Below are 57,671 nucleotides of genomic sequence, written 5' to 3' on the forward strand. Positions count from 1 at the left end.
CACGGAGGTCGAGGCGCTCCAGCTCGAGTACTCCTGGATCAAGGAGTACGACCCCCGGTTCAACGTCAAATACCGCGACGACAAGAGCTATCCGTACCTCGCGGTCACGCTCAACGAGGAGTTCCCGCGCGTCCAGGTCATGCGCGGTGCCAAGAAGAAGGGCGTGCGCTACTTCGGTCCGTACGGGCACGCCTGGGCGATCCGCGAGACGGTCGACCTGATGCTCCGGGTCTTCCCCGTGCGCACGTGCTCCGCCGGCGTCTTCAAGAACGCCGCCAGGACCGGCCGCCCCTGCCTCCTCGGCTACATCGGCAAGTGCTCGGCGCCCTGCGTCGGCCGGGTCACCCCCGAGGAGCACCGCGAACTGGCGGACGACTTCTGCGACTTCATGGCCGGCCGCACCGGCACGTACATCCGCCGCCTGGAGAAGGACATGATGGCGGCGGCGGAGGAGATGGAGTACGAGCGCGCGGCACGCCTGCGCGACGACGTGGAGGCGCTCAAGCGCGCCATGGAGAAGAGCGCCGTCGTGCTCGCCGACGCCACCGACGCCGACCTGATCGCGGTCGCGGAGGACGAGCTGGAGGCGGCCGTCCAGATCTTCCACGTCCGCGGTGGCCGGGTGCGCGGCCAGCGCGGCTGGGTCACCGACAAGGTGGAGAACGTCGACACCTCGGGCCTCGTCGAGCACGCCCTCCAGCAGCTGTACGGCGAGGAGACCGGCGACTCCGTTCCCAAGGAGGTCCTCGTCCCGGCCCTTCCCGAGGACCCCGAGGCGGTCTCCCAGTGGCTGGCCGACCGCCGGGGCTCCCAGGTCAGCCTGCGCATCCCGCAGCGGGGCGACAAGAAGGACCTGATGGCCACGGTCCAGCGCAACGCCCAGCAGGCCCTCGGGCTGCACAAGACCAAGCGCGCCTCCGACCTGACCACCCGCTCCCGGGCCCTGGAGGAGATCGCGGAGGCCCTCGGTCTCGACACGGCCCCGCTGCGCATCGAGTGCTTCGACATCTCCCACCTCCAGGGCGACGACGTGGTGGCGTCGATGGTGGTCTTCGAGGACGGCCTGGCCCGTAAGGGCGAGTACCGCCGCTTCCAGATCAAGGGCTTCGAGGGACAGGACGACGTCCGCTCGATGCACGAGGTGATCAGCCGGCGCTTCCGCCGCTACCTCCAGGACAAGGAGCGGACGGGGGAGTGGGAGCAGGAGGGCCCCGCGGCCACGGGCGCCGCCCCGGCGGACGGCACCGCCCCGGCGGACGGCACCCCTCACGCCGACGGCACCGTCCCGGCCACCGGCACCCTCCAAGCCGCCGGTGCGGCCCCCGCCGCCGGCACCCTCCCGGCAGGAGCCGCGGCCGGTGCGCCACCCGCCGAGTCCGCCGAGCCCCGTGAGGACGACGGCCGCCCCAAGCGGTTCGCGTACCCGCCTCAGCTCCTCGTGGTCGACGGCGGGCAGCCCCAGGTCGCCGCAGCCAAGCGGGCCCTGGACGAGCTGGGGATCGACGACATCGCCGTCTGCGGCCTCGCCAAGCGCCTCGAAGAGGTCTGGCTGCCCGATGACGACGACCCGGTCGTCCTGCCCCGCTCCAGCGAGGGCCTCTACCTCCTCCAGCGCGTCCGTGACGAGGCGCACCGCTTCGCCATCACCTATCAGCGCGCCAAACGGGCCAAGCGCATCCGCTCCAGCCCCCTGGACGCGGTCGCCGGTCTGGGCGAGTCCCGGAAACAGGCGCTGATCAAGCATTTCGGCTCCGTGAAGAAGCTGAAGCAGGCGACAATCGACGAGATCTGCGCGGTTCCGGGGATAGGCCGCAGGACGGCGGAATCAGTGGCTGTCGCCCTCGCCACGGCCGCCCCGGCGACGCCCGCCGTGAACACGGCCACAGGAGAGATCATCGAAGAGGACGACGGGGGCAGCACGACATGACCGAGCACGAGCTTGAACACGGGCACGACCGCACAGACCGAGCAGACGGAGCAGCAGACGTGAGTACGGGCACCTCGATCGAGACGGGCGACAGCGCGGTGGCCATCCCCGAGCTGGTGATCATCTCCGGAATGTCGGGCGCCGGCCGGAGCACGGCGGCCAAGTGTCTGGAGGACCTCGGCTGGTTCGTCGTCGACAACCTGCCGCCGGCGCTGATCCCCACCATGGTGGAGCTCGGCGCCCGCTCGCAGGGCAACGTGGCGCGGATCGCCGTCGTCGTCGACGTCCGGGGCCGCCGCTTCTTCGACAATCTGCGGGAGTCGCTCGCCGACCTGGAGACCAAGGGCGTCACCCGGCGGATCGTCTTCCTGGAGTCCTCCGACGACGCGCTGGTCCGCCGCTTCGAGTCGGTCCGCCGGCCGCACCCCCTCCAGGGCGACGGCCGCATCGTCGACGGCATCGCCGCCGAACGCGACCTGCTGCGCGAGCTGCGCGGCGACGCCGACCTGGTGATCGACACCTCCAGCCTCAACGTCCACGAGCTGCGCGCCAAGATGGACGCCCAGTTCGCGGGCGACGAGGAGCCGGAGCTCCGCGCCACCGTGATGTCCTTCGGCTACAAGTACGGGCTGCCCGTGGACGCCGACCTGGTGGTGGACTGCCGCTTCCTGCCCAATCCGCACTGGGTCCCCGAGTTGCGCCCCTTCACCGGACTCAACGAGGAGGTGTCCGCGTATGTCTTCGACCAGCCGGGCGCCAAGGAGTTCCTCAACCAGTACACGGAGCTGCTCCAGCTCATCGCCGCGGGATACCGCCGCGAGGGCAAGCGCTACGTGACCATCGCCGTCGGCTGCACGGGCGGCAAGCACCGCTCCGTCGCCATGTCGGAGAAGCTGGCGGCCAGGCTCGCCACCGAAGGGATCGAGACCGTGCTCGTGCATCGGGACATGGGGCGCGAGTGACCAGTCGCAACCTCCGGCTGCGCCGGTTGCGCAGGGGCGCCCCCCTGTCCGGCCGCAAGCGCGGCGCACAGCCCAAGGTCGTCGCGCTCGGCGGCGGCATGGGCCTGTCCGCCTCGCTCACCGCGCTGCGACGGATCACCGGCGACCTGACCGCCGTGGTCACCGTCGCCGACGACGGGGGCTCCAGCGGCCGGCTCCGCGAGGAGCTGGGCGTCCTGCCCCCCGGCGACCTGCGCAAGGCGCTGGCCGCGCTGTGCGGCGACGACGAATGGGGCCAGACCTGGGCCCAGGTCATCCAGCACCGCTTCCAGTCCAAGGGCGACCTGCACGAGCACGCGGTCGGCAATCTGCTGATCGTCGCCCTGTGGGAGCAGCTCGGCGACCACGTGCAGGCCCTCGACCTGGTCGGCAAGCTCCTCGGCGCGCACGGCCGGGTGCTGCCGATGTCCGCCGTGCCCCTGGAGCTGCAGGCGCTCGTGAAGGGCCACGACCCGGAGCATCCGGACCGGGTGGACACGGTGCGCGGCCAGGCGACCGTGGCGCTCACCCCGGGCGAGGTCCAGTCCGTGCACGTCGTTCCGCACGACCCGCCGGCGGTCCCCGAAGCGGTCGCGGCGGTCCTCGACGCGGACTGGGTGGTGCTCGGTCCCGGCTCCTGGTTCTCCTCGGTCATTCCGCATCTGCTGGTCCCCGATCTGCTGGACGCGCTGATCGAAACGAAGGCCCGGAAGGTCCTCTCGCTGAACCTCGCACCGCAACCCGGTGAAACAGATGGCTTCTCTCCGCAGCGTCATTTGGAGGTTTTGGGACGACACGCCCCTAAACTCGCCCTGGACGTGGTGTTGGCCGACGAGGCCGCCGTGCCCGACCGCGAGTCCCTCGCCGATGCCGCAAAACGGCTCGGCGCCGCAGTCGAGCTGGCGCCCGTGGCCTCACCCGACGGCGTTCCGATTCATGATCCGGAGCTGTTGGCTGCCGCGTACGACCGTATTTTTCGGATGCATGGAAGGATCGGCCCATGGCGATGACGCCAGCGGTGAAGGACGAAATCTCTCGGCTTCCCGTAACCCGGACCTGCTGCAGGAAGGCAGAAGTCTCGGCGATTCTTCGGTTCGCGGGTGGGCTGCACCTGGTGAGCGGCCGGATTGTGATCGAGGCGGAGCTGGACACCGCGATGGCGGCGCGCCGGCTGAAGCGCGACATCCTGGAGATCTTCGGGCACAGCTCGGAGCTGATCGTGATGGCGCCCGGCGGGCTGCGGCGCGGCTCGCGCTACGTCGTGCGGGTGGTGGCGGGCGGCGATCAGCTGGCCCGCCAGACGGGCCTGGTGGACGGCCGCGGCCGTCCCATCCGCGGTCTTCCCCCGCAGGTGGTCTCGGGGGCCACCTGCGATGCCGAGGCCGCCTGGCGCGGGGCCTTCCTGGCCCACGGCTCCCTCACCGAGCCGGGCCGCTCCTCCTCGCTGGAGGTGACCTGCCCCGGGCCCGAGGCCGCGCTCGCGCTGGTCGGCGCCGCCCGCAGGCTCTCCATCGCGGCGAAGGCCCGTGAGGTACGCGGTGTGGACCGCGTCGTCGTCCGGGACGGCGACGCGATCGGCGCCCTGCTCACCCGGCTCGGCGCCCATGAGTCGGTGCTGGCCTGGGAGGAGCGGCGGATGCGCCGCGAGGTCCGTGCCACCGCCAACCGGCTCGCCAACTTCGACGACGCGAACCTGCGCCGGTCCGCCCGGGCCGCGGTCGCGGCGGGCGCCCGGGTCGGGCGCGCGCTGGAGATCCTCGGCGAGGAGGTCCCCGAGCACCTCGCGGCGGCCGGACGGCTGCGCATGGAGCACAAGCAGGCCTCCCTGGAGGAGCTGGGCGCCCTCGCCGATCCGCCGCTGACCAAGGACGCCGTCGCCGGACGGATCCGCCGCCTCCTGGCGATGGCCGACAAGCGGGCCCAGGACCTCGGGATCCCGAGCACGGAATCCACCCTCAGCGAAGAGCTGGCCGACGGCCTGGTCGGCTGACGCACCACCCCCGCCGACGGCCTGCGGCGGGAACACCCCGCGCATCCGCGGGCGTTGACGCTGCGTAATCGTCGCAGCGAGGTGGACCGGGCAACCGGAGGCCCGTACTCCTACTGGGGAGTACGGGCCTTCACCGTTCCTGCGGCCCTGCTCGATGTCACCCCGAGGGCTCCGGAGAGGTAGGGTCGGAGGCGGTCGGGGACATCCCATACAACTCGCCGGCGTCGAAAACCGGCGTACCTAACGAGGAGATCGGTTCGTGACGATCCGCGTAGGCATCAACGGCTTTGGCCGCATCGGTCGTAACTACTTCCGCGCGCTGCTGGAGCAGGGTGCGGACATCGAGATCGTGGCTGTCAACGACCTGGGTGACACTGCGACCACGGCCCACCTGCTGAAGTACGACACCATTCTGGGTCGTCTCAAGGCAGAGGTGAGCCACACCGCTGACACCATCACCGTCGACGGTCACACCATCAAGGTGCTCTCCGAGCGCAACCCGGCGGACATCCCGTGGGGCGAGCTGGGCGTCGACATCGTCATCGAGTCGACCGGCATCTTCACCAAGAAGGCCGACGCCGCCAAGCACATCGCGGGCGGCGCCAAGAAGGTCCTCATCTCGGCTCCGGCCAAGGACGAGGACATCACCATCGTGATGGGCGTCAACCAGGACAAGTACGACGCGGCCAACCACCACGTCATCTCCAACGCCTCCTGCACCACCAACTGTGTGGCGCCGATGGCCAAGGTTCTCGACGAGAACTTCGGCATCGTCAAGGGCCTGATGACGACGGTCCACGCGTACACGAACGACCAGCGGATCCTGGACTTCCCGCACTCCGACCTGCGTCGCGCCCGCGCCGCCGCGGAGAACATCATCCCGACCACGACGGGTGCCGCCAAGGCCACCGCTCTGGTCCTTCCGCAGCTCAAGGGCAAGCTCGACGGCATCGCGATGCGTGTTCCGGTCCCGACCGGTTCCGCCACCGACCTCGTCGTGACCCTGCAGCGCGAGGTCACCAAGGACGAGGTCAACGCCGCGTTCAAGAAGGCGTCCGACGACGGCGACCTCAAGGGCTTCCTGACGTACACCGAGGACCCGATCGTGTCCTCGGACATCGTCAGCGACCCGTCGTCCTGCACCTTCGACTCCTCCCTGACCATGGTCCAGGAGGGCAACACGGTGAAGATCCTCGGCTGGTACGACAACGAGTGGGGTTACTCCAACCGCCTCGTCGACCTGACCGTCTTCGTCGGCGGCCAGCTCTGATCCTCGGATCGGCAGGCACCTCGATGTGAGCACGGGGCTCGAACGGCGCAACGCGGCGCCGTTCGAGCCCCGCTGCATGCTCTCTCGTCCTCCAAGGAGTCCAGACAGATGAAGACGATCGACGAACTTCTCGCCGAAGGGGTCACCGGCAAGCGCGTATTCGTCCGCGCCGACCTCAACGTGCCGCTCAGCGGGACCACCATCACCGACGACGGCCGCATCCGCGCCGTCGAGCCGACCGTGCGGAAGCTGGCCGAGGCCGGCGCCCGGGTCGTCGTCGCCTCGCACCTGGGCCGCCCGAAGGGTGCCCCGGACCCGGCGTTCTCGCTGGCGCCCGCGGCCACCCGCCTCGGTGAGCTGCTCGGGACCGACGTGGCCTTCGCGACCGACACGGTCGGCGAGTCCGCCCGCGCCACCGTCGCCGCGCTCGCCGACGGCCAGGTCGCCGTCATCGAGAACCTCCGCTTCAACGCCGGCGAGACGTCGAAGGACGACGCCGAGCGCGGCGCCTTCGCCGACCGGCTGGCCGAGCTCGCCGACGTCTACGTGGGTGACGGCTTCGGCGCCGTGCACCGCAAGCACGCCTCGGTCTTCGACCTCCCGGCCCGCCTTCCGCACGCCGCGGGCGACCTGATCGCCACCGAGGTCGGCGTCCTGAAGAAGCTCACCGACGACGTGCAGCGCCCCTACGCGGTCGTGCTGGGCGGCGCCAAGGTCTCGGACAAGCTCGGCGTCATCGACCACCTGCTGGAGCGCGCCGACCGCATCCTCATCGGCGGCGGCATGGCGTACACCTTCCTCAAGGCCCAGGGCCACGAGGTCGGCAGCTCGCTGCTCCAGGAGGACCAGATCCCGGTCGTGCTGGAGTACCTCAAGCGCGCCGAGGAGAAGGGCGTGGAGTTCGTGCTCCCCGTCGACGTCGTGGTCGCCCCGGCGTTCCCCGACCTCAAGACCAAGGCCCCGGCCAACCCCTCCACCGTCGCCGCCGACGCCATGCCGGCCGGACAGATGGGGCTGGACAACGGCCCGGAGACCAACAAGCTCTACGCATCGAAGCTCGCCGACGCGGCCACCGTCTTCTGGAACGGCCCGATGGGCGTCTTCGAGCACCCCGACTTCGCCGAGGGCACCCGGGCGGTCGCCCAGGCCCTCGTCGACTCCTCGGGCTTCAGCGTGGTCGGCGGTGGCGACTCCGCCGCCGCGGTCCGCATCCTGGGCTTCGACGAGAACGCGTTCGGACACATCTCGACCGGTGGCGGCGCCAGCCTCGAATACCTCGAGGGCAAGACGCTTCCCGGCCTCGCCGCACTGGAGGACTGACCTTTCATGACTGCTACCGCCCAAGGCCGGACCCCGCTGATGGCGGGCAACTGGAAGATGAACCTCAACCACCTCGAGGCCATCGCGCATGTCCAGAAGCTCGCCTTCGCCCTGGCCGACAAGGACTACGACGCCGTAGAGGTCGCCGTCCTGCCGCCCTTCACCGACCTGCGCTCCGTCCAGACGCTGGTCGACGGCGACAAGCTGAAGATCAAGTACGGCGCCCAGGACATCTCGGCGCACGACTCCGGCGCGTACACCGGTGAGATCTCCGGCCCGATGCTCGCCAAGCTGAAGTGCACCTTCGTCGCCGTCGGCCACAGCGAGCGCCGCCAGTACCACGCGGAGACCGACGAGGTCTGCAACGCCAAGGTGAAGGCCGCGTACAAGCACGGTCTGACCCCGATCCTGTGCGTCGGCGAGGGCCTGGACGTCCGCAAGGCCGGCGAGCAGGTCGCGTACACGCTCGCGCAGCTCGACGGCGGGCTGAAGGACATCCCCGCCGAGCAGGCCGAGACCATCGTGATCGCCTACGAGCCGGTCTGGGCCATCGGCACCGGCGAGGTCGCCACCCCCGAGGACGCGCAGGAGGTCTGCGGTGCGATCCGCGGCCGCCTCGCCGAGCTGTACTCGCAGGAGCTGGCCGACGCGGTCCGTATCCAGTACGGCGGCTCGGTGAAGTCCGGCAACGTGGCCGCGATCATGGCGCAGCCCGATGTGGACGGCGCACTGATCGGCGGCGCCGCGCTGGACGCCGACGAGTTCGTCAAGATCGTCCGCTTCCGCGACCAGTGAGTATGCGCTAGCGCGGATCCGTCGTACCCTTGCGGGGGCCAGGAGGGCAGCCTCCCGGCCCCCGTTGTTCGCACATGCAGTCAGGAATTTTCGGAAAGTAGGGACCAGCCGTGATTTTGGGGTTCGAGATCGCCCTGATCGTCTTCAGCCTGCTGCTGATGCTGCTGGTGCTGATGCACAAGGGGAAGGGCGGCGGTCTTTCCGACATGTTCGGTGGCGGAATGCAGTCCTCCGTCGGCGGTTCCTCGGTTGCCGAGCGCAACCTCGACCGGATCACCGTCGTGGTCGGTCTGGGCTGGTTCGCGTGCATCGTGGTGCTTGGTCTGCTCATCAAGCTGGACAACTGACCCGTCGTACGCGATTCCGGTGAGGGTGTAACTCCAACCACTGGACGCGCGTTGGGCCTTACGTAGACTGGGGCATCTTCGAGCACCATCACGCAGGGAGTTACGACCGTGGCAAGTGGCAACGCGATCCGGGGAAGCCGGGTCGGAGCGGGGCCGATGGGGGAGGCCGAGCGCGGCGAGTCCGCGCCACGGGCCCGCATCTCCTTCTGGTGCTCGAACGGGCACGAGACGCAGCCGAGCTTCGCCCATGACGCGCAGGTACCGGAGACCTGGGACTGCCCGCGCTGCGGATTCCCGGCCGGCCAGGACCGGGACAGCCCGCCGGACCCGCCGCGCACCGAGCCGTACAAGACGCACCTCGCGTACGTGCGCGAGCGGCGCAGCGACGCGGACGGCGAGGCCATCCTCGCCGAAGCCCTCGCCAAACTCCGCGGCGAGATCTGACACCTCGCGTGGCTCACCAGAAGCTGTTCACCGGCCGGACACCCCCAGGGTGTCCGGCCGGAACGCTTCTGCCGTGCCGCAGCCCGCCGTTGTCCCGTCCGCCGCCCTGATCAATTAAGTTGGAGGGGCAGCGGGGAACTGCGGTTACGAGAAGAAGTGGGCTGATGTCCGGGATGAACGCACAAAGCCGAGCCAGGCTCAACCAGACGCCGGAATGGACCGCGCTGGGCAAGCACCGCGAGGAGCTCGGGGCGACCCGTCTGCGAGACCTGTTCGCGGACGATCCGGAGCGCGGCACGGGGTACACCCTGCGCGTCGGCGACCTCTACGTCGACTACTCCAAGCAGTTGGTGACCGACGAGACGCTCCGGCTGCTCCGCGAGCTCGCGGCGGCCACCGGTGTCGCCGAGCTGCGGGACGCGATGTTCCGCGGCGACAAGATCAACACCACCGAGGACCGCGCCGTCCTGCACACCGCGCTCCGCGCCCCGCGCGACGCCGTGATCGAGGTCGACGGCGAGAACGTGGTGCCCGCCGTGCACGCGGTGCTCGACAAGATGGCCGCCTTCTCCGACCGCGTCAGGTCGGGCGAGTGGACCGGTCACACCGGCAAGCCGATCAAGAACATCGTCAACATCGGCATCGGAGGCTCGGACCTCGGCCCCGCCATGGCGTACGAGGTGCTGCGCTCCTTCACGGACCGCTCGCTGACCGTCCGCTTCGTCTCCAACGTCGACGGCGCCGACCTGCACGAGGCACTGCACGACCTCGACCCGGCCGAGACGCTCTTCGTCATCGCGTCGAAGACCTTCACCACGATCGAGACGATCACCAACGCCACCTCGGCCCGCGACTGGCTCCTGACCGGGCTGAGGGCCGGTCAGGACGCGGTGGCCAAGCACTTCGTGGCCCTGTCGACGAACGCCGAGAAGGTCTCCGACTTCGGCATCGACACCGCCAACATGTTCGAGTTCTGGGACTGGGTCGGCGGCCGCTACTCGTACGACTCCGCCATCGGCCTCTCGCTGATGATCGCCATCGGACCGGACCGGTTCCGCGAGATGCTCGACGGCTTCCACCTCGTCGACGAGCACTTCCGCACCGCCCCGGCCGAGGAGAACGCCCCGCTGCTGCTGGGCCTGCTGGGAGTCTGGTACGGCGCGTTCTTCGACGCGCAGTCGCACGCCGTGCTGCCCTACAGCCACTACCTGTCCAAGTTCACGGCCTACCTCCAGCAGCTCGACATGGAGTCGAACGGCAAGTCCGTGGACCGGGACGGCAACCCGGTCGACTGGCAGACCGGTCCGGTCGTCTGGGGCACCCCCGGTACCAACGGGCAGCACGCCTACTACCAGCTGATCCACCAGGGCACCAAGGTCATCCCGGCCGACTTCATCGGCTTCGCCGAGCCGGTCCGGGCCCTGCTGCCCGGACTGGTCGCCCAGCACGACCTGCTGATGGCCAACTTCTTCGCCCAGACCCAGGCGCTGGCCTTCGGCAAGACGCCCGACGAGGTACGCGCCGAGGGCGTCCCCGAGGAGTTGGTGCCGCACAAGACGTTCCGCGGCAACCACCCGACGACGACGATCCTCGCCGACCGGCTGACGCCGTCCGTGCTCGGCCAGCTGATCGCGCTGTACGAGCACAAGGTCTTCGTCCAGGGCGCCGTCTGGAACATCGACTCCTTCGACCAGTGGGGTGTCGAGCTCGGCAAGGTCCTCGCCAAGCGGATCGAGCCGGTGCTGACGGAGGGCAAGGGCGCCGAGCAGCTGGACAGTTCGACCGCCGCGCTGGTCTCCGCGTACCGCGAGCTGCGGGGGCGCTGAGTCCGTGGCCACGGGGGAGGGGACGGTACGGCTGCGGTCTCCGGCGCACACGCCGGACCCGCGGGCTGTCGGCTGGTGGCGGGCGCAGTGGCTGCTGCTGACCGCGGTACCGGTGGTGGTCCTGGCCGTGCTGGGCGTGTTCGTCGCGTCCGCCCGGTTCTGGCTGCTGCTGCCCGCCGCGGTCCTCGCGGTCCTCGGCATCGGCTGTGCCGTCCTCGTCCCCCTCTGGTGGTTCCGTACACACCGCTGGGAGGTCACCGACGAGGCGGTGTACGTCCGGACGGGGGTGCTGTGGCAGGAGTGGCGGATCGCGCCGATGTCCCGGATCCAGACCGTGGACACCGTGCGCGGCCCCCTCGAACAGCTCTACAGGCTCGCCACGGTCACCGTCACCACCGCCTCGGCCAAGGGCGCCGTCCGGATCGAGGGCCTCGACCACGAACGGGCGGCCGAGCTCGCCGAGCGGCTGACCCGCATCACCCAGGACACCCCGGGCGATGCCACATGAGCACCGCCGCCCCGCCCGCGGACTGGCGCCGGCTCGACCGGCGTACGGTCCTGGCCACCGCCCTCGTCACGGCGGGCGTGGCGGCCGGAGCCGCCGTACCGACCACGCTCGGGCTCTCCGGACGGTTCGGGTTCGTCGCCGCCGTCGCCTGGGTGGCGGCGGGCGTGGCCCTGCTCATCGCGGGCAGCGCGGGTGCCGACTACGTACGCTGGCGCCGCACCCGCTACCGCGTCGGAGCCGACCGGGTCGAGCTCCACACCGGCCTCCTGCTCGTCAGGAAGCGCTCCCTGGCCCGGGAACGCATCCGCAGCGTCGACCTCACCGCCCCTCTGCTCCAGCGCGTCCTCGGGCTCGTCACCGTGCGGATCGGCACCGGTGAGCACCACGGCGACGAATCCACCCTGGTACTCGACCCGGTCCTGCGCGCCGAGGGCGAACGGCTGCGCCGCGCGCTCCTGGAACGCGGACTCACCGAAGCGTCCGGCAGCCACCGCGAGGGCGAGCTGGCCACGCTCGACCCCCGCTGGATCCGCTACGCGCCGGTCTCCTTCGTGGCACCCGCGCTCGGCGGCGCCGCAGCCGGGGCGGTGCTGCAGGTCAGCGACTGGTTCGGGGCACAGGGGCAGGTGATCGAGTGGGCGAGCGACCGGTTCCGGGACTTCTCCCTGCCCTCCGTGATCGCGCTGCTCGCCGTCGCCGCGACCCTCGCGGGCGCCGTTGGCGCACTGGGCCTCTGGGTCGAGATGTGGTGGAACTACCGCCTCGAACGCGAACCGGGCGGCACCCTGCGCATCCGGCGCGGACTGCTCACCTCGCGGTCCGTCTCCATCGAGGAGCGCCGCCTGCGCGGTGTCGACCTCGTCGAGCCGCTCGGCGTCCGTCTGCTGGGCGCCGCCCGGGTCGACGCCATCACCACCGGACTGGCCAAGGACGACGAGGAGGAACGCGGCGACCACAGCACCCTGCTGCCCGTCGCGCCCCGGCCGGTCGCCGACGGGGCGGCCGCGGCGGTGCTGCGCGAAGCCGTGTCCCCGACCGGTGCCGAGCTGACCGCGCATCCGCCCGCCGCGCGCGGCCGGCGCCTTCGACGGGCGTACGCGGCGGTCCTGGTGCCCGTTCTGGTCCAGGCCCTGCTCGGCGCCCTGCTGACGCCCGTGCTGCTCTGGACCGCGCTCGGCTGCGCCGCACTCGGGCTGCCCGCCGGGGCGCTGCTGGCGCGCGACGCGTACCGCGGCCTCGGACACGTCCTCAGCGGCGGCTACCTGGTGACCCGCTCGGGCACCCTGCGCCGCTCCACTGCCGCGCTGGAGCGGGCCGGGGTGATCGGCTGGACGGTCCGGCAGTCGTACTTCCAGCGACGGGCCGGGCTGCTGAACATCAGCGCGACGACGGCCGCCGGAGCGGGCGTGTACACGGTGTATGACGCTGACGCGTCCGAGGGTCTGGTCTTCGCCTCCGAGGCCGTTCCGGGGCTGCTGGAGCCCTTCCTGGAGCGGGTCCCGGCGGGGGAGCGAGGCGGGCTCCCGGAGCGGATGCGGGCGAAGCGGGGGGCCGGGGAATGAGCGCGGTCAGCCGTGCGTCGTGTCGATGACGCAGAAACGGTTGCCCTCGGTGTCCGCGAGGACCACGAAGTCCGGATCCTCGGGATACAGCTTCCAGTCGGTCCGCACGGCCCCGAGCGCGAGCAGCCGCGCCACCTCGGCGTCCTGCTCCTCGGTGTACAGGTCGAGGTGGACCCGGGGCACCTCCTGCACCGGGACCCCGCTCCGGCCCAGCGACAACCCCGGCCCGGTCCCTCCGGCCGGGACCAGCACCACCCAGTCGTCCGTCAGCGGCTCACGCTCGACGTAACCGAGCGCCGCCTTCCAGAAAGCCGCCGCACGCCGTACGTCCGACGCGCCCATCACCACGCTTCCGATGTGCATGGGCCGAGCCTTTCACGCCGCAGGCCCGGTCCGCTCCGAGGAGCGAACCGGGCCTGCTGTGCGTACCGCTGACGGCAGGTCAGGCGGATGCCGGCGGGTACAGGGCGCGCGGCAGCCGCGAGGCCGCCGCCGCGTCCAGCAGCCACAGCGTGCGGCTGCGACCGTACGCACCGGCCGCCGGGGCCTGGATCTCCCCGGCCCCGGACAGGGCGATGGCGGCGGCCTCCGCCTTGTCCTCGCCCGCCGCGAGCAGCCACACCTCACGCGCCGCCCGGATCGCGGGCAGCGTGAGCGAGACACGGACGGGCGGCGGCTTGGGAGCCCCGTGCACACCGACGACGGTGCGCTCGGTCTCCCGTACCGCGGGCAGCTCCGGGAAGAGCGACGCGACATGGGTGTCCGGCCCGACACCCAGCATCAGCACGTCGAACACCGGCACCGGTCCGTGGTCCTCCGGACCGGCCGCGGCGGCCAGTTCGGCGGCGTACGCGGCCGCCGCCGCATCGACGTCATGACCGTACGGCCCGTCCGACGCTGGCATCGCGTGCACCCGGGACGGGTCCAGCGGCACCGAGTCCAGCAGGGCCTTGCGGGCCTGCGTGACATTGCGTTCCGGATCGCCGTCCGGCAGGAACCGCTCGTCGCCCCACCACAGGTCGAGCCGCGACCAGTCGATCGCGTCCCGGGCGGGCGCGTCGGCGAGCGCGGCCAGCAGGCCGTTGCCGTTGCGACCGCCGGTGAGCACCACCGAGGCGTGACCGCGTGCGGCCTGGGCGTCCACGATCTTCGTGATCAGCCGGGCCGCGGCGGCCTGCGCCATCAACTCCTTGTCGCGGTGCACGACGAGCTGCGGGACGACGCTCACTTCGACGCCGCCTTCTTCGCGGGCGCGGCCGTCTTCTTGGCAGCGGGCGCCGCGGGCGACGCGGACGCGCCGGCCTTGGGCTTCGCCGCCTCCCCGAGCCGCTCCACGCCGAACTTCACCGCGGACTCGTAGGTGTTGTCCGGGTCGAGCCGACGCAGCTCCTCGGCGAGCAGCTCCGCGGTCTCCCGGCGCTTGAGCGCCACCGCACGGTCCGGCTGTCCCACCATGGAGAGCGTGGCGAGCGAACCGTCGGCCCGGTCCAGCACGATCGTGCCGGACTTGGTCTCCATCCGGACGGCCGTCAGACCGGGACCGCCGGACATGGTGCGTTCGACCGGGACCTGGAGCCGGTCCGCGAGCCACATGGCCAGCAGTTCGCAGCTCGGGTTCTCGGACTCGCCCTCGACCGTCGCCGAGACGACGGCCACGGCCTGCTGGTCCAGCGCGGCCGCCAGCATCGAGCGCCACGGCGTGATGCGGGTCCAGGACAGATCCGTGTCCCCGGGGGTGTACGACTTCGCGCGCACCGCGAGCTCGTCGCTCGGGTGCTCGGCCGAGTACGCGTCCGTGATCCGGCGCTGGGCGAGCGCGCCCAGCGGGTCCTTCGCCGGATCGGCGGGGGCGCCCTCGGGCCACCACACCACGACCGGGGCGTCCGGCAGCAGCAGCGGCAGGACCACCGACTGGGCGTGGTTGGCCAGTTCGCCGTGGAGCCGCAGCACCACGGTCTCGCCGGTGCCCGCGTCGGAGCCGACCCGGACCTCGGCGTCCAGCCGGGCGTCACGCCGGCTGCGCGGCGAACGGCTGACGCGCTTGATCACCGCGATGATCCGCGAGGGGTGCTCGCGCGAGGCGTCACCGGCCGACTTGAGAGCGTCGTAGGCGTTCTCCTCGTCGGTGACGATGACCAGCGTGAGGACCATGCCGATCGCCGGGGTGCCGATGGCACGACGGGCCGACACCAGCGCCTGGTTGATCTTGCTGGAAGTGGTTTCCGTGAGATCGATCTTCATGGCCGGCGCCAGCTCCGTCCGTCTCGTGCGAGCATCTCGTCCGCCTCGGCCGGGCCCCAGGTGCCCGCCGGGTACTGCGCGGGCTTGCCGTGCTTGTCCCAGTACTCCTCGATCGGGTCGAGGATGTCCCAGGAGAGTTCGACCTCCTGGTGCCGGGGGAAGAGGTTGGCGTCGCCGAGGAGCACATCGAGGATGAGCCGCTCGTAGGCCTCCGGGCTGGACTCCGTGAAGGACTCGCCGTAGGCGAAGTCCATCGTGACGTCCCGGACCTCCATCGAGGTGCCGGGCACCTTGGAGCCGAACCGCACGGTCACGCCCTCGTCCGGCTGGACCCGGATGACCAGGGCGTTGCTGCCCAGTTCCTCGGTCGCCCCGGACTCGAAGGGGAGGTACGGGGCGCGCTTGAAGACGATCGCGATCTCCGTGACCCGGCGGCCGAGCCGCTTTCCGGTACGGAGGTAGAACGGCACGCCCGCCCAGCGGCGGTTGTTGATCGTCAGCTTGATCGCGGCGAAGGTGTCGGTCTTCGACTTGGGGTCGATACCGTCCTCCTCCAGATAGCCGAGGACTTCCTCGCCGCCCTGCCACGCGTGCGCGTACTGACCGCGCACGGTGTGCTTGCCGAGGTCGTCCGGCAGCTCGACGGCAGTGAGCACCTTGAGCTTCTCGGCGACCAGGGCCTTCGGGTGGAAGGAGCCGGGCTCCTCCATCGCGGTCAGCGCCAGCAGCTGGAGCAGGTGGTTCTGGATGACGTCACGGGCGGCGCCGATGCCGTCGTAGTAGCCGGCCCGGCCGCCGATGCCGATGTCCTCGGCCATCGTGATCTGGACGTGGTCGACGTAGCTCCGGTTCCAGATCGGCTCGAACATCGTGTTGGCGAACCGCAGCGCCAGGATGTTCTGAACCGTCTCCTTGCCCAGGTAGTGGTCGATCCGGAAGACCTCGTTGGGCGGGAAGACGTCGTGCACGAGCTGGTTGAGCTCCTGCGCGCTCTTCAGGTCGTGGCCGAAGGGCTTCTCGATGACGGCACGCCGCCAGGAACCCTCCTTCTGGTCCGCGAGCCCGTGCTTCTTGAGCTGCTGGACGACCTTGGGGAAGAACTTCGGCGGCACGGAGAGGTAGAAGGCGAAGTTGCCGCCCGTCCCCTGTGCCTGGTCGAGCTCCTGGATCGTCGCCTTCAGGGTCTCGAAGGCGTCGTCGTCGTCGAAGTTGCCCTGGACGAAGCGCATCCCCTGGATGAGCTGCTGCCAGACCTCCTCGCGGAACTCCGTACGGGCGTGCTGCTTGACGGCGTCGTGGACCTCCTGTGCGAAGTCCTCGTCCTGCCACTCGCGGCGCGCGAATCCGATGAGTGAGAAGCCCGGCGGCAGCAGGCCGCGATTGGCCAGGTCGTAGACGGCGGGCATCAGCTTCTTACGGGACAAATCGCCCGTGACGCCAAAGATGACCAGGCCCGACGGCCCCGCGATGCGCGGGAGCCGTCGGTCCTGGGCGTCACGGAGCGGGTTGGCTCCGGGAACACCAGACAAAGTGGTCAGCCCTCCGAAGGGGCGAGGCGCTTGAGCTCTGCCTCGGTCGAGTTGAGCAGGTCGATCCAGGCGGCCTCGAACTTCTCGACGCCCTCGTCCTCGAGGAGCTGGACGACGTCGTCGTACGAGACACCCAGCTTCTCGACGGCGTCGAGCTCGGCACGGGCCTGCTCGTAGGTGCCGGCGATCGTGTTGCCCGTGATCTGTCCGTGGTCCGCGGTGGCGTCCAGGGTGGCCTCGGGCATGGTGTTCACCGTGCCGGGGGCGACCAGGTCGTCCACGTACAGCGTGTCCTTGTACGCGGGGTCCTTCACGCCGGTGGAGGCCCACAGCGGACGCTGCTTGTTGGCGTGCGCCTTGTCGAGCGCGGCCCAGCGGTCCGAGGAGAAGACCTCCTCGAACGCCTGGTAGGCCAGCCGGGCGTTGGCGAGAGCCGCCTTGCCCTTGAGGGCCTTGGCCTCGTCGGTGCCGACCGCGTCGAGACGCTTGTCGATCTCGGAGTCCACGCGGGACACGAAGAACGAGGCCACCGAGTGGATCTTGGAGAGGTCCAGGCCCGCGGCCTTCGCCTTCTCCAGACCCGCCAGGTAGGCGTCCATGACCTCGCGGTAGCGCTCCAGCGAGAAGATCAGCGTGACGTTGACGCTGATGCCCTTGCCGATGACCTCGGTGATCGCCGGCAGGCCGGCCTTCGTCGCCGGGATCTTGATGAGCGTGTTCGGCCGGTCCACCAGCCAGGCGAGCTGCTTGGCCTCGGCGACCGTGGCCGCGGTGTGGTGCGCCAGGCGCGGGTCGACCTCGATGGAGACCCGGCCGTCCTGGCCGTCCGTGGTGTCGAAGACCGGACGCAGGATGTCGGCGGCGTCGCGGACGTCCGCCGTCGTGATCATGCGGATGGCCTCGTCCACGGTGACCTTGCGGGTGGCGAGGTCGGTGAGCTGCTGGTCGTAACCGTGGCCCTGGGAGATCGCCTTCTGGAAGATCGACGGGTTGGTCGTGACACCCACGACGTGGCTCTGGTCGATCAGCTCGGCGAGGTTGCCGGAGGTGATCCGTGTGCGGGACAGGTCGTCGAGCCAGATCGCCACGCCCTCGTCGGAGAGGCGCTTGAGTGCGTCTGTCATGAGAATTGCATCTCCTACTAGTCGTATAACGGCGTCAGCGCGTGACGGCGGCGAGAGATTCCCGGGCGGCGGCCGCGACGGCCTCGCCGGTGAAGCCGAACTCGCGGAACAGGACCTTGGCGTCCGCCGAGGCACCGAAGTGCTCCAGCGAGACGATCCGGCCGGCGTCCCCGACGTACCGGTACCAGGTCAGGCCGATGCCCGCCTCGACCGCCACGCGGGCCTTCACCGACGGCGGAAGGACGCTGTCCTTGTACGCCTGGTCCTGCTCCTCGAACCACTCGACACACGGCATCGACACGACGCGGGCCGGGATGCCGGCGGCCTGGAGCTCCTCGCGCGCCTCGACGGCGAGGTGCACCTCGGAGCCGGTGCCGATGAGGACGACCTGGGCGTCGCCGCCCTCCGCGTCGAAGAGCACGTAGCCGCCCTTGGCCGCGTTCTCGTTCGCCTCGTACGTCGGCACGCCCTGGCGGGTCAGCGCCAGGCCGTGGGGAGCGCCCTTGCCGAACACCTTGGTGTAGCGGCGCAGGATCTCGCGCCAGGCGAGGGAGGTCTCGTTGGCGTCGGCCGGGCGGACGACGTTCAGGCCCGGGATGGCGCGCAGCGAGGCCAGGTGCTCCACCGGCTGGTGGGTCGGGCCGTCCTCGCCGAGACCGATCGAGTCGTGCGTCCACACGTACGTCACCGGCAGGTGCATCAGCGCGGACAGGCGCACGGCGTTGCGCATGTAGTCGGAGAACACCAGGAAGGTGCCGCCGTAGATGCGGGTGTTGCCGTGCAGCGCGATGCCGTTCATGGCCGCGGCCATGGCGTGCTCGCGGATGCCGAAGTGGATCGTGCGGCCGTACGGGTCCGCGCCCGGCAGGGGGTTGCCCTCCGGGAGGAACGACGACGTCTTGTCGATCGTGGTGTTGTTCGAGCCCGCGAGGTCGGCGGAGCCGCCCCACAGCTCGGGGACGATCTCACCGAGCGCCTGGAGCACCTTGCCGGAGGCGGCGCGGGTGGCGACACCCTTGCCGGGCTCGAAGACGGGGAGCTTGTCCTCCCAGCCCTCGGGCAGCTCGCCCGCGGAGATCCGGTCGAACTCGGCGGCGCGCTCCGGGTTGGCGGTGCGCCAGGCGGCGAAGGTCTTCTCCCACGCGGCCTTGGCCTCGCGGCCGCGGTCCAGCGCCTCACGGGTGTGCGCGATGACCTCGTCGGCGACCTCGAAGCTCTTCTCCGGGTCGAAGCCCAGGACGCGCTTGGTCGCGGCGACCTCGTCGTCGCCGAGCGCCGAGCCGTGTGCGGCCTCGGTGTTCTGCGCGTTCGGCGCGGGCCAGGCGATGATCGAGCGGGCCGCGATGAACGACGGGCGCTCCGTCTCGGCCTTGGCGGCCAGCAGCGCCTTGTACAGACCCGCCGGGTCCAGGTCGCCGCTGGGCAGCTGCTCGACGCGCTGGACGTGCCAGCCGTACGCCTCGTAGCGCTTCAGGGTGTCCTCGGAGACCGCGGTCTCCGTGTCGCCCTCGATGGAGATGTGGTTGTCGTCCCACAGCAGGACCAGGTTGCCCAGCTTCTGGTGCCCGGCCAGCGAGGACGCCTCCGCGGAGATGCCCTCCTGGAGGCAGCCGTCACCGGCGACGGCCCACACCATGTGGTCGAAGGGGGAGGTGCCGGGGGCCGCCTCCGGGTCGAACAGGCCGCGCTCGTAGCGGGCGGCCATGGCCATGCCCACGGCGTTGGCGACACCCTGGCCCAGCGGACCGGTCGTCGTCTCCACGCCCGTGGTGTGGCCGTACTCCGGGTGTCCCGGGGTCTTCGAGCCCCAGGTGCGGAAGGCCTTCAGGTCATCGAGCTCCAGGCCGTACCCGGCCAGGTAGAGCTGGATGTAGAGGGTCAGGCTGCTGTGGCCCGCCGAGAGCACGAACCGGTCGCGGCCGGTCCACTCCGCGTCGGCGGGGTCGTGCCGCATCACCTTCTGGAAGATGGTGTACGCGGCGGGAGCCAGGCTCATGGCCGTACCCGGGTGGCCGTTTCCGACCTTCTGTACGGCGTCCGCTGCGAGGACGCGGACGGTGTCCACGGCCCGCTGGTCCAATTCGGTCCACTGGAGGTCTGTGGTGGTCGGCTTGGTGCTCACCCTGAGTCAGGGCTCCTCTCCACTGTCGTAAACCGGTGACTGTGACCGCACCGGGCGTTGTCGAGCCTACCCCCGTCGCCACCCGTGTTTTCCGGCTCCTTCCAGGGTGCGGGCGGCCCGTCGAATCCGCCTCCCGTATGAGCGCGGGGCCTCACCGATGGGCTCACTCCGATGAGCGTGCGGGGTCACTCCTGAGGCCTCCGATGAGCGTTCCGGGCCACTCCTGAGACCTCCGGTGAGTGCACCGGCGCACATCCGTGCGAACGGTCCGCGTGGTCGTCCCCCGGAGATGCGCGGGAGCGTGCGCGCACGTGCCGCGGCAACCCGTCGCGCCACATCAACACGACCCCACCCCCGCGAAGGGCGCCCTGTCCCCAACGTCTACAGTGGTCTGGTTCGCGCAAGTCTTCACCGGGCCCTCATACCCGGAGCTTGCTGGGATTTCTCTGTCAGGGGTGTGCGTGACGGCCGTCGAGTCCCGACCCGCAGGGGTCGCCTTGACTCCGAGCCCAGGGGGCCATCGCCCATTCGGGGCCCGTGTCAAGGCATTCGTGGCACTGACCAAGCCTCGGATCATCGAGCTGTTGCTGATCACCACTGTTCCGGTGATGTTCCTGGCCGCTCAGGGTGTACCCGACCTGTGGCTCGTGCTCACTACCACCATCGGCGGATACCTGTCCGCCGGCGGTGCCAATGCACTGAACATGTACATCGACCGCGACATCGACGCGTTGATGGACCGTACGTCGCAGCGCCCGCTGGTCACCGGCATGGTGAGCCCGCGCGAGTGCCTGGCCTTCGGTATCGCCCTCGCGGTGATCTCGACGGTCTGGTTCGGCCTGCTGGTGAACTGGCTGTCGGCGGCTCTGTCGCTCGGCGCCCTGCTCTTCTACGTCGTCGTGTACACGATGATCCTGAAGCGTCGCACCTCGCAGAACATCGTCTGGGGCGGCATCGCGGGCTGCATGCCGGTGCTCATCGGCTGGTCCGCCGTGACGAACTCGATGTCCTGGGCCGCGGTGATTCTCTTCGCCGTCATCTTCTTCTGGACGCCGCCGCACTACTGGCCGCTCTCCATGAAGGTGAAGGACGACTACGCGCGGGTCGGCGTGCCCATGCTCCCGGTCATCGCCTCCAATCGGGTGGTGGCCCGCCAGATCGTCCTCTACAGCTGGGTGATGGTCGCCGTATCGCTGCTGCTGACCCCGCTGGGCTACACCGGCTGGTTCTACACGGCCGTGGCGGTGCTGACCGGTGGCTTCTGGCTCTGGGAGGCGCACGCCCTGCTGAACCGGGCGAAGTCCGGCGTGACCGGCGGGAAGCTCAAGGAGATGCGGCTGTTCCACTGGTCGATCACCTATGTGTCGCTGCTGTTCGTCGCCGTGGCGGTGGACCCCTTCCTGAGGTAGTACCTCCTTTGTACGACCTGCCGACGGGCGGGGAGCGTGGCACAGGCCACGCTCCCCGCCCGTCGCACGTTCATCTACCCATCGGTAGCATCCTGTGCATGGCAGAGACGGCTGAGACCCAGCAGGTGGACGGCAAGCAGGCGGCGCGCGCGGAGCGCAGGGCGGCCAGGCTGGCCAAGCAGATCGGTGCCTTCGCGAAGGCGCACGGTGGTGCGGAGGGGCAGCTGGCCTACATCGGGCAGATGGGCACCCGCATCGTCCTCGTCGGCGAGGACGGCGGCTGGGGCGATCTGGTCGCCCCGTCGTACGCGGTGGCCGAGAGCGCCGCGCAGAAGTCCGGGATCACGATGCACGAGTCCTTCGACGGCGAGTTCGCCGCGAAGGTCCACACGGGGCCGTACGAGTGGACCCGGATGGCCGGCATCCAGGTCGGCGGTCCGGCGAACAAGGCCTGAATCCCGACGGGCGGGTGCGGCAGGACCTCTGTCCTGCCGCACCCGCCCCGGCATCTGGGGCGAGGGTTCAGCCGCCGGCGCGGGTCACCGGAAGTTCCGCAGGGTGACCGAACCGCCGGCCCGCAGCCGCACGTCCCGGGTGACGCCGCCCGCCGTCACCGTGGTCCGCCGCCCGCCGACGCTGCGGACGGTGGCCTCGCGGACCCGGCCGTCCCGCCAGCTCAGGTCGACGGTGAAACCGCCGCGCGCCCCGACGCCGGTCACCGATCCGGAGTCCGCCCAGGCGGCCGGCAGCGCGGGAAGCAGCTCGATGTGCCCGGGGCGTGAGTAGAGCAGCATCTCGATCACCGCGGCCGCGGTGCCGAAGTTGGACTCGATCTGGAAGATCCCCCGCCCCTTCGCCGCCTCGTAGATGTCGAAGAGGTTCATCGCGCTGCCGTTGGTGCCGTCGACGGAGGGCCGCAGATTGGTGGCGATCAGCCGGTAGGCGTTCTCCGCGTTCTTCAGGCGTGACCAGCACAGTGACCGCCAGGCGTTGGCCCAGCCGAAGTTCTCCATGCCGCGCGCGGTCAGCAGTTCGGTCGCTCCCTTCACCAGCGTGGCGGGGGAGGCGTCGGGGCGGATGCGGTCGCCGGGGAACAGGCCGACCAGCGGCGAGAGGTGGCGGTGGGTGGTCTCGCCGAGGTTGTCGGGGGACATCCACTCCTGGAGCCAGCCGGTCTTCGGACTGACCTCGGGAAGGTACAGCCGCTCCTGGAGCGCGGCGAGGGTCCTGCTGTACGCGGCGTTCCGGCCGAGCAGCGTACTGGCCTCCCGGAAGTGGGCGAAGAGGTCGCGCACCAGCTCCTGGGCGTAGGTGTTGCCGCGGGAGTCCTGCGGTCCGTGTTCGGGGGACCACTCCTTGTCCGCGACGAGGACCTCGCGCCGCTCGCCGGTCGCGGCGTCGGTCACCGTCATCGGGACGAGCCTGGCCTCCCAGAACTCGCACGCGCCCTGGAGGAGCGGATAGATCTTCGTCAGATGTCCGCGGTCCTGCGTGTACTCGTAGTGCTCCCACAGGGTGTTGCACAGCCAGGCGTTGCCCGCCGGGTGCCACCACCAGCCCAGCCCGCCGTAGATGTTGGTGGAGAACGCCACGGTCCAGCCGGCGATCTTCCCCGAGGTGTTGCGGAAGCGGTTGCGCGGGTCGTTGAACAGGCGCCGGGTCAGGTCCGACCAGACCGGGAGCTGGGAGAGGCAGTAGTCGGTGAACGCGTCGAAGCTTCGCGGGAGGGCGGCGCGGTCGGCCATCCAGTAGTTCATCTGGATGTTGATGTCGGTGTGGTAGTCGCCCATCCAGTCCGGGTCGTTCCCGTCCAGCCACGGGCCCTGGAGGGCCACCGGCAGACTGCCGCGGGAGCTGCTGATCATCAGGTAGCGGCCGAACTGCACGTACAGCGCTTCGAGCTCCGGGTCGGGCTCGTCCTGCTGGGTCCTCGCCTTCAGCCGCTCCCAGGTGTCGAGCGCGCGCTGCGCGTCCGTGGAGGACCCCAGCGAGAGGCGCATGCCGTCGAACTGCTCGCGGTAGTCGGCCACATGGGTGTGCAGCAGTGCGGTGGCCGGCAGGGACACGGCGTCGCGCACCTTGGCCGCGGCGAGGGCGGCGGGGTCGAGCTCCGGGTTCCGGTACCCGTCCCGCGGGTCGGGCGAGTAGTTCGTGCCGCCGCTGAACACCAGCGTCAGATCGGCGCACCGGGTGAAGACGATCTTCGAGTCCGTGACGGAGACGGATCCGCTCGCGCTGTGCGCGGTGAGGGCGGCACCGTAGCGGAGCCCGTTGGCGAACCGGGCGTCGAGCGACAGCGTGGTGAGCGGGCCGTCGCCCGAGGTGGACTCGCCGTGGGTGCCGTCGAGCGAGACCGTGCCGGTGTAGTGACCACCGCCGCGCTGGGTGAACTGCACGACGATCACGTCGTCCGGGGCGCTGGCGAAGACCCGGCGCTGATACGTCACCCCCGAGCGGACGTAGCCGGCGCTGACCAGGCCCTGGGCGAGATCGAGCTCACGCCGGTAGTCGTGGACCGAACCGAGATCGTGGTCCGGGATGTCCACCGTGATGTGCGCCAGCTGGGTGAGGCTGCCGAAGTCGTCCCGTCCGTAGGGGAACTGGCCGTCCTGGTCCAGGGTGTCGTTGACCTCCCCGGTCCACAGGGTGGCGTCGGTGACGAAGAGCAGCTCCTGCGCGGGGTCGCTGCCGACGAGGGCGCCGAGCCGGCCGTTGCCGACCGGCAGGGCACGCTCCAGCATAGTCTTCGGACCGGCCGGGGCGCGGTACCACATCCGGGTGGCCGTGCCCGTCCCGTCGGCGGCCATCGGCGAGGTCGTGGGGCGTCGCGGCGGGGCGGAGGCGGCGAAGGCGGGCAGCCCGCCGAGCGCCGGGAGGGATGCGGCGGCGGCCGCGAGTGCGAGGGCGCGCCGCCGGCCCATCCCGGCGGGGGCCTCGGTGCGTGAGCGGGGCTGCGCAGGGGTGTGCGGGTGCTGGTCGTTCACGGGGGAAGGACTCCATTCCTGCGGACACGGCGATGCGGACGGGTGCGGACGGGTACGGAAATGGTGATGCGGAGGGGTTCGGGCACGGTGATGCGGACGGGTGCGGACGCGGCACGGGGCCGGCCGGGGGCGCGGCGGTGCGCACCCCGCGGCACGGGGCCGGCCGGGGGCGCGGCGGTGCGCACCCCCGGCCCGCGCACGGGTGGGGCGGTCTCGGCTGCGTGGAACGCCGGGGGCCGGGCGGCGTCGGCCGCGCGGAGCTTCGGGGGTGGTGCGGTCTCGGCCGCGGAACGGCGTGGGCCGGGCGGTCTCAGCCGCGCGGGACCTCGATCCGGTCGATGTCGGGCGAGTAGCCCGTACCGCTGTCGAAGGTGAGGGTGTTGCGGCCCGCCTTCAGCGTGACCGGCACACTGACCGACTCGACCGCGCCCCAGCCGCCGCTCGACGGGAAGGCCGTCGCCACGGGTGCCTTGCCGTTGGCCGAGATGCCGACCGACCGCGGATCGCGCGTGGTGTAGTCGACCCGGATCAGGTAGCGGCCGGCCTTCGCGGCCACGACGTCCGTGAACCGGAGCGAGGCGCCGGTGTACAGGCCGCCGACCTTCTCCGCCCCCGAGCACTCCGCGCAGTCACCGACGGACGCGGTGCCCGTGAGCACGTTGGCCGGGGACTCCGCCTCGTACGCGGTCGTCCTGAGCTCGGGCCCCTTCGGGGTGACGGTGAGAAGCCGCGAGCCGTGGGCGGGGAGTGCCTCGGTGAGGGAGTCCTTGTGGCGCCCGAGGTCCTCGTCGTTCCACACGTCGCGCACGGTCGCCGCGCCGGTGAAGCCGAGGGACGCCCATGCGGCGGTCACCGGGGCGGGTGAGTCACCCTGGTTGAACAGGGCGACGGTGTAGCTGCCGTCGGGATTCCGCGAGGCCCAGACCTGTTCGTCGCCGGCCGGTGTGACGGGCTCGGCGGGCCTGCCCGGCTGCTGGTTGATCTTCAGGACCTCGCGGTTGGTCATCAGCGACAGGCCGTAGTCGTCGATCTTCGTGAGGTCGTCCCCGCTGAACAGCGGGGACTTGGCCACCGCCCACAGCGTCATGTAACTCTGCCGCTCGGCCTTGGTCAGACCGCTCATCGCGGCGCTGCCCACGTTGATCGCGTCGAGGTCGTTCCAGCCGCCGGGGCCCGCGTACCGCGTCCATCCGGGGGTGTCGCGCCAGCGGTCCTCGACCGAGTCCTCCCACGACACCAGCGTGTCGCAGTAGCACTCGACATCCGTGTCGACGCGCCACCCGTCGGACGTCGCCTTCCAGTCCTTGGCGTAGTCGATGTCCAGCGACCAGGAGACCTCCAGGTGGACGGGCCGGCCGGTGGACCTGATGGCCTTCTGCCAGGCGGCCACGTCCGCGCGGTTGTCGTAGTTGTCGCCGCTCTTGAACGACCCGGGGCCCACCCCGTCCAGCTTGAGGAAGTCGTAACCCCAGTCGGCGATGAGCTGCGCCTGCGAGTCGATGTACTTCTGGGCGCAGGGCCTGGAGAAGTCGAGCTTGTACGAGCTGTCCCAGCCGTTGGTCGTCCGCAGATCGCTGTAGACGATGTCGCCGGTCGTGCAGTCGTCCGTGTTCCAGACCGGCAGCAGGCCCCCGCCGTACCCTTCCTTCTCCAGACCCACCGGAAGGTAGATCCCGGCCTTGAGCCCCTTGCCGTGGATGCGGTCGGCGACGGCCTTCATGCCGCTCGGGAAGCGCTCCTTGTCCGCCTGCTGGCGCCCGTACCCGTCGAACTCCGGCGTCCAGTCCCAGCCCCGCCACCAGCCGGCGTCGATGTTGATGTACTCGTAGCCGAACTTCTTGAGCTTGGAGGCGAGCGCGTCGGTCTGCTTGCTGACGTTGGCCTCGGTCAGATAGCTGTAGGCGCCGGCCGGATTCACCCCGGGGTACGAGGTGGTCTGCAGGCTCCAGCTGCTCCACCCCATGTACGGCTTCTCCGCAACCGGCGCGGGTGAGGCGGAGGCGCCCGCGGTGGTGGTGTCCGCGGGGGCGGGAGCCGCCTGCGCCGTGGGGACGGCGACCGCGAGGCCGGCCGTGACGGCGAGCACCAGCGCGGAGCGCAGGGTTCTGACGGCGGGGCGGGTGAGTGACCGCATGGAAGATGACCTCGTGCTTTCCGGACGGAAGGGAAGGTGATTTCGGCGGTGGTGCGCTGTTCCGGGTGGGCCGGGCCGTTCTTCACGCGCCCGGGCCGATGCGGTTCCGCATCGTCATCCACCGCTTCTCATACGTGTGGGGTACCGATGAAGGACTGGATCGCGGTGGCCGCGGCTCCGCGCGCCCACACCTGGAAGGGGAGCGGGCGGGTCATCACGTCGCACCGGGCGGCGGCGCCGAAGGCGGTCCTGGCGAAGGCGTCGCGGATCTGTTCGGCGAACAGGTCGTAGCCCGCCAGCCCCTCGCCTGAGATGATCAGCCGCCGGGGTCCCAGGACGTTGACGACGGCCCCGATGGCGCGGCCGATCGCCTCGCCCGCCCGCGCGTACACCTCCCGGGCCCCGGGGTCGCCCCCGTGTGCCAGCCGCAGCGCCTCGGCTGCGTCGGTGACCGGCAGCCCGGTCACCTCCGCCACCCGGCGGACGATCGCGGCGTCACCTGCGATGGCCTCCACGCACCCGGTGTTGCCGCAGTGGCAGGGCGGCCCCTGCGGGTCGATGGACAGGTGCCCGATCTCCCCGGCCACTCCGAACGCCCCGGAGACCACCCTTCCGTGCACCACGAGGCCGCAGCCGATGCCCGCGCCGACGGTCACCAGCGCGAAGTCCGCCACGCCGACCCCGGCCCCGAACCACTGCTCCGCCACCGTCAGTGCCCGGACGTCGTTGTCGACCGTCACCGGCAGGCCCGTGGCGGCCTGCGCCAGTGCGGCCAGCGGCACGTCGTGCCAGTCGAGGAACGGCGAGTAGCGCACCACGCCGGCCGGGCGGTCCACGTCCCCGGACACCGCGAGGCCGATGCCGTACACCGGGACCCCGAACCCCTCAGCCTCCGTGAGGAGTTCCTGCACCAGGGCGCCGGCTGAGGCGAGCACCGAGGCGGGGTCACGGGCGGTGACCGGGGCGTGCCGGGCCACCCGGACGCGACAGCACAGGTCGGTGAGCACCGCGATGATCTCGTCCCCGGTGACCTTGATCCCGATGAACAGGGCCCGGCCGCCGTCGACCCGTACGAGGGTGGCGGGCCGGCCGAGCGAGGGCGGGGCCTGTTCGTCCGCGCCTTCGACGAGATAGCCCGCCGCCATCAGCGGCCGGACCGCCTTGGTGACCGCCGCCGGTGAAAGACCGGTCCGGCGGCCGATCTCGGCCCGGGTCAGCGGGCCGTGGGAAAGCGTGGTGGTGAAGACCGGGGAGGCGGCGGGGGTCGGGACCGGGACGGCCTCGGTGCCGGGGAGCGAGGGCATGGCCGAAACGTAGGGCGTCTTCTTTTCCGCTGTCAATAAAAGAAGCATGCTCTTGTGAAATCTCAACTGAGACCGGCTTGTGGTTTCAAATCCCAAAGGTGCATGCGGGATTGACACATGATCGAAGGCGGAGTTGGCTTCGGGCTGCTTTCGACGGGCCCACCCGAACGTGAGGATCCATGCCTGTGATCACCTTCGCTCCCGACTCCGGGGTCTGGCTGCTCTCCACCCCGCACACCTCCTACGCGCTCCGGATCGACGCGACGGGCGCACCCTGTCACCTGGGGTGGGGCCCCGCGCTGACCCCCCGGCAGGCCGCGGAACTCGTCATCGACCAGGGGTCGCCGGTCAGCAGCTTCGAGGGGCTGCCGCCCGTCGGTGAGGAACTGCCGGTGGACAGCGGTCCCCGGTACGGCCCGCCTTCGCTCCAGGTGCGCTTCGCCGACGGCACCCGCGCCTTCTCGTGGAAGCCCATCGGCCACCGCGTGCACGAACCGGCCCCGGGCGCGGCCGAACTGGTACTGGAGTTCCGTGACCGGGTGCACCCCCTGCGGGTGGACCTGCACTACCGCGTCCACGGGGACACCGACGTCATCGAGCGCTGGAGCGTCCTGCGCAACGACGGCGAGGAGCCCGTCGCGCTCCAGCGCGCCGACTCCGCCGCCTGGACCCTGCCGGCCCGGGAGGACTACCGGCTCAGCCACGTCACCGGCCAGTGGTCCGCCGAGACCCGGCTGCGCCGCGAGCCGCTGCCGTACGGCGAGACCGTGCTGACCAGCCGGCGGGGGGTCACCAGTCACCACGCCAACCCCTGGGTGATGCTGGACGCGGGCGACGCCACCGAGGAGCACGGCCGGGTGTGGAGCGCGGCCCTGGCCTGGAGCGGCAGCTGGCGCGTCACCGTGCAGCGCACCCCCGACGGGCGTGCGGGTCTCACGGGCGGCGCAGGGCACGAGGGCCCGGCCCTTCCCCTGGGGCCCGGTGCCGAATACACCACCCCGGTCTTCGCCGGGCTCAGCAGCGACGGCGGGTTCGGCGCGGCGAGCCGGGCCTGGCACGCGTACACGCTCGCCCATGTGCTGCCGCACGCCGAGGAGACCCGGCCCGTGCTCTACAACTCCTGGGAGGCCACCGGCTTCGACGTCGACGAGGCGGGCCAGACCGCCCTGGCCGCGCGGGCCGCGGCGCTCGGTGTCGAGCTCTTCGTGATGGACGACGGCTGGTTCGGGGCACGCCGCAGCGAACGGGCCGGGCTCGGCGACTGGGCGCCCGCGCCAGGCCGCTTCCCGGGCGGACTGAAGCCGCTCGTCGAGGAGGTGCACCGGCTCGGCATGCGGTTCGGACTCTGGGTGGAGCCGGAGGCCGTGAGCCCGGACAGCGACCTCTACCGCGCCCGTCCGGACTGGGTGCTGCACGTCCCGGACCGCGAACGCACCGAGCTGCGCAGCCAGCTCGTGCTGAACCTCGCCCGCCGGGACGTGGCCGACTGGGCGTACGGCTGGCTGACCCGGCTGGTCGGGGAACACGGAATCGACTTCCTGAAGTGGGACATGAACCGCGCGTTCAGCGACGCCGGCTGGCCGGAGCGGGCCCAGGGGGCCGACGCGGTGTGGACGACGTACGTCCATCACCTCTACGGCATCATCGACCGGCTCCGCGCCGACCATCCCGGGCTGCGGATCGAGGCGTGCGGCGGCGGTGGCGGCCGGGTGGACCTCGGCATCCTCGCGCGCGCCGACCAGGCCTGGCCCTCGGACAACACCGACGCCGCCGACCGCGTCGACATCCAGCACGGGTACGGCCAGCTCTACCCGGCGCGCACCATGGCCGCGTGGGTGACCGACGTGCCGAACGAGTTCACCGGCCGCTCGGTGCCGCTGCGCTTCCGGTTCCACGTGGCGATGGCCGGGGTGCTCGGCATCGGCGGCGACCTGTCCCGCTGGTCCGAGGACGAACTGGCCGAGGGCGCCGCCCTGGTGGCCGAGTACAAACGCGTCCGCCACCTCGTCCAGCACGGTGAGCTCCACCGGCTGCGCGCCCCGGACGGCGAGGGTCCGGCCGCCGTGCAGTACACCGCCGCCGACCGCGGCGAGGCCCTGCTGCTCGTCTGGCGGCGGACCTCCCGGCCGGGCGGCCCCGCCCCCGTGCTGCACCCGGCGGGCCTGGACCCCGCCGCCCGCTACCGCGACACCCGCACCGGCGCCGTGCACTCCGCCGCGGTGCTCCGCGGGTACGGCATCCGGCCCGAACTGCCGCGCGGGGACTGGGCGAGCACGGCCGTGCACCTGGTCCGGCTGCCCTGACGGCGAGGGACCAGCAACTTTCACTTAATTAGTAATTAATCTTGACGCGAGACCGGGTGGGCCGTCACAGTCCTGTGCGTGGCGCCGCCCCGTGAGTTCCGGAGGCCGGGCGCCTGACATCCCCAACTCCTGGGAGAATCAGTTGATTTCGCAAGGTTCACGGATGACGTCTGCCCGGCGCGCGGCCGCCGCCGTGGGTGCGGCCGTCCTGGTGGCCGTGTCGTCGCCGGCCGCACACGCGGCCCAGCGGCCCGCCGAGGGCACTCCGCCGTACTACGACAGCGGCCTCGCGCCGACCCCGTACATGGGCTGGAACACCTACTACGGTCTGGGTGCTCCGACCGAGGACCAGGTGAAGTCGGTCGCCGACCATCTGGTCAGCAGCGGCCTCAAGGACAGCGGTTACGACATCGTCTGGCTGGACGGCGGCTGGCAGGCCGACGCGCCGCGGGACGCTCAGGGGCGGCTGGTCGCGCACCCGGGCCGCTTCCCCTCCGGCATTCCCGCGCTGGTGGACTATCTGCACCGGCACGGGCTGCGCGCCGGGATCTACACCGACGCGGGAACCTACGACGGCGGCAAGACCTGCGGTCTGGGCAGCCGTGGCCACTACCGCGAGGACGCCGAGCAGTTCGCCGGCTGGAAGGTCGACGCGATCAAGGTCGACTTCCTCTGCGGGATCACCGAGAAGGCCGATCCGGGCCCCGCGTTCAAGGAGTTCAGCGACGCGGTCGCCAAGTCCGGCCGACGCATGCTGCTCAACCTCTGCAACCCGCTGACCGACGACTGGGGGCTGCCGCACACCCCCGCGCAGGATGCCCACAACGCCTACGTCTACGGGCCGACGACCGGTGACTCCTGGCGCACCGGAACCGATATCGCGTGGGGCACCCCGACCGCGGGCCAGTGGCCGAACATCCTGCGCAGCATGGACGCCAACGCCCAGCACCCGGAGGCGCAGGGGCCGGGGCGCTACAACGACCCGGACTACCTCATCCCCATGCGCAAGCTGACGGACGGTTCGTACGAACTGACCGCGGAGGAGTCCACCACCCAGCTGGTGATGTGGGCCGAGATGGGCTCCCCGCTGGTCATCGGCTCGGACCCGCGCACCCTGCCGCAGGAGATGATCGACACCCTGCGGAACCCGGAGATCATCGCGGTCGACCAGGACCCCCTGGCCGTCCAGGGTGTACGCGTCGCCTCCGACGCCACCGGCGACGTCTACAGCAAGGTGCTGAGCGGCTCCGGCAAACGGGCGGTGGTGCTCCTCAACCGCTCCGACCGGCCGGCCGAGCGCACCGTGCGCTTCGCCGACGCCGGACTGGCGGGCCCGGTCGGGGTGCGGGACCTGCGGGCCGGGAAGAGCCGCGGCGCGCACGCGGGTTCGTACACCGTCCAGGTGCCCGCGCACGGCACCGCGTTCCTGGGGCTCAGCGGCCGGGACGAGGCGCCGGGCACCTCGCTGGGTGCCCGGTCCGACGCGAGCCCCGCGCTGGTGCGCGACGGTGACCGGCTGAGTGTGTTCACCCGGGGCGCGGACGGATCGCTGCGGCAGAGCCAGATGCGTGAGGGGAACCGGAGCCCGCGGACGACCGGTCTCGGCGGGCCGACGCGCGGCGGGATCGTGGGCGCGCCCGCCGCGTACGCGACGGGGCGCGGGCGGATCGACGTCTTCGCCCGGGGCACCGATGACGCGGCCTACCTGATCTCGTACGCGGGCGGCCGCTGGGGCGGCTGGCAGAAGCTCGGCGGCTCCCTCGCCGACACCCCGGCCGCCGCGTACGACGGCTCGGGCCGCTGGACCCTCTACGCCAGGGGGACGGACGGGCGGATCCACACCCGCGGGGCGACGGCCGGCTGGACCGCGTTCGAGGGACCGCAGGGCGCGGCGCTGTACGGACGGCCCTCGGCGGTCACGGACGCGGCCGGGCGTACGCATCTGGCGGTGCGCGCCGACGACGACTCGGTGCGCGTCCGGGTGCGGGAGGCGGCCGGTGGCTGGTCCGCCTGGTCCTCGCTGGGCGGCACCGTGAGCGGCAGCCCCACCCTCGTCTCCGTCGGCGGGCAGGTGCGGCTCTACGCCCGCGCCGGTGACTACACGCTCTGGCAGCGCAGCGGCACGGCCGACGGCGGCTGGGGCGACTGGTCCCAGGAGAAGAGCTTCCCCAGCGGCTCCTTCGACGGTGAGATCGCCGCCGTGGCGGGGCCCGGCGACACGGTGCTGACGGCCTTCCGCGGGGTCGCGGGGCTCATTCGCCAGGGCGCTCTCTGACCGCGGGGGAGATCTCGGGGGAGACCCCGGGCCGACCGCGGGGGAGGCCCCGAGCGGGGCGCGGGAAGCCTCCGAGCGGGGCGATCCACCTCTAAGTAAAAATAAATTACTAATTAATCTTGACGATGGCTCACTCGCACCGTCAGTCTGTATCAGCCGAACGAGGGCCCGGCGTTCAGGGGCCGGGCCCCGTTCCGTGGGCGCATAGGGAGTCCCATGATCACCACAGCACAGAGCCGCCGTACGTTCCTCGCCGGTGCCGCAGCCGTCGGCGCCACCGCGCTGGCAAGCGGCTGCGTCGCCTCGTCGTCGAGCGGTGGGAAGGGGAGCTCGGGGGGTGCGGTCACCCTGCAGTCCAACCTCTCCGCCCCGCAGGCCAAGTCGGCGATGCAGGAGGTCGTCGACGCCTTCAACAAGCGCGGCGGTGCGAAGGGCTCGCTCAACACCGTCGCGTCGGAGACCTTCCGTACGCAGCTGCCGACCTACCTCACCTCGGCGAACCCGCCGGACCTCTACACCTGGTACCCGGGATCCGTCGCGGAGTCGTACGCCAAGAAGGACCTGCTGCTAGACGTCAGCGACATCTGGCAGAAGCCCGAACTCGCCGGCTACTCGGACGCGCTGAAGAAGCTCTGCACCGACTCCGCGGGCAAGAAGGTCTTCGTCCCGACCACCTACTACTGGTGGGGCGTCTTCTACCGCAAGTCGCACTTCGCCAAGTGGGGCGTCAAGGAACCCAAGACCTGGGACGAGTTCCTCGACCTGTGCGACAAGCTCAAGAGCAAGGGCGTCGCCCCGATCGGCCTCGGTGCCGGCGGCAACACCCCCTGGGTGGCCTCCTCCTGGTTCGACTACCTCAACATCCGTATCAACGGGGCCGCCTACCACCGCGACCTGCTGGCCGGGAAGCACCGCTTCGACGACCCCGAGGTCCGCAAGGTGTTCGACCGGTGGAGCGAGGCGCTGCCCTTCTTCGACCCCAACTCCACCGCGCTGCCCTTCCAGGACGCGACCACCGCACTGCTCCAGGGCCGCACCGGCATGATGCTCATCGGCACGTTCTTCGCCGACGCCACGCCCAAGGAGCAGCTCGGCGACATCGACTTCTTCCGGTTCCCCGTCATCGACCCGAAGATCCCGATCGCCGAAGAGGCCCCGACCGACGGCTACTTCGCCAGCGCCCGGACCGGCCGCAAGGACGAGACCAAGGAACTGCTGCGCTACCTCGCCACGGCCGAGGCACAGGAGATCTACCTCAAGGGCTCCTCCGGCACCTCCCTGCCCACCCACCCGGACGCGAAGGACAGCGGAACCCCGCTGGTCGCCAAGGGCCGCAAGCTGATCGAGGGCGCCGCGGACATCACGCAGTTCTTCAACCGCGACTCCAGCGACGCCCTCGCCCCCACCGCCGACACCGCACTCACCCGCTTCCTGGCCAAGCCCAAGGAGATCGGTTCGATCCTCACCACGTGGCAGCGGGACGCGCAGAAGATCTGGAGCCAGTGACATGGCGGTACTCACCGCACCCCGGAAGGAGACCCGGAAGCACACCACGGGCCGCCCCCCGGCCCGCAAGCGGGCGACCCGGGTCCCGCCCGTCGTCCTCGCCTTCGTGCTGGTGCCCCTGCTCGCCGAGGCCTTCTGGGTGTTCTGGCCGGCGCTCCAGGGCTTCTACCTCTCCTTCACCAAGTGGGACGGGGTCTCCGCCCCGGAGTTCATCGGACTGGCCAACTTCCGCGAGATGTTCGGCGACGCCGTGTTCCGGACCGCCGCCCTGGACACCGTCATCTGGCTGCTGCTCTTCGGCGGCCTGTCCGCCGCCCTCGGCCTCGGTGCGGCGCTCCTGCTCCAGCAGGAACGCCGGGGTGTGGGCTTCTACCGGGCGGCGCTCTTCCTGCCCGTCGTCTTCTCGCTCGTCGCCACCGCGCTGGTCTGGCAGGCGATGTACCAGCCCGACGGGCTGATCAACAAGACCCTCGACGCCGTCGGGCTCTCCGGTCTCACGCACGCCTGGCTCGCCGACCAGGACACCGCCCTGTACGCCGTGATCGTGCCCGCGCTGTGGCGCCAGATCGGCTACGTCATGGTGCTCTACCTGGCCGGTCTCAAGGGCATCGACCCGGTGCTCTACGAGGCGGCGAAGGTCGACGGCGCCACCCGGTGGCAGCAGTTCCGCCACATCACCCTGCCGCAGCTCAGCAGCGTCAACGCCGTCGTCCTCTCGGTGATCGTCATCGACTCGCTGCGCTCCTTCGACGTCGTGTGGGCGCTCACCCGCGGCGGCCCGTACCACTCCTCCGAACTGCTCAGCACCTACATGTACTCCACCGCCTTCCAGTCCCTGCGACTGGGCTACGGCTCCGCCCTCGCCGTCGTGATCTTCCTCCTCGCCTTCGGTGTGATCGCGTCCTACCTCGTCCGCGCCTTCCGGGAGGCCGACGCATGACCGCCACCCACGCCCCGAGCCCGCGCACGGACCCGCAGCACACCGGACCGGCCGCGCCGCGCGGCGCACGCCGCCGGATCTGGGGCACCGCAGGCTTCCACCTCAGCGCCGGACTGCTCTCCGCCCTGTGGCTGCTGCCCATCGTGGTGGTCCTGGTCACCAGCGTGCGGTCCTTCGACGACGTCGCCGCCCACGGAGTCGGCAGCCTGCCGCACTCCTTCACCCTGGACGGCTTCCGCCAGGCCTGGGTCGACGGCGGCCAGCAGCGCGCGCTGATCAACAGCCTGCTGGTCACCGTGCCCTCGGTCCTGCTGTCGCTGCTGCTCGCCTCGACGGCCGCCTTCGCGCTCAGCCGCTACGACGTACCGCTGCGCCGCACCCTCCTGCTCCTGATGCTCGGCGGCAACCTGCTGCCCCCGCAGATCCTGCTGGTCCCGGTCTCCAAACTCACCGAACTGCTGGGCCTGTACGACTCGCTGTACGCCCTCATCGGGGTCCAGGTCGGCTTCGGTATCGGCTTCTACGTCTTCGTGCTGCACGGCTTCATGCGGTCCATCCCGCCGGAGATCCAGCAGGCCGCGGTCATCGACGGCGCCGGACCCTGGCAGATCTACACCCGGATCATCCTGCCGCTCGCCAAGCCCGCCATGGCCGCGCTCAGCGCCCTGTCGTTCACCTGGATCTTCAACGACCTGCTGTGGGCCATCACCGTGCTGCGCACCGACACCCGGATGCCCATCACCGCGTCGCTCATCGGCCTCCAGGGCCAGTACGTCTCCATGTGGAACGTCATCGCGGCCGGTTCCGTGATCGCCGCGGCCCCGACCGTCATCGTCTTCCTCAAATTCCAGCGCCACTTCGTGGCCGGACTCAATCTGGGAGCAGTGAAGTGACCCCGCACGACCGGTGGCTGCTGCGCACCGAGAACACCACCTACGCGGTACGGATCGCCGGCGAAGGCCGCTGGGCCGAGCTCACGGCCTGGGGCCCGCACGGAGCCGAGACGGGCGAGTCGCCCTTCGAGCACCCGCACCGCACCCACTTCCTCACCCGCGCCGACGCCGCCCCCGCCGAATACCTCCCGTACGGGATGCGCCCCTTCAGCGGCGCGGAACTCGTCGCCCGCCGCGACGGACAGGACCGCGGCACCTGGTGGACCTTCGACTCCGCCACCGCCGACGGCGACCGGGCGCTGCGCCTCACCTTCACCGACGAGGTACAGGGACTGCGCGCGGTCCTCTGCTACGAGACCGTGCCCGGCACCGACGTGATCCTGCGCTGGACCGAACTGACCTGCACCGGCGAGGACGGACTGCGGCTGGAACGGATCGACTCCGCGGCCGTCGCCGTCCCCGTCACCGACGGCGCCCGGCTCACCTACCTGACCGGACAGTGGTCCCAGGAGTTCACCCGCACACAGCTCGACCTCACCCGCGGCCGCTTCGAGATGGCCTCCACCCAGGGCGTCCCCGGCCACGCGTACGCGCCCTGGCTCGCCGTCCAGGACGCCGCGTCGCCGGACGGGGCCGGCACCCCGACGTACGGCGTCGCACTGGAGTGGTCCGGCAACTGGCACCTGACCGCCGACGCCGAACCCGGCGGCGCGGTACGGATCGCGGCCGGACGGGTGCCCCACGAGGGCGCCGTCCGGCTCGCTCCCGGGGCCACCCTCATCACCCCCCGGCTGGCCTGCGCGTTCAGCCCCGAGGGCCTCGAAGGCCTGGCCCGCGTCTGGCACCGCTACGAGCGCCTGCTCAGCGGCGGGCGGATGGACCGTACCCGCAAGGTCCTCTACAACTCCTGGGAGGCGACCGGCTTCGACGTCGATGCCCCCGCCCAGCTCGAACTCGCCCGGATCGCCGCGGACATGGGCGCCGAGCTCTTCGTCGTCGACGACGGCTGGTTCACCGGACGGCACGACGAGAAGGGCGGCCTCGGCGACTGGTACCCCGACCCGGCGAACTTCCCCGACGGCTTCGACCGCTTCATCGAGGAGGTCCGCGCCACCGGCATGGACTTCGGACTCTGGGTCGAACCCGAGTCGGTCAGCCCGGCGTCCCGGCTCTACGCCGAACACCCCGAGTGGGTCTACCGGATCGACGGCCGCCCCGCCACGCTGGTGCGCGAGCAGCTGCTCCTCGACCTCGGCCGCGAGGACGTACAGGACTTCGTCATCGCCACCCTCGACCGGCTCCTCGGCGACCACGCCGTCAGCTACCTCAAGTGGGACATGAACCGCCCGCCCACCGAACGGGGCCGGCCCGGCGACGGCCCCGCCGGCGAACAGGACCTGGACGCCGACCACGTCGCCGGATACCTGCGGGTCCTGGACCACCTGCGCGCCCACCACCCGCACGTCACCGTCGAGGGCTGCGCCGGCGGCGGCGGGCGCGTCGAACACGCCACCCTCGCCCGCACCGACGTCGTGTGGCCCAGCGACAACACCGCCCCGCTGGACCGCCTCGCCATCCAGTACGGCTACCTCCACGCGCACGCCCCGCACACCATGAGCTCCTGGGTCACCGACGCGCCCGGCGTCTTCGACCCGCGCCCCCGCTCCCTGGCCTTCCGCTTCGTCACCGCGATGTCCGGGGTCCTGGGCATCGGCGCCGACATCCGCACCTGGTCCGCCGCACAGCGGGCCGAGGCCGCCGGCTGGGTGAGCCGCTACAAGGAGATCCGCGACCTCCTCCACCACGGCGAGGTCCGGCTGCTGGGCAGCCCCTCCGACGCGAGCTGCGGAGTCCAGTACGAGGAGGAGGGCGGCGCCCGGATCGCCGTCACCGCCTGGAACACCGGCAGGCTGGACGGCGCCCCGCTCGTCCCCGGCCGGCCGGCCCGGCTGCGGCTGCGGGGCCTGGATCCGGCGGCCCGCTACACCGACCGGCGGACGAAGGCCGTGCACAGCGGCGCCCATCTGCTGCACTACGGACTGCCGTTCGCCTGGACCGCACAGTACGACGCGGAACTCGTCGAACTCGTCCGGCAGTAGCCGCCGGCCCGACGCACCGTCACTAGAGTCGCCGACAGCACGCACCACACCGAGGAGCCGAACCGCCCCATGAACGCACACCCCCGCTTCGCCGACAAGGTGGCCGTCGTCACCGGAGCCGCCTCGGGCATCGGCGCCGCCACCGCCGAACGCCTCGCCGCGGAGGGCGCCGCGGTCATCCTCGCGGACGTCGCGCAGGACCTCGGCGAGAGCGTCGCCGCGTCCATCCGCGCCGGGGGCGGCCGGGCCCGCTTCGTGCGCACCGACGTCTCCGACGAGGCCGACTGGCAGCGGACCGTGGACGCGGCGCACACCTTCGGGCCCATCGGCGTCCTGGTGAGCAACGCCTACACGGTCGACGTCACCCCCGCCCACGAGATGACCGTGGACTCCTGGGAGCGCCAGCTCTCGGTCAACCTCACGGGAGCCTTCCTCGGCTTCCGGGCGGTCCTGCCCGATCTGCGTTCCCAGCGCGGCGCCGTCGTGCTGACCTCCTCGGTCCACGCCCACAAGGGCATTCCCGGACACCCCGCCTACGCCGCGTCCAAGGGCGCGCTGCTCTCCCTGTGCGGACAGCTCGCCGTGGAGTACGGGCCCGAGGTGCGGGTCAACGCCGTGCTGCCCGGGCCCATCCTCACCGCCGCCTGGGACCGGGTGGGGGAGGAGGACCGGCGCAAGAGCGTCGCCGAGACCGCCGCGGGCCGGTTCGGCACCCCCGGGGAAGCGGCTGCGGCCATCGCCTTCCTCGCCGCCGACGAAGCGTCCTACATCACCGGATCGAGCCTGCTCGTGGACGGCGGCTGGTCCGTCGTCAAGGCCTCGGCCTGACCGCCGCCCCGCTCCACCCGTTGCACAGCACAGCAGAAAGGCACACAGACATGACGCCATACGCGCGCCGCGGAGTGCACGGCCAGACCGTGGAGACTCTCGCGCGCCGGGTCCTGAGCGGCGAGATCCCCGAAGGGGCGACACTCGACCTCGTGGCGCTCCAGGGCGAGCTTGACGTCAGCCTGACCGCCCTGCGCGAGTCCCTGAAGGTCCTCGCGGCCAAGGGGATCGTCGACGCGCGCCAGAAGCGCGGCACGTTCGTCAGGGCCCGTTCCGACTGGAACCTGCTCGACGCGGACGTCCTGCGCTGGCAGTTCGCCGGCGGCACCGACTCCGGCACCGATCTGGCGCTGCTGCGCAACCTCGGCGAGGTCCGCGGCATCATCGAACCGGCCGCCGTCAGGCTCGCGGCCGAACGCCGCACCGAGGCGGACCTGGTCACCCTCGAAGCCGCGATCGCGGCGATGGGCGAACAGGAGGGCGGCGCGGCCCACGCGGTCGAGGCCGACCTCGCCTTCCACCGCGCCCTCCTCGCCGCCACCCACAACGAGTTGCTGGAACGCATGGAGATGGTCATCGAGTCCGGCCTCGCCCACCGCGACGAGATCGTGCACAGCTCCCAGCACGGCGAGGACCCCGTCCCCAGCCACCGAGCCGTCCTGGACGCCGTCCGCGACCGGGACCCGGCCGCCGCCGAACGCGCCATGCGGGCCCTGCTCGACCAGGCCGTGCGCGACCTCGACCGGGTGCACGGCACCGTCCCGGGCACCGACGAAGGGACCGCGGACCGGTGAAGATCACACGTATCGAGACCTTTCTCGTTCCGCCGCGCTGGCTGTTCTGCCGGATCGAGACCGACGAGGGTGTCGTCGGATGGGGCGAACCCGTGGTGGAGGGACGGGCCGAAGTGGTCCGCGCCGCCGTGGACGTCCTCGCCGAGTACCTGATCGGCCAGGATCCGCTGCGCATCCAGGACCACTGGCAGGTGCTCAGCAAGGGCGGCTTCTACCGGGGCGGCCCGATACTCTCCAGCGCCGTCGCCGGCATCGACCAGGCCCTGTGGGACATCGCCGGAAAGACGTACGGCGCCCCGGTCCACGCCCTGCTCGGCGGGCCCGTGCGCGACCGGGTGCGGGTCTACGCCTGGGTGGGCGGCGACGAACCAGCCCGGCTCGCCGAGGAGGTCACCGCCCAGGTCGAGGCCGGCTTCACCGCCGTCAAGATGAACGCGGCCGGCCGCACCTCACCGCTCACGACCCCCGCCGAGACCGCCGCCGTCGTCGAACGGGTCGCCGCCGTCCGCGAGGTGCTCGGCCCCGGCCGCGACGTGGCCATCGACATGCACGGCCGGTTCGGGCCCGCCGGGGCCCGCCGGGTCCTGCACGCCATCGAGCCGCTGCACCCGCTGTTCGTCGAGGAACCCCTCCTGCCCGAACAGGGCCATCTGCTGCCCGCCCTCGCCGGCGCCACCTCCGTCCCCATCGCCACCGGCGAACGGCTCTACGGGCGGGCCGACTTCCTGCCCGCGCTGACGGCCGGGATCGCGGTCGCCCAGCCCGACCTCTCGCACGCCGGGGGCATCTCCGAGGTCCACCGCATCGGCGCGCTCGCCGAGACGTTCGGTGTGCAACTCGCCCCGCACTGCCCGCTCGGCCCCATCGCCCTCGCCGCCAGCCTCCAGATCGCCTTCGCCACCCCGAACTTCCTCATCCAGGAACAGAGCCGGGGCATCCACTACAACAAGGAGGCCGACCTGCTCAGTTACGTCGTGGACACCGAACCGTTCCGCTTCGACGGCGGCCATGCCCGGCGGACCGGCCGGCCGGGGCTCGGCATCACCGTCGACGAGAGCGCCGTACGCGCGGCCGACCGCGCCGGACACGCCTGGCGCAACCCGGTGTGGCGCCACGACGACGGCGCCTTCGCCGAATGGTGAGCGCCGTGACGCCCGTGCGGATCGAGACCGACCCGGAGCACGGCGGCCGGTGGACCTCCCTGCGGGCGGCCGGCCGTGAATGGCTCTGGCACCGCCCGGAGCCGCGCCGCCCCGGCGTCCGTCCCGGCGACGCCTTCGCCGACGCCGGAGGTCTGGAGGAGTGCGTGCCGACGGTACGCGGCACTCCCGACCACGGCGACGCGTGGTCCCGGCCCTGGCGGCGGGGGGCCGACGGCACCGAGACGGCCGACTGCCCCGACTTCCGGATCAGCCGGCTGATCCGTACCGACGGGGACGCGGCGGTGGCCGACTACCGTCTCACCGCGGAACCCGGCTACCGCTTCCTGTGGGCCGCCCACGCCCTGCTCGACCTCGCGCCGGGCGCCCGCATCGGGATCCGGGACGGCGCGCAGGTCCGCCGCTACCCCGACGGCGGCGCGCGGTGGACACCCTGCTCCTGGCCCGCCGGGCTCGACCGGCTCGGCCCGGACGACGGGACGGCCCTCGGCGCGATCGTCGACACTCGGCAGGTGGAGGTCCACGACGGCCCGTCGGTCCTGCGGATGACCGTCGAGGCCGGAGGACAGCCGGTGTCCGTCGCGCTGTGGCGCAACCTCGGAGGCTTCCCCGCGCACACGCCGTACCGCTCCGTCGGTGTCGAACCGATGCTCGGCCGGGTCTTCGGACTGGCGGCCGCCGGGGACGCGGACGCGGCACTCGTCCCACCCGGCGGCGAGGTGCGCTGGCGTCTCACCGTCACCGCACACACCACACCCGTACAGAAGTAAGCAAGGAAAGGTAACCCCGCCCGTGGAGCTGCTGACCGCACTGCGCACCCACCGGATCGTCGCCATCGTGCGCGGCGCCGACGCGGACGCCGCACTCAGAACCGTCCTCGCCCTGGCCGAGGAGGGACTCCCGCTCATCGAGGTCTCCCTCAGCGGACAGGACGCACTCGACGTCATCCGCCGCGCCCGCGCCGCCCTCGGCCCGGCCGCACCGCTCGGCGCGGGCACCGTCCTGACCGCCGCGGACGCGGCCGCCGTCCACGACGCGGGCGCCGACTTCGTCGTCACCCCCGCCGTCTGCGAGGGGGTCACCGAGGCGAAGCGTCTCGGGCTGCCCGTCCTGGCCGGTGTGATGACCCCGAGCGACATCGTCGCCGCGCAGCGCCTCGGCGCCGACGCGTTCAAGCTCTTCCCCGCCGCGCAGGCAGGCGGCCCCGGCTATCTCAAGGCGCTGCGCGGGCCCTTCCCCGACGCGCCGTTCGTCCCGGTCGGCGGAGTGGACGCCGAGGCCGCCCGCGCCTATCTCGCCCGCGGCGCCACCGCCGTGGGCGTCGGCTCCCCGCTGATCGGCGACGCGGCCGACGGCGGCAGCACCGACGCGCTGCGCGAGCGCACCCGCGCCTTCCTCGACGCCGTACGTCCGTCCGCGGACGCCGGGCGATGACGGCCGGAGCGCCGGCCGCGCAGTGGCCGGACCGCCTGGAGCTGGGCGAGGGCATCCGGGTGGTCGACGGCCGTGTCGTCCTCGTCGACATCCTCACCGGCCGGCTGCTCTCCGGCCCCGACGACCGCACCGCCCCGCTCACCGAACTGGCCCGGCTCCCTGAACCGCTCGGCGCGGTCGCCCCCGTTCACGGGCGTCCCGGTCACTGGATCGCGGCCGCCGGTACCGGCATCTGCCTGATCGGTCCGGACGGCCGCCCCGAGTGGCTCGCCCGGCCCGAGGACGGGGCCGCCGCCGCGATGCGGATGAACGACGCCACCGCCGATCCCCAGGGCCGGTTCTGGGCGGGCAGCATGGCGTACGACGGGGCCGAGGGCGCGGGTTCCCTCTACCGGGTCGGCCCCGGCGGCACGGTGGAGCGGGTCCTGGGGGACCTCACCGTGCCCAACGGTCCGGCCTTCACGGCGGACGGCCGCGCGATGTACCTCGCCGACAGTGCGAAGGGCGTCGTCCGCCGCTACCCCGTCGACCCGGACAGCGGCCTGCCGGGCGCGCCGGACACCTTCGCCGTGCTGGAGGAGGGCAGTCCGGACGGCATGGCGGTCGACGCCGAGGGCGGTCTGTGGGCTGCCGTCTGGGGCACCGGAACCGTCCGCCGCTACCGCGCCGACGGCACTCCCGACCGCCGGATCGCGCTGCCGGCGGTCCAGCCCGCCGGGCTCTGCCTCGACGGAGACACCCTGTACGTCACCAGTGCCCGGCACGGACTCACCGCACCCGGGCCGCTGGACGGCGCGGTCTTCCGCGTACGGGTCGACGTACCGGGTCCGCCCACCGCCGCCTACCGGCAGGGGAGTGCCGCATGACCGCGACCGACCGTCCGCGGGGTCCGTGGCCCGTCCGGCCCCCGGTGGCCTGCATCGGCGAGACCATGGCCGCGCTGGTGCCGGACCCCGCCGCGCCGCTGGAGGACGCCGACCGGCTCGGAGTCCGCGTCGCGGGCGCCGAATCCAATGTGGCGATGTACCTCGCCGACCACGGCGTACCCGCCCGCTGGGTCTCCGCCCTCGGCGACGACCCCTTCGGCCGCCGGATCCGCGGCGAGGTGGCCGCCTCCGGAGTCGATGTCAGCGGCGTGCGGACGGACCCGCTCCGTCCGACCGGTCTCCTCGTCAAGGACCCCGGCACCGACGGCACGCGGGTCCACTACTACCGCCGCGGTTCCGCCGCCTCGGCCCTGACCCCGGAACTGCTGGACGACGAGGCCGTGCGCACGGCCGGGCTCATCCACCTCAGCGGCATCACGCCGGCGCTCTCGGCGGGCTGCCGCGAGCTGGTCGCCGCGCTGCTGGACACCCCGGTGGACGAGCGGCCGTGCCCCGTGAGCTTCGACGTCAACCACCGCCCCGCCCTGTGGGCGCAGGGCACGGCGGCCGGGGTCCTGCTCGCCCTCGCCCGGCAGGCGGACATCACCTTCGTCGGTCTGGACGAGGCCCAGGCCCTGTGGGGCGGGGAACTGGCCGACGCGGCCGCCGTACGGGAACTGCTGCCCGAGCCGCGCATCCTGGTCGTCAAGGACGGCGGACGGGCCGCCACCGCGTTCGAGGGCGACCGGGCGCACACCGTGCCGGCGCCCAGGGTCGAGGTCGTCGAACCGGTGGGCGCCGGCGACGCGTTCGCCGCCGGGTTCCTCGCCGGCCTGCTGCGCGGAGAGAACACCGTACGGGCACTGCGGCGGGGGCACCTCACCGCGGGAGCCGCGCTGCGGGTCACCGGCGACCACGGCCCCCTGCCGGACCCCGCACGGCTCGCGGAGCTGCTGGACGCGGGGCCGGCCGCATGGGCCGCGGGAACGGGCGGGAGCTGAGGGCACCGTCCTGGCGCGCAGGTCAGGCCGCGCAGGTCAGGCCGCGCAGGTCAGGCCGCGCAGGTCAGGCCGTGCGGGGACGGAAGAGGTCCGGCCCGTACCCCCGAGCGGGGGTACGGGCCGGACCTCGTGGACCATGGGGGACGGGCGGCTCAGCCCGCCGTCGCCGGCTCCGGCCGCTCGGCCGCCGGGCCGGGCAGCGGGGCCACGGCCTCCGGCCGCTCGCGCTGTGACAGCAGGACGCGGACCACGCCGATCCACACCAGGCACGAACCGAGCATGTGCGCCCCGACCAGGATCTCGGGGGTGTCGTTGAAGTACTGCACGTACCCGATCACGCCCTGCGCCATCAGGATCAGGAAGAGGTCCCGGGCGCGGTGCAGGGGGCCCACGGGTGCGTCGACGGCCTTCAGGACGAACCAGAGTGCGACGGTCAGCGCCACCACGACCCATGCCAGGTCGGCGTGGAGCTGCGCGATCATCTTCCAGTCGATCGGGATGCGGTGGACGTCGCTGGAGTCACCGGCGTGCCGTCCGGCCCCCGTGACCACCGTGCCGACCGCGATCAGCAGCCCCGCCGCGACCGCCAGCAGCCAGGTGAGCTGCGAGACGGCCTTGCCCACCAGGGGGCGCGGTGCCGTGTCACCCTCCCGGACCCGCTGCCAGGTCACCAGGGCGATCGTGAGCAGCGCGGTGGAGAGCAGGAAGTGTGCCGCGACGGTGTACGGGTTGAGGCCGACGAGCACCACGATGCCGCCGAGCACGGCGTTGCCCATGACCACCCAGAACTGCGCCCAGCCGAGCCTGGTGAGGCTGCGGCGCCAGGGCTCGGCGGAGCGGGCGGCGATGATCGCCCATCCGACCGCCGCGCACAGGACGTAGGTGAGCATCCGGTTGCCGAACTCGATGGCGCCGTGGAAGCCCATCTCGCCGGTCGCCGTCAGGCTGTCGTCGGTGCACTTGGGCCAGGTGGGGCAGCCGAGGCCGGAACCGGTCAGCCGCACGGCACCGCCGGTGACGACGATGACGACGGCCATGACGACGGCCGACATCGCCGCACGGCGGACGGTCCGGGGGGACGGCGTCCAGCGCTCGGCGATGAAGAGGAGCGGGTTCCGCACGGCTTGAGCGACTTCGGCTCGGGTCAGCTTGGGCACGCGCACCATCGTAGGGGGCCGCTTGTGCAAGCTTTCACGAGGGGGACGATTACCCCGAACCGCCTACGGAACGCACCCGCGGGCTCACTCCCGGCGGAAGTACGGATCACCCGCGGGCTCACTCCCAGCGGAAGAACCTCGCCGCCGCGCCCAGCCCCAGCACCGTCCACACGGCCAGGATCCCCAGGTCGCCCCACGGCATCGCGGCGCCGTGCTGCAGCACGTCCCTGAGGCCGTCCGAGAGAGCGGCGATCGGCAGCAGCCCCAGTACGGACCGCACCGCGTCCGGGAACTTGTCCAGCGGCACGATGACCCCGCCGCCGACCAGCAGCAGCAGGAAGACCAGGTTGGCGGCGGCCAGCGTCGCCTCCGCCTTCAGCGTCCCGGCCATCAGCAGACCGAGCCCGGAGAACGCGGCGGTGCCCAGCACCAGGAGCAGCAGCACGGCGAACGGGTTGCCGTGCGGAGACCAGCCCAGCGCGAAAGCGATCACCGTCAGCAGGACGACCTGGAGCACTTCGGTGACCAGCACCGCGAGGGTCTTCGCCGTCATCAGCGCCCAGCGGGGCAGCGGCGAGGCGGCGAGCCGCTTGAGCACGCCGTAGCGCCGCTCGAATCCGGTGGCGATGGCCTGGCCGGTGAAGGCCGTGGACATCACGGCGAGGGCGAGGATGCCGGGGGTCAGGAAGTCGACCGACTCGCCCGAGCCGGTGTCCACGATGTCGACGGCGCTGAACAGCACCAGCAGCAGCGTCGGGATGATCACCGTCAGCAGCAGCTGCTCGCCGTTGCGCAGCAGCATCCGGGTCTCCAGCGCGGTCTGCGCGGCGATCATGCGGGGCAGCGGGGCGGCGCCCGGCCGGGGGGCGTACGTACCGGCGCTCATGCGCGCAGCTCCTTGCCGGTCAGTTCGAGGAAGACGTCTTCCAGGGTGTGCCGCTCGACGGAGATGCCCGAGGGCATCACGCCGTTCTGCGCGCACCAGGAGGTGACGGTGGCCAGCAGCTGCGGGTCGACGTCGCCGGTGATGCGGTACACGCCGGTGGTGAGCTCGGCCGCCTCCGTGCCGTCGGGCAGTGCCTTCAGCAGGGAGCCGAGGTCGAGGCCGGGGCGGCCGGTGAAGCGCAGGGTGTTCTCGGCGCCGCCGCGGCACAGGGCCTCGGGGCTGTCCTGGGCGATGACCCGGCCGGCGTCGATGACGGCGACGTCGTCGGCGAGCTCCTCGGCCTCGTCCATGAAGTGGGTGGTCAGGACGACCGAGACGCCGTCGGCGCGCAGTTCGCGTACGAGGTCCCAGGTGGAGCGGCGGGCCTGCGGGTCGAGTCCCGCGGTCGGCTCGTCCAGGAAGACCAGCTCCGGGCGGCCCACGACGGCCATGGCCAGGGCGAGGCGCTGCTGCTGGCCGCCGGAGAGCCGGCGGTAGGTGGTGCGGCCGCAGCCGCCCAGGCCCAGACGCTCGATGAGGGCGTCCACGTCCAGGGGGTGGGCGTGCAGCTTCGCCATGTGGGTGAGCATCTCGTCGGCGCGCGCGCCGGAGTAGACGCCGCCGGACTGGAGCATCACGCCGATACGGGGGCGAAGACGCGCCGCGTCGGCGACCGGGTCGAGGCCGAGGACCCGGACCGTCCCGCCATCCGGACGGCGGTATCCCTCGCAGGTCTCGATCGTGGTGGTCTTGCCCGCGCCGTTGGGGCCGAGGACGGCGGTGACCGCACCCGCCCGGACATCCAGGTCGAGGCCGTCCACCGCGGCTTTGCTGCCGTACCGCTTCACCAGGCCGCGGACCTGGACAGCCGGGCCGGAGGGGGGTGGGGCGGACTCGCTCTTCATGGGCGGTAAGTCTAGGCAGCCGTCCGCGGGGGCCCGGTCCGGGGGCTTGATTAGGTAACCCTAAGTGATGGATTACACCCTTGATCGTTTCGGACCGTGGTTGTCAGAGGCGGAGGAATTACGCAACAATGGCGTTGTGAAATACCAGGGCGAGGCTCCGCAGGAGGAACTCGCGACCGGAGAGCGCTCGACGCGCAACCGGGTCGCGCGCTCCATCCTGGACCACGGCCCGTCCACCGTCGCCGACCTGGCGAAGCGCCTGGGGCTCACCCAGGCGGCGGTCCGCCGCCACCTCGACGCCCTCGTCTCCGACGACGTCGTCGAGGCCCGCGAGCAGCGGGTGTACGGGGCACGGACCCGGGGCCGGCCGGCCAAGGTGTTCGCCCTGACCGACTGCGGCCGGGACGCCTTCGACCAGTCCTACGACCAGCTCGCCGCGGATGCCCTGCGCTGGATCGCCGAGACCTCGGGCGATGAAGCGGTCATGGTCTTCGCCCGGGCCAGGATCGCCGGCCAGTCGGCGGCCTACCGCGCGGCCGTCGAGGCCGCGGACCCCGCATCCCGTACGGAGGCGCTGGCCAAGGCCTTGTCCGCCGACGGGTACGCTGCTACGGCGCGCAGCGCGCCGGGCCCGCAGCAGGGTGAGCAGCTGTGCCAGCACCACTGCCCGGTCGCGCATGTCGCCGAGCAGTACCCGCAGCTGTGCGAGGCGGAGACGGAGTTCTTCTCCAGCCTCCTGGGGACCCATGTGCAGCGTCTGGCCACCATCGCCCACGGCGACGGGGTGTGTACGACGTACATTCCGCGCAGCGGCCACCCCACCCCACAGACCACTGATTCAGCATCTGCAAGAACGGCCGGGAGGAACCCCGCATGACGCTCCCTACGGAGACTGCCCACCCTGAGCTCGAGGGTCTGGGCACGTACGAATTCGGCTGGGCCGACTCCGACGCGGCAGGCGCAGCGGCCAAGCGCGGCCTCTCCGAGGCCGTCGTCCGCGACATCTCGGAGAAGAAGAACGAGCCCGAGTGGATGCTGAAGCTGCGGCTCAAGGGCCTCAAGCTCTTCGGCAAGAAGCCCATGCCGAACTGGGGCTCGGACCTGTCGGGCATCGACTTCGACAACATCAAGTACTTCGTGCGTTCCACGGAGAAGCAGGCGGAGTCCTGGGAGGACCTGCCCGAGGACATCAAGAACACGTACGACAAGCTCGGCATCCCGGAGGCGGAGAAGCAGCGCCTCGTCGCCGGTGTCGCCGCGCAGTACGAGTCCGAGGTCGTCTACCACCAGATCAACGAGGAGCTGGAGGCGCAGGGTGTCATCTTCATGGACACCGACACCGCGCTGAAGGAGCACCCGGAGCTCTTCAAGGAGTACTTCGGCACCGTCATCCCCGTCGGTGACAACAAGTTCGCCTCGCTGAACTCGGCCGTGTGGTCCGGTGGCTCGTTCATCTACGTGCCGAAGGGCGTGCACGTGGAGATCCCGCTCCAGGCCTACTTCCGTATCAACACGGAGAACATGGGCCAGTTCGAGCGGACGCTGATCATCGTCGACGAGGACGCCTACGTCCACTACGTCGAGGGCTGCACCGCGCCGATCTACTCCTCGGACTCGCTGCACTCCGCGGTCGTCGAGATCATCGTGAAGAAGGGCGGCCGCTGCCGCTACACGACGATCCAGAACTGGTCGAACAACGTCTACAACCTGGTGACCAAGCGCGCCGTCGCCTACGAGGGCGCGACCATGGAGTGGGTCGACGGCAACATCGGCTCCAAGGTCACCATGAAGTACCCGGCCGTCTACCTGATGGGCGAGCACGCCAAGGGCGAGACCCTGTCCATCGCCTTCGCGGGCGAGGGCCAGCACCAGGACGCCGGCGCCAAGATGGTCCACATGGCTCCGAACACCTCGTCGAACATCGTCTCCAAGTCGGTGGCGCGAGGCGGCGGCCGCACCTCCTACCGCGGTCTCATCGAGATCGGCGAGGGCGCGCCCGGCTCGAAGTCCAATGTGCTCTGTGACGCGCTGCTGGTCGACACCATCTCGCGTTCCGACACCTACCCGTACGTCGACGTCCGCGAGGACGACGTGTCGATGGGCCACGAGGCGACCGTCTCCAAGGTCTCCGAGGACCAGCTCTTCTACCTGATGAGCCGCGGCATGACCGAGTTCGAGGCGATGGCGATGATCGTGCGCGGCTTCGTCGAGCCGATCGCGAAGGAACTCCCGATGGAGTACGCCCTCGAGCTCAACCGGCTGATCGAGCTCCAGATGGAGGGTTCGGTCGGCTAGTACGCCGACGACCGACCCCCCTGACATCTGTCCGACTGAGAAAGCGAGCACTACGACAGCCATGGCTGAGGCTCAGAACATCCCGGCGGGATCCACCACTGCCGGCTCCATCGCGGTGGCCGCCGAGTCGACCGTCGCCACGCGCATGAGCGCGCCCCCGTCCTTCGACGTCGCGGACTTCCCGGTCCCGCACGGCCGCGAGGAGGAGTGGCGGTTCACGCCGCTGGAGCGGCTGCGCGGGCTGCACGACGGCACCGCCGTCGCCACCGGCAGCGGTGTGAAGGTCGCCATCGAGGCTCCCGCGGGCGTCACGGTCGAGACCGTCGGCCGCGACGACGCGCGCCTGGGCAAGGCCGGCACGCCGGTGGACCGGGTCGCCGCGCAGGCGTACTCGTCCTTCGAGCAGGCCTCGGTCGTCACGGTCGCCAAGGAAGCCGTGCTCACCGAGCCGATCCGGATCGCCGTGCACGGCGAGGGCGGTGTGGCCTACGGCCACCAGGTCATCGAGCTGGGCGCCTTCGCCGAGGCCGTCGTCGTCATCGACCACACCGGTGACACCGTGCTCGCCGCCAACGTCGACTACGTCCTGGGCGACGGTGCGAAGCTGACCGTCGTCTCCGTCCAGGACTGGGACGAGCAGGCCGTCCACGTCGGCCAGCACAACGCGCTGGTCGGCCGCGACGCCTCCTTCAAGTCCATCGTCGTCACCTTCGGCGGCGACGTCGTCCGCCTTCACCCGCGGATCGCCTACGCGGGTCCCGGCGGCGAGGCGGAGCTCTTCGGTCTGTACTTCACCGACAAGGGCCAGCACCAGGAGCACCGCCTCCTGGTCGACCACAACGCCCCGCACTGCAAGTCCAACGTGGCCTACAAGGGCGCGCTGCAGGGCGACGGCGCCCACGCCGTATGGATCGGCGACGTCCTCATCCAGGCCCGCGCCGAGGGAACCGACACCTACGAGATGAACCGCAACCTCGTCCTCACGGACGGTGCGCGGGTCGACTCGGTGCCGAACCTGGAGATCGAGACCGGCGAGATCGTCGGCGCCGGCCACGCCTCCGCGACCGGCCGCTTCGACGACGAGCAGCTCTTCTACCTCCAGTCCCGCGGCATCCCGGCCGAGGAGGCCCGCCGCCTCGTCGTGCGCGGCTTCTTCGCCGAGCTGGTCCAGCAGATCGGTCTGCCGGACGTCGAAGCCCGTCTCCTCGACAAGATCGAGACCGAGCTGAAGGCGTCGGTCTGATGACCTTCGTCAAGGCGTGCGCGCTGAGCGAGCTGGAGGACGACACCCCGAAGCGGGTGGAGCTCGCCGGCACGCCGGTGTCCGTCGTCCGCACCGAGGGCGAGGTGTTCGCGATCAACGACATCTGCTCGCACGCGAACGTCTCCCTGTCCGAGGGCGAGGTCGAGGACTGCATGATCGAGTGCTGGCTGCACGGATCGAGCTTCGACCTGCGCACCGGCAAGCCGTCCGGCCTTCCCGCGACGCGCCCCGTCCCCGTATACCCCGTCAAGATCGAAGGGGACGATGTGCTCGTCTCCGTCACCCAGGAGTCCTGAGTCACCCATGGCAACGCTTGAAATCCGCGACCTGCACGTCACCGTCGAGGCCGACAACGCCACGAAGGAGATCCTCAAGGGCGTCGACCTGACCGTGAAGCAGGGCGAGACCCACGCCATCATGGGCCCCAACGGGTCCGGCAAGTCCACCCTCGCGTACTCGCTGGCGGGCCACCCCAAGTACACGGTCACCAGTGGCACGGTCACCCTGGACGGCGAGGACGTCCTGGAGATGTCCGTCGACGAGCGGGCCCGCGCCGGCCTGTTCCTCGCCATGCAGTACCCGGTCGAGATCCCCGGTGTCTCGGTCTCCAACTTCCTGCGTACCTCCGCCACCGCGATCCGCGGCGAGGCCCCCAAGCTGCGTACCTGGGTGAAGGAGGTCAAGGAGACGATGTCCGGCCTCCAGATGGACCCCTCCTTCGCCGAGCGCAACGTCAACGAGGGCTTCTCCGGCGGTGAGAAGAAGCGCCACGAGATCCTTCAGCTGGAGCTCCTCAAGCCGAAGGTCGCGATCCTCGACGAGACCGACTCCGGCCTGGACGTCGACGCCCTGCGCATCGTCTCCGAGGGCGTCAACCGGGTCCGCGAGACCGGCGAGGTCGGCACCCTGCTGATCACGCACTACACGCGGATCCTCCGCTACATCAAGCCCGACTTCGTGCACGTCTTCGCCAACGGCCGGATCGCCGAGTCCGGCGGCGCCGAGCTCGCCGACAAGCTGGAGAACGAGGGCTACGAGGCATACGTGAAGGGTGGCGCTTCCGCGTGACTGATGCCCGACCGGGGCTCTCCGGCCTCCTCGACACCGAGGCGATCCGCAAGGACTTCCCGATCCTGGACCGCACGGTCCACGACGGCAAGAAGATCGTGTACCTGGACAGCGCGGCGACCTCGCAGAAGCCGCGCCAGGTCCTCGATGCCCTCAACGAGTACTACGAGCGGCACAACGCCAATGTGCACCGCGGCGTGTACACGATCGCGGAGGAGGCCACGGCGCTCTACGAGGGCGCTCGTGACAAGGTCGCCGCGTTCATCAACGCGCCCAGCCGCAACGAGGTGATCTTCACCAAGAACGCCTCGGAGTCGCTCAACCTCGTGGCCAACATGCTCGGCTGGGCCGACGAGCCCTATCGGGTCGACCACGAGACCGAGATCGTCACCACGGAGATGGAGCACCACTCCAACATCGTGCCGTGGCAGCTGCTCTCGCAGCGCACCGGCGCGAAGCTGAAGTGGTTCGGCATCACCGACGACGGCCGGCTCGACCTGTCCAACATCAACGAGATCATCACCGAGAAGACGAAGATCGTCTCCTTCACGCTGGTCTCGAACATTATGGGCACGATCAACCCGGTCGAGCAGATCGTCCGGCGTGCCCAGGAAGTCGGTGCCCTGGTCTGCATCGACGCCTCGCAGGCGGCACCGCACATGGTGCTCGACGTGCAGGCGCTGCAGGCCGACTTCGTGGCCTTCACCGGTCACAAGATGGTCGGCCCGACCGGCATCGGCGTGCTCTGGGGACGGCAGGAGCTCCTGGAGGACCTGCCGCCGTTCCTCGGCGGCGGCGAGATGATCGAGACCGTGTCGATGCACTCGTCGACGTACGCCCCGGCGCCGCACAAGTTCGAGGCCGGTACGCCCCCGATCGCCCAGGCCGTCGGCCTCGGCGCGGCCGTGGACTACCTCTCGGCGATCGGCATGGAGAACATCCACCGCCATGAGCAGGCCATCACCGCATACGCGGTGAAGCGCCTGCTGGAGGTCCCGGACCTCAGGATCATCGGTCCGGCCACCGCGGAGGACCGCGGCGCCACGATCTCCTTCACGCTCGGCGACATCCACCCGCACGACGTGGGCCAGGTGCTCGACGAGGAGGGCATCGCGGTCCGGGTCGGACACCACTGCGCACGGCCGGTCTGCCTGCGGTACGGAATTCCTGCGACGACGCGAGCGTCGTTCTATCTGTACTCCACGCCCGCCGAGGTCGACGCCCTGGTGGACGGTCTGAACCACGTCCGGAACTTTTTCGGTTAGACAGCGGCTGAGGGTTGACTGGTGAAGCTTGATTCCATGTACCAGGAAGTGATCCTGGACCACTACAAGCACCCCCACGGGCGCGGCCTGCGGGACGGCGACGCCGAGGTGCACCACGTCAATCCGACGTGCGGCGACGAGATCACGTTGCGGGTGCGGTACGACGGCGAGACGATCGCCGATGTGAGCTACGAAGGCCAGGGCTGCTCCATCAGCCAGGCCAGCGCCTCCGTGCTGAACGAGCTGCTGGTCGGCAAGGAACTGGGCGAGGCCCAGAAGATCCAGGCCGCGTTCCTGGAGCTGATGCAGTCCAAGGGACAGCTGGAGCCGGACGACGCGATGGAGGAGGTGCTGGAGGACGCGGTCGCGTTCGCCGGTGTCTCCAAGTACCCGGCCCGGGTCAAGTGCGCGCTGCTGAGCTGGATGGCGTGGAAGGACGCGACGGCGCAAGCGCTGTCCGAAGGGAAGACGGCATGAGCGACAACGAGACTCTCACCACCAAGCCGGCCTCCGAGGAGGAGGTCCGCGAGGCGCTGTACGACGTCGTCGACCCCGAGCTGGGCATCGACGTCGTCAACCTGGGCCTGATCTACGGCATCCACATCGACGACGCCAACATCGCCACCCTCGACATGACCCTGACGTCCGCGGCCTGCCCGCTGACCGATGTCATCGAGGACCAGGCGAAGTCCGCCACCGACGGCATCGTCAACGAGCTCCGCATCAACTGGGTCTGGATGCCGCCGTGGGGCCCGGACAAGATCACGGACGACGGCCGCGAGCAGCTGCGCGCGCTGGGCTTCAACGTCTGAGCATGTCCGTACGCGTGTGAACGGCCCCCGGCGCAAGCCCGCCGGGGGCCGTTCGGCGTTGTTCGTCCGGCGTACCCCTGGCGTGCGCCCCCCGTTGGCACAGGAACCGGAACCTACTCCTCGACACCACGCCGACGAGAGGTACACCGTGCCGCATCACCCCGTCCTCCGCCACCGCCGTTCCGTCGCCGCCGCGGGAGGCGCCCTCGCGCTGGCCGCACTGGGTCTCAGTGTGCCCGCGCACGCCGCCGACTACGGAACCCCGACGATCACCCTGTCGGCCGGCTACCTCTCCGGCGCCGTCGGCGCCACCGCCGATCCCGTGGTGACGGTCACCGTCGCCCAGAGCGGCGCCGACGTCACCGCGCTCGGCGTGGCGGCCTCCGCCAGCTCCAAGTCGTCCGTCGCCGCGACCGGGGACGTCACCGTGACCGGCACCGGCGCCACCCGGCAGCTCCGCGTCGCCGCGCACGCCCGCGGCTACACCGACCTCACCATCAAGGTCACCGGCCTCGGCGGCAAGACCGCCACCAAGTCGCTGCACTACGCGGCCTCCGCCGCCGTGCAGAACGCCTCCGACACCCGGTACCTCACCGGCTCGTCCGACGCCTCGGCCGCCGTCGACGTGGGCGGCGGCTACGCGGTCGTCGCCGACGACGAGTCCAACACCCTGCGTCTCTACGACCGGTCCTCCTCCGGTGCGCCCGTACGCACGTGGGACGTGGCCTCGAAGCTCGGCGTCTCCAAGGAGATCGACATCGAGGGCGCGGCCCGGGTCGGGAACACGATCTACTGGACGGGCTCGCTCGGCAACAACAAGGACGGCGAGTACAAGGCCGACCGCAACACCGTCTTCACGACCACGGTGAGCGGCTCCGGCGCCGGGACGCAGCTGACCGTCAAGGGCTCGTACAAGAAGCTCCGGGACGACCTCGTGGCCTGGGACAAGGCCAACGGCAACCGCTACGGCTTCGCCGCGGGGACGGCGGACGGCGAAGTCCCCAAGCAGATCGACGGGTTCAACGTCGAGGGCCTGGAGTTCGCACCCGGTTCGACGACGACGGCCTACCTCGGCTTCCGCGCACCGCTCGTCCCGCCGAAGGCGGGCGGCAAGGCACTGATCGTGCCCGTCACCAACTTCGACCAGGTGGCCGGCTCCGGAGCGAAGGCGGTCATCGGCACGCCCGTCGAGCTGGACCTCGGCGGACTCAGCATCCGCGACATCCGGAAGAACTCAGCCGACCAGTACCTGATCGTGGCCGGTTCCTGGGCGGCGGACGACAACTCCGACCCGTACGCCCTCTACTCCTGGGACGGTGTGGCCGGACACGCGCCGGTCAAGCGGCTCGACCTGCCGACCGCCGACCCGGGCGGCTGGGAGGCCGTCGTCGACGTGCCGGACCTGAACGCCTCCGGTGTGCGGGCCCAGCTGATCACCGACGCCGGATCGGCCGATCTGTACGGGGACGGCACGGAGGCCAAGGACCTCGACCACGACGAGTGGAAGAAGTCCCGCGCGACCTGGTTCACCCTCAACGGCTGAGCCGCCGGGCGGGGGGACCGGGGAGCCGTTACGGTGACGGGCATGTCTGACACCGACTTCTGGACCCTGCCTCCCGGCCGTGCGACCCGGGGTGGCGGCAGCCGCTTCGAACTGACTGTTCTCCGGCCGCCGTTCACCGCGGCGGTCGGAGAGCTTCCGCCCAACGCCACAGGACCGGCAGCGGAGTTCGCGCGCTCCCTGGGGGCTGTCGACGACGTGACCGAGGACCTCGGCCTCCGCAGGCGCAGCGACATGGCCACCGTCGCGACGAGAGCCGATCTGGACGTCGTCCAGGTGGGGGTGTGGGGAAACGTCATATCGGTCTCCGATCCGGCGTTCGCGGACGACGGCAGCGACATGCCGCTGCTCGCGGAGGCCACCCGGCTGCGTGAGCGCTTTCCCGACGCACGGATCGTGGGCCGGGTGGAGGTGCACTTCGGCGCCGAGCACACCGAGGACCTCGTGTGGCTGCCGGACGGCACCATGTTCCACGCCTGCGGCTGGCCCGGTGACGAACCGTTCGTGGTGACCGGCGACCCGCAAGGGGTCATGTCCGCACTGGGGATCACCGCGGAAGCCCTCGAAGACCTCGATGTGTACGTCGACCTGGATGACGACCCGAACCAGAACGACTGGGGCGCCCTCGCCACGGCATGTCTCGGGGACGCGGATCCGTGGGGAAGGGCCGACCTGGAGGCCTCCTCGCTGAGGGTGCGGCACAGCGAACACGCGACCGGCCGCATGGAGAGTCTGTACTTCACCGGCTGAGCGCAGCTCAACTCCCTTTGTGAGCACTTCGGGTGGATCGCAGACACGCCCTTAACCGTTTTTTACGTGACGACGGGTCCGTCTAGGGTGACTGGGCGGCGCGTACACGTCACGGGGGCCTCACGCGCCGCCCCTAGCCCCTCAAGGCCCCATATGAGGGATGGTCACTCTTGAACAGAGCACTGCGTATACCCGAGCGGTGGCGTGTGGGCGGCCGTGTCCTGGCAGCGTTAGGGATCGCCTCGGCGGTCACCGTAACCGGTCTGCCCGGCATCGAGACCGACACCGCCACCGCGGCGCCACGCGCCGTCTCGGCGAGGATCAAGCCCGGCGCTCAGCGCTGCGACAAGAAGAACCTGGGACGCACGGAGCCGAGTACACCGGCGAACTCCGGCTTCCCCAACGACCCCACCGGTTCGAACTTCTCCACCTGGCAGGGCAATCCGAAGAACTTCAACTACGACCTGCCCGGCAAGGCGTACGACGGGGTGAAGGCGCCGACGGCCGCCAACAGGACCAAGGCCCTGTCCAAGGTCCCGGGCGACACGGAGAAGAACTACAAGGCGTGGCAGAAGGCCGCGGACAAGTCCGGTGACCCGGAGGACCGTCGCTTCGAGATCTACGCCCGGTACTTCAACAACAACGAGGGCCTGAGCTTCGACCACTGGTTCGAGCACCGGTACATCCGCAACCAGATCAACAACCACAAGGGATCGTCCTTCGAGCGCCAGCTCGTCCGCGACTTCCGCCTGGTCGGCCCGGACTGGCTGTGCGAGGTCACCGTCGAACTCATCGACGCACAGGGCAATGTCGTCGACACGCGCCGGTACGACGCCTACAACCAGCGCTCCAAGGAGTTCAACGAGTTCAAGTCGAACTCGGAGCTGACGAACAAGCAGCTCGGCAAGGACCGGAAGGTGGCCCGGCTCATGCCGGACCACAAGTTCCGCTTCACCGGCGCGAAGCCGTTCAGCGAGACCCAGCGCAAGAAGGTCGACAACTTCAACCGCTACGTCAACCGGCTGCGGCCGGGCCAGACGAACCAGGTCCGCGGCAACCAGCGGATCTACAACCCCGTCCCGCGGACCAAGCCCATCAGGGGCTACTCCGACTACCAGAGGTGGTTCGCCCCGGGCTGCCAGGGCGGCCAGGGCACGATGCGACTCGCCGCCGCCTCCACCTGCGGAACCCGCGGCTCGCTGAACGACCGCATCAACGGTTCGGGGAAGACCCTCAGCGAGGCCAGGAAGATCCAGGCCGACGCGCGCCGGCTCGACTCCCGGGGCACCCTCCCGCGAGGTGGTCCGGGCGGCGTCGACTTCACCACCCTGGAACTGCGCTACGTCGGTGGCCTGGGCAAGGGCAAGGGCATGCAGTACTCCATGCGTGCCGACCAGATGCCCGACCCCGACGAGAATCCCGGCTTCGGTGGCGAGGCGCGCATGCAGCTCTCCTCCGACGCCCTGTTCACCTGGCTCGCACTGACCCCGGAGAAGTTCTGGGTCAACCTCAACCCGGACGAGCCCGACCGGGTCATGGAGGCGAAGTTCGGCACGACCGACGCGGGCCGGGTCCTGCTCGAATCCGACCTGGAGATGAAGCACGACTTCTCCGAAGCCCTCAACCCGGACAAGCACGCGGGCGCCAGGCGGTACTGGGACACCGCTCCCCGCCAGAACGGCATGCCCTGCTTCCCGGGCGTGCGCATGTGGATCGAGCCCAAGCCCGCGCAGGTCCGCGAGCAGGACGGCGGG

At 71.0% G+C, this 57,671-nt stretch carries 50 protein-coding genes (2 of these 50 running past the window's edge); 38 read left to right on the forward strand and 12 right to left on the reverse strand.

Features of this window, described 5'->3' with window-relative positions; genetic code table 11:
- The 12 genes from uvrC to ACGFZA_RS34365 all read left to right on the forward strand — a co-directional run.
- On the forward strand, positions 1-1,927 hold the 3' portion of the coding sequence (gene uvrC, locus ACGFZA_RS34310) for an excinuclease ABC subunit UvrC (protein ID WP_393684315.1). The gene continues 218 nt to the left of window position 1, outside the view; 1,927 of the gene's 2,145 nt are visible here — the last part of the coding sequence; its start codon lies off the left edge, out of view; the stop codon is at positions 1,925-1,927.
- A complete protein-coding gene (gene rapZ, locus ACGFZA_RS34315; protein WP_385288362.1) occupies positions 1,924-2,889 on the forward strand; it encodes an RNase adapter RapZ in 966 nt (321 codons plus the stop codon). The genes uvrC and rapZ overlap by 4 nt, the downstream gene beginning before the upstream one ends.
- A complete protein-coding gene (gene yvcK, locus ACGFZA_RS34320) occupies positions 2,886-3,917 on the forward strand; it encodes a uridine diphosphate-N-acetylglucosamine-binding protein YvcK (RefSeq protein ID WP_385288360.1) in 1,032 nt (343 codons plus the stop codon). Before rapZ ends, yvcK begins: the two co-directional genes overlap by 4 nt.
- Entirely contained in the window at positions 3,908-4,897 is a 990-nt protein-coding gene (gene whiA / locus ACGFZA_RS34325) for a DNA-binding protein WhiA (protein WP_024494235.1), read from the forward strand. The genes yvcK and whiA overlap by 10 nt, the downstream gene beginning before the upstream one ends.
- Positions 4,898-5,156: 259 nt before the next feature.
- Complete coding sequence (gene gap, locus ACGFZA_RS34330; protein WP_219573458.1) at positions 5,157-6,167, forward strand: type I glyceraldehyde-3-phosphate dehydrogenase; 1,011 nt, start codon at positions 5,157-5,159, stop codon at positions 6,165-6,167.
- Positions 6,168-6,275: 108 nt separating this feature from the next.
- Positions 6,276-7,487 (forward strand): phosphoglycerate kinase, encoded by a 1,212-nt coding sequence (locus tag ACGFZA_RS34335; protein ID WP_385288356.1) that lies wholly within the window; start codon positions 6,276-6,278, stop codon positions 7,485-7,487.
- A 6-nt stretch (positions 7,488-7,493) separates the two neighbouring features.
- Positions 7,494-8,282 (forward strand): triose-phosphate isomerase, encoded by a 789-nt coding sequence (gene tpiA / locus ACGFZA_RS34340; RefSeq protein WP_385288353.1) that lies wholly within the window; start codon positions 7,494-7,496, stop codon positions 8,280-8,282.
- A 110-nt stretch (positions 8,283-8,392) separates the two neighbouring features.
- Positions 8,393-8,629, forward strand: a complete 237-nt coding sequence (secG, locus tag ACGFZA_RS34345; protein ID WP_018104607.1) for a preprotein translocase subunit SecG — start codon at positions 8,393-8,395, stop codon at positions 8,627-8,629.
- Between the two features lie 108 nt (positions 8,630-8,737).
- Positions 8,738-9,073 (forward strand): RNA polymerase-binding protein RbpA, encoded by a 336-nt coding sequence (locus ACGFZA_RS34350; RefSeq protein ID WP_078622699.1) that lies wholly within the window; start codon positions 8,738-8,740, stop codon positions 9,071-9,073.
- Between the two features lie 173 nt (positions 9,074-9,246).
- Positions 9,247-10,899 (forward strand): glucose-6-phosphate isomerase, encoded by a 1,653-nt coding sequence (gene pgi / locus ACGFZA_RS34355; protein WP_385288367.1) that lies wholly within the window; start codon positions 9,247-9,249, stop codon positions 10,897-10,899.
- 4 nt (positions 10,900-10,903) lie between these two features.
- On the forward strand, positions 10,904-11,407 hold the full coding sequence (locus ACGFZA_RS34360) for a PH domain-containing protein (protein WP_385288350.1): 504 nt from the start codon (positions 10,904-10,906) through the stop codon (positions 11,405-11,407).
- Positions 11,404-12,969: a PH domain-containing protein gene (locus ACGFZA_RS34365; RefSeq protein WP_393684320.1), complete on the forward strand. Its 1,566-nt coding sequence runs from the start codon at positions 11,404-11,406 to the stop codon at positions 12,967-12,969. The genes ACGFZA_RS34360 and ACGFZA_RS34365 overlap by 4 nt, the downstream gene beginning before the upstream one ends.
- A gap of 6 nt (positions 12,970-12,975) precedes the next feature.
- Here the strand turns inward: ACGFZA_RS34365 and ACGFZA_RS34370 are convergent, their stop codons facing one another.
- The 6 genes from ACGFZA_RS34370 to tkt all read right to left on the reverse strand — a co-directional run bounded on the left by ACGFZA_RS34370 (position 12,976) and on the right by tkt (position 19,985).
- Positions 12,976-13,332: a VOC family protein gene (locus ACGFZA_RS34370; RefSeq protein ID WP_385288344.1), complete on the reverse strand. Its 357-nt coding sequence runs from the start codon at positions 13,330-13,332 to the stop codon at positions 12,976-12,978.
- Between the two features lie 79 nt (positions 13,333-13,411).
- Positions 13,412-14,197, reverse strand: coding sequence for a 6-phosphogluconolactonase (gene pgl / locus ACGFZA_RS34375; RefSeq protein WP_393684323.1), 786 nt, complete (start codon positions 14,195-14,197; stop codon positions 13,412-13,414).
- Entirely contained in the window at positions 14,194-15,210 is a 1,017-nt protein-coding gene (gene opcA, locus ACGFZA_RS34380; RefSeq protein ID WP_385288339.1) for a glucose-6-phosphate dehydrogenase assembly protein OpcA, read from the reverse strand. Before opcA ends, pgl begins: the two co-directional genes overlap by 4 nt.
- The gene (zwf, locus tag ACGFZA_RS34385) at positions 15,207-16,739 is read right to left on the reverse strand and encodes a glucose-6-phosphate dehydrogenase (protein ID WP_385288336.1); all 1,533 of its coding nucleotides are present in this window, start codon (positions 16,737-16,739) and stop codon (positions 15,207-15,209) included. The genes opcA and zwf overlap by 4 nt, the downstream gene beginning before the upstream one ends.
- Before the next feature lie 5 nt (positions 16,740-16,744).
- A complete protein-coding gene (gene tal, locus ACGFZA_RS34390) occupies positions 16,745-17,863 on the reverse strand; it encodes a transaldolase (protein WP_385288333.1) in 1,119 nt (372 codons plus the stop codon).
- A gap of 34 nt (positions 17,864-17,897) precedes the next feature.
- The gene (tkt, locus tag ACGFZA_RS34395; protein WP_385288330.1) at positions 17,898-19,985 is read right to left on the reverse strand and encodes a transketolase; all 2,088 of its coding nucleotides are present in this window, start codon (positions 19,983-19,985) and stop codon (positions 17,898-17,900) included.
- 461 nt (positions 19,986-20,446) lie between these two features.
- Here tkt and ACGFZA_RS34400 point away from each other — a divergent pair, with 461 nt between their 5' ends.
- Entirely contained in the window at positions 20,447-21,394 is a 948-nt protein-coding gene (locus tag ACGFZA_RS34400; protein ID WP_385288327.1) for a heme o synthase, read from the forward strand.
- Between the two features lie 98 nt (positions 21,395-21,492).
- Positions 21,493-21,849, forward strand: a complete 357-nt coding sequence (locus tag ACGFZA_RS34405; protein ID WP_359132541.1) for a hypothetical protein — start codon at positions 21,493-21,495, stop codon at positions 21,847-21,849.
- 84 nt (positions 21,850-21,933) lie between these two features.
- On the opposite strand, the gene ACGFZA_RS34410 is transcribed toward ACGFZA_RS34405, so the two are convergent.
- The 3 genes from ACGFZA_RS34410 to ACGFZA_RS34420 all read right to left on the reverse strand — a co-directional run bounded on the left by ACGFZA_RS34410 (position 21,934) and on the right by ACGFZA_RS34420 (position 27,816).
- Positions 21,934-24,315: a glycoside hydrolase N-terminal domain-containing protein gene (locus tag ACGFZA_RS34410; protein ID WP_393684419.1), complete on the reverse strand. Its 2,382-nt coding sequence runs from the start codon at positions 24,313-24,315 to the stop codon at positions 21,934-21,936.
- A gap of 373 nt (positions 24,316-24,688) precedes the next feature.
- Positions 24,689-26,512: an alpha-galactosidase D gene (locus ACGFZA_RS34415; RefSeq protein ID WP_393684328.1), complete on the reverse strand. Its 1,824-nt coding sequence runs from the start codon at positions 26,510-26,512 to the stop codon at positions 24,689-24,691.
- 128 nt (positions 26,513-26,640) lie between these two features.
- Complete coding sequence (locus ACGFZA_RS34420) at positions 26,641-27,816, reverse strand: ROK family protein (protein WP_393684330.1); 1,176 nt, start codon at positions 27,814-27,816, stop codon at positions 26,641-26,643.
- A 179-nt stretch (positions 27,817-27,995) separates the two neighbouring features.
- On the opposite strand from ACGFZA_RS34420, the gene ACGFZA_RS34425 reads away from it, so the two are divergent.
- The 13 genes from ACGFZA_RS34425 (at position 27,996) to ACGFZA_RS34485 (ending at position 43,915) form a co-directional block, all read left to right on the forward strand.
- Complete coding sequence (locus ACGFZA_RS34425) at positions 27,996-30,119, forward strand: alpha-galactosidase (protein WP_393684332.1); 2,124 nt, start codon at positions 27,996-27,998, stop codon at positions 30,117-30,119.
- A 163-nt stretch (positions 30,120-30,282) separates the two neighbouring features.
- Positions 30,283-32,394 carry a glycoside hydrolase family 27 protein gene (locus tag ACGFZA_RS34430; RefSeq protein WP_393684334.1) on the forward strand — a complete coding sequence of 704 codons (2,112 nt, stop codon included), beginning with the start codon at positions 30,283-30,285 and terminating at the stop codon, positions 32,392-32,394.
- A gap of 216 nt (positions 32,395-32,610) precedes the next feature.
- The gene (locus ACGFZA_RS34435; RefSeq protein WP_385285878.1) at positions 32,611-33,900 is read left to right on the forward strand and encodes an ABC transporter substrate-binding protein; all 1,290 of its coding nucleotides are present in this window, start codon (positions 32,611-32,613) and stop codon (positions 33,898-33,900) included.
- Position 33,901: 1 nt separating this feature from the next.
- Positions 33,902-34,840 carry a carbohydrate ABC transporter permease gene (locus tag ACGFZA_RS34440; protein ID WP_385285880.1) on the forward strand — a complete coding sequence of 313 codons (939 nt, stop codon included), beginning with the start codon at positions 33,902-33,904 and terminating at the stop codon, positions 34,838-34,840.
- The gene (locus ACGFZA_RS34445; protein WP_393684337.1) at positions 34,837-35,733 is read left to right on the forward strand and encodes a carbohydrate ABC transporter permease; all 897 of its coding nucleotides are present in this window, start codon (positions 34,837-34,839) and stop codon (positions 35,731-35,733) included. The genes ACGFZA_RS34440 and ACGFZA_RS34445 overlap by 4 nt, the downstream gene beginning before the upstream one ends.
- Positions 35,730-37,832, forward strand: a complete 2,103-nt coding sequence (locus ACGFZA_RS34450; RefSeq protein WP_393684339.1) for an alpha-galactosidase — start codon at positions 35,730-35,732, stop codon at positions 37,830-37,832. The genes ACGFZA_RS34445 and ACGFZA_RS34450 overlap by 4 nt, the downstream gene beginning before the upstream one ends.
- A 69-nt stretch (positions 37,833-37,901) precedes the next feature.
- Positions 37,902-38,660, forward strand: coding sequence for an SDR family NAD(P)-dependent oxidoreductase (locus ACGFZA_RS34455; RefSeq protein ID WP_393684341.1), 759 nt, complete (start codon positions 37,902-37,904; stop codon positions 38,658-38,660).
- A 50-nt stretch (positions 38,661-38,710) separates the two neighbouring features.
- Positions 38,711-39,454: a FadR/GntR family transcriptional regulator gene (locus tag ACGFZA_RS34460; RefSeq protein ID WP_385285888.1), complete on the forward strand. Its 744-nt coding sequence runs from the start codon at positions 38,711-38,713 to the stop codon at positions 39,452-39,454.
- The gene (dgoD, locus tag ACGFZA_RS34465; RefSeq protein WP_385285890.1) at positions 39,451-40,596 is read left to right on the forward strand and encodes a galactonate dehydratase; all 1,146 of its coding nucleotides are present in this window, start codon (positions 39,451-39,453) and stop codon (positions 40,594-40,596) included. The genes ACGFZA_RS34460 and dgoD overlap by 4 nt, the downstream gene beginning before the upstream one ends.
- A 5-nt stretch (positions 40,597-40,601) precedes the next feature.
- Complete coding sequence (locus ACGFZA_RS34470; protein ID WP_393684344.1) at positions 40,602-41,384, forward strand: hypothetical protein; 783 nt, start codon at positions 40,602-40,604, stop codon at positions 41,382-41,384.
- Positions 41,385-41,406: 22 nt separating this feature from the next.
- Complete coding sequence (locus ACGFZA_RS34475) at positions 41,407-42,048, forward strand: bifunctional 4-hydroxy-2-oxoglutarate aldolase/2-dehydro-3-deoxy-phosphogluconate aldolase (RefSeq protein WP_385285894.1); 642 nt, start codon at positions 41,407-41,409, stop codon at positions 42,046-42,048.
- Positions 42,045-42,914 carry an SMP-30/gluconolactonase/LRE family protein gene (locus ACGFZA_RS34480; protein ID WP_393684346.1) on the forward strand — a complete coding sequence of 290 codons (870 nt, stop codon included), beginning with the start codon at positions 42,045-42,047 and terminating at the stop codon, positions 42,912-42,914. Before ACGFZA_RS34475 ends, ACGFZA_RS34480 begins: the two co-directional genes overlap by 4 nt.
- Positions 42,911-43,915, forward strand: a complete 1,005-nt coding sequence (locus tag ACGFZA_RS34485) for a sugar kinase (RefSeq protein ID WP_393684348.1) — start codon at positions 42,911-42,913, stop codon at positions 43,913-43,915. Before ACGFZA_RS34480 ends, ACGFZA_RS34485 begins: the two co-directional genes overlap by 4 nt.
- Before the next feature lie 152 nt (positions 43,916-44,067).
- On the opposite strand, the gene ACGFZA_RS34490 is transcribed toward ACGFZA_RS34485, so the two are convergent.
- The 3 genes from ACGFZA_RS34490 to ACGFZA_RS34500 all read right to left on the reverse strand — a co-directional run bounded on the left by ACGFZA_RS34490 (position 44,068) and on the right by ACGFZA_RS34500 (position 46,902).
- Positions 44,068-45,081: a heme A synthase gene (locus tag ACGFZA_RS34490; RefSeq protein WP_393684350.1), complete on the reverse strand. Its 1,014-nt coding sequence runs from the start codon at positions 45,079-45,081 to the stop codon at positions 44,068-44,070.
- A gap of 109 nt (positions 45,082-45,190) precedes the next feature.
- The gene (locus ACGFZA_RS34495) at positions 45,191-45,958 is read right to left on the reverse strand and encodes an ABC transporter permease (protein ID WP_385285900.1); all 768 of its coding nucleotides are present in this window, start codon (positions 45,956-45,958) and stop codon (positions 45,191-45,193) included.
- Positions 45,955-46,902 carry an ABC transporter ATP-binding protein gene (locus ACGFZA_RS34500; RefSeq protein ID WP_393684353.1) on the reverse strand — a complete coding sequence of 316 codons (948 nt, stop codon included), beginning with the start codon at positions 46,900-46,902 and terminating at the stop codon, positions 45,955-45,957. Before ACGFZA_RS34500 ends, ACGFZA_RS34495 begins: the two co-directional genes overlap by 4 nt.
- Positions 46,903-47,038: 136 nt before the next feature.
- Here ACGFZA_RS34500 and ACGFZA_RS34505 point away from each other — a divergent pair, with 136 nt between their 5' ends.
- The 11 genes from ACGFZA_RS34505 to ACGFZA_RS34555 all read left to right on the forward strand — a co-directional run.
- Positions 47,039-47,779, forward strand: a complete 741-nt coding sequence (locus tag ACGFZA_RS34505; protein WP_385285903.1) for a helix-turn-helix transcriptional regulator — start codon at positions 47,039-47,041, stop codon at positions 47,777-47,779.
- On the forward strand, positions 47,776-49,197 hold the full coding sequence (sufB, locus tag ACGFZA_RS34510; protein ID WP_385285906.1) for a Fe-S cluster assembly protein SufB: 1,422 nt from the start codon (positions 47,776-47,778) through the stop codon (positions 49,195-49,197). Before ACGFZA_RS34505 ends, sufB begins: the two co-directional genes overlap by 4 nt.
- A gap of 61 nt (positions 49,198-49,258) precedes the next feature.
- Complete coding sequence (gene sufD, locus ACGFZA_RS34515; protein ID WP_385285907.1) at positions 49,259-50,440, forward strand: Fe-S cluster assembly protein SufD; 1,182 nt, start codon at positions 49,259-49,261, stop codon at positions 50,438-50,440.
- A complete protein-coding gene (locus ACGFZA_RS34520; protein ID WP_219570184.1) occupies positions 50,440-50,757 on the forward strand; it encodes a bifunctional 3-phenylpropionate/cinnamic acid dioxygenase ferredoxin subunit in 318 nt (105 codons plus the stop codon). The genes sufD and ACGFZA_RS34520 overlap by 1 nt, the downstream gene beginning before the upstream one ends.
- A 7-nt stretch (positions 50,758-50,764) precedes the next feature.
- Positions 50,765-51,529: a Fe-S cluster assembly ATPase SufC gene (gene sufC, locus ACGFZA_RS34525; protein ID WP_393684357.1), complete on the forward strand. Its 765-nt coding sequence runs from the start codon at positions 50,765-50,767 to the stop codon at positions 51,527-51,529.
- A complete protein-coding gene (locus tag ACGFZA_RS34530; RefSeq protein ID WP_385285911.1) occupies positions 51,526-52,794 on the forward strand; it encodes a cysteine desulfurase in 1,269 nt (422 codons plus the stop codon). Before sufC ends, ACGFZA_RS34530 begins: the two co-directional genes overlap by 4 nt.
- A 21-nt stretch (positions 52,795-52,815) precedes the next feature.
- Complete coding sequence (gene sufU / locus ACGFZA_RS34535) at positions 52,816-53,271, forward strand: Fe-S cluster assembly sulfur transfer protein SufU (RefSeq protein ID WP_073968341.1); 456 nt, start codon at positions 52,816-52,818, stop codon at positions 53,269-53,271.
- Positions 53,268-53,606: a metal-sulfur cluster assembly factor gene (locus ACGFZA_RS34540; RefSeq protein WP_093539690.1), complete on the forward strand. Its 339-nt coding sequence runs from the start codon at positions 53,268-53,270 to the stop codon at positions 53,604-53,606. Before sufU ends, ACGFZA_RS34540 begins: the two co-directional genes overlap by 4 nt.
- Before the next feature lie 148 nt (positions 53,607-53,754).
- Positions 53,755-55,149 carry a DUF3616 domain-containing protein gene (locus tag ACGFZA_RS34545; RefSeq protein WP_385285914.1) on the forward strand — a complete coding sequence of 465 codons (1,395 nt, stop codon included), beginning with the start codon at positions 53,755-53,757 and terminating at the stop codon, positions 55,147-55,149.
- A gap of 42 nt (positions 55,150-55,191) precedes the next feature.
- A complete protein-coding gene (locus ACGFZA_RS34550; protein WP_393684360.1) occupies positions 55,192-55,917 on the forward strand; it encodes a DUF6333 family protein in 726 nt (241 codons plus the stop codon).
- Positions 55,918-56,087: 170 nt separating this feature from the next.
- Positions 56,088-57,671, forward strand: partial view of a hypothetical protein gene (locus ACGFZA_RS34555; protein WP_393684362.1) — the 5' portion only. 879 nt of this gene lie beyond the right edge of the window; the window shows 1,584 of its 2,463 coding nt (coding positions 1-1,584); the start codon lies at positions 56,088-56,090; the stop codon falls past the right edge of the window.

This window comes from Streptomyces sp. NPDC048211 (assembly GCF_043202315.1).
Classification (GTDB): Bacteria; Actinomycetota; Actinomycetes; order Streptomycetales; family Streptomycetaceae; genus Streptomyces.

Excerpts from the sequence above, each read along its gene's own strand:
- ACGFZA_RS34365 (WP_393684320.1), top strand. The coding sequence starts at position 11,404 with ATGAGCACCGCCGCCCCGCCCGCGGACTGGCGCCGGCTCGACCGGCGT.
- sufD (WP_385285907.1), top strand. The coding sequence starts at position 49,259 with ATGGCTGAGGCTCAGAACATCCCGGCGGGATCCACCACTGCCGGCTCC.
- pgi (WP_385288367.1), top strand. The coding sequence starts at position 9,247 with ATGAACGCACAAAGCCGAGCCAGGCTCAACCAGACGCCGGAATGGACC.
- ACGFZA_RS34440 (WP_385285880.1), top strand. The coding sequence starts at position 33,902 with ATGGCGGTACTCACCGCACCCCGGAAGGAGACCCGGAAGCACACCACG.
- sufC (WP_393684357.1), top strand. The coding sequence starts at position 50,765 with ATGGCAACGCTTGAAATCCGCGACCTGCACGTCACCGTCGAGGCCGAC.
- ACGFZA_RS34420 (WP_393684330.1), bottom strand. The coding sequence starts at position 27,816 with ATGCCCTCGCTCCCCGGCACCGAGGCCGTCCCGGTCCCGACCCCCGCC.
- whiA (WP_024494235.1), top strand. The coding sequence starts at position 3,908 with ATGGCGATGACGCCAGCGGTGAAGGACGAAATCTCTCGGCTTCCCGTA.
- ACGFZA_RS34410 (WP_393684419.1), bottom strand. The coding sequence starts at position 24,315 with ATGGGCCGGCGGCGCGCCCTCGCACTCGCGGCCGCCGCCGCATCCCTC.
- rapZ (WP_385288362.1), top strand. The coding sequence starts at position 1,924 with ATGACCGAGCACGAGCTTGAACACGGGCACGACCGCACAGACCGAGCA.
- ACGFZA_RS34520 (WP_219570184.1), top strand. The coding sequence starts at position 50,440 with ATGACCTTCGTCAAGGCGTGCGCGCTGAGCGAGCTGGAGGACGACACC.
- ACGFZA_RS34370 (WP_385288344.1), bottom strand. The coding sequence starts at position 13,332 with ATGCACATCGGAAGCGTGGTGATGGGCGCGTCGGACGTACGGCGTGCG.
- ACGFZA_RS34430 (WP_393684334.1), top strand. The coding sequence starts at position 30,283 with ATGACGTCTGCCCGGCGCGCGGCCGCCGCCGTGGGTGCGGCCGTCCTG.
- ACGFZA_RS34445 (WP_393684337.1), top strand. The coding sequence starts at position 34,837 with ATGACCGCCACCCACGCCCCGAGCCCGCGCACGGACCCGCAGCACACC.
- ACGFZA_RS34415 (WP_393684328.1), bottom strand. The coding sequence starts at position 26,512 with ATGCGGTCACTCACCCGCCCCGCCGTCAGAACCCTGCGCTCCGCGCTG.
- ACGFZA_RS34480 (WP_393684346.1), top strand. The coding sequence starts at position 42,045 with ATGACGGCCGGAGCGCCGGCCGCGCAGTGGCCGGACCGCCTGGAGCTG.
- ACGFZA_RS34490 (WP_393684350.1), bottom strand. The coding sequence starts at position 45,081 with ATGGTGCGCGTGCCCAAGCTGACCCGAGCCGAAGTCGCTCAAGCCGTG.
- ACGFZA_RS34550 (WP_393684360.1), top strand. The coding sequence starts at position 55,192 with ATGTCTGACACCGACTTCTGGACCCTGCCTCCCGGCCGTGCGACCCGG.
- sufB (WP_385285906.1), top strand. The coding sequence starts at position 47,776 with ATGACGCTCCCTACGGAGACTGCCCACCCTGAGCTCGAGGGTCTGGGC.
- ACGFZA_RS34460 (WP_385285888.1), top strand. The coding sequence starts at position 38,711 with ATGACGCCATACGCGCGCCGCGGAGTGCACGGCCAGACCGTGGAGACT.
- ACGFZA_RS34485 (WP_393684348.1), top strand. The coding sequence starts at position 42,911 with ATGACCGCGACCGACCGTCCGCGGGGTCCGTGGCCCGTCCGGCCCCCG.
- tal (WP_385288333.1), bottom strand. The coding sequence starts at position 17,863 with ATGACAGACGCACTCAAGCGCCTCTCCGACGAGGGCGTGGCGATCTGG.
- ACGFZA_RS34405 (WP_359132541.1), top strand. The coding sequence starts at position 21,493 with ATGGCAGAGACGGCTGAGACCCAGCAGGTGGACGGCAAGCAGGCGGCG.
- ACGFZA_RS34435 (WP_385285878.1), top strand. The coding sequence starts at position 32,611 with ATGATCACCACAGCACAGAGCCGCCGTACGTTCCTCGCCGGTGCCGCA.
- ACGFZA_RS34335 (WP_385288356.1), top strand. The coding sequence starts at position 6,276 with ATGAAGACGATCGACGAACTTCTCGCCGAAGGGGTCACCGGCAAGCGC.
- ACGFZA_RS34540 (WP_093539690.1), top strand. The coding sequence starts at position 53,268 with ATGAGCGACAACGAGACTCTCACCACCAAGCCGGCCTCCGAGGAGGAG.
- tpiA (WP_385288353.1), top strand. The coding sequence starts at position 7,494 with ATGACTGCTACCGCCCAAGGCCGGACCCCGCTGATGGCGGGCAACTGG.
- ACGFZA_RS34455 (WP_393684341.1), top strand. The coding sequence starts at position 37,902 with ATGAACGCACACCCCCGCTTCGCCGACAAGGTGGCCGTCGTCACCGGA.
- ACGFZA_RS34500 (WP_393684353.1), bottom strand. The coding sequence starts at position 46,902 with ATGAAGAGCGAGTCCGCCCCACCCCCCTCCGGCCCGGCTGTCCAGGTC.
- ACGFZA_RS34425 (WP_393684332.1), top strand. The coding sequence starts at position 27,996 with ATGCCTGTGATCACCTTCGCTCCCGACTCCGGGGTCTGGCTGCTCTCC.
- opcA (WP_385288339.1), bottom strand. The coding sequence starts at position 15,210 with ATGAAGATCGATCTCACGGAAACCACTTCCAGCAAGATCAACCAGGCG.
- ACGFZA_RS34495 (WP_385285900.1), bottom strand. The coding sequence starts at position 45,958 with ATGAGCGCCGGTACGTACGCCCCCCGGCCGGGCGCCGCCCCGCTGCCC.